The organism is Geomicrobium halophilum (assembly GCF_014207655.1).
Classification (GTDB): Bacteria; Bacillota; Bacilli; order Bacillales; family Marinococcaceae; genus Geomicrobium; species Geomicrobium halophilum.
In genome coordinates, this window is the sequence record NZ_JACHHJ010000004.1 from 1 (window position 1) to 57671 (window position 57671).

Annotated in this window: 63 protein-coding genes and 1 pseudogene (1 of these 64 running past the window's edge); 22 read left to right on the plus strand and 42 right to left on the minus strand. The window is 42.3% G+C overall.

Features of this window, described 5'->3' with window-relative positions:
- Positions 1-344: 344 nt before the first annotated feature.
- Entirely contained in the window at positions 345-689 is a 345-nt protein-coding gene (locus HNR44_RS12770; protein ID WP_184404706.1) for a DUF2614 family zinc ribbon-containing protein, read from the plus strand.
- 61 nt (positions 690-750) lie between these two features.
- Here the strand turns inward: HNR44_RS12770 and perR are convergent, their stop codons facing one another.
- From perR to bcp, 4 genes are all read right to left on the minus strand, one after another.
- A complete protein-coding gene (perR, locus tag HNR44_RS12775; RefSeq protein WP_184404707.1) occupies positions 751-1194 on the minus strand; it encodes a peroxide-responsive transcriptional repressor PerR in 444 nt (147 codons plus the stop codon).
- A 107-nt stretch (positions 1195-1301) separates the two neighbouring features.
- Positions 1302-1616 (minus strand): cyclic-di-AMP receptor, encoded by a 315-nt coding sequence (locus HNR44_RS12780; protein ID WP_184404708.1) that lies wholly within the window; start codon positions 1614-1616, stop codon positions 1302-1304.
- 114 nt (positions 1617-1730) lie between these two features.
- Positions 1731-2678 (minus strand): D-2-hydroxyacid dehydrogenase, encoded by a 948-nt coding sequence (locus tag HNR44_RS12785; protein WP_184404709.1) that lies wholly within the window; start codon positions 2676-2678, stop codon positions 1731-1733.
- A 3-nt stretch (positions 2679-2681) separates the two neighbouring features.
- On the minus strand, positions 2682-3149 hold the full coding sequence (gene bcp / locus HNR44_RS12790; protein WP_246407439.1) for a thioredoxin-dependent thiol peroxidase: 468 nt from the start codon (positions 3147-3149) through the stop codon (positions 2682-2684).
- Positions 3150-3351: 202 nt separating this feature from the next.
- On the opposite strand from bcp, the gene HNR44_RS12795 reads away from it, so the two are divergent.
- The 3 genes from HNR44_RS12795 to HNR44_RS12805 all read left to right on the plus strand — a co-directional run bounded on the left by HNR44_RS12795 (position 3352) and on the right by HNR44_RS12805 (position 7042).
- Complete coding sequence (locus tag HNR44_RS12795) at positions 3352-4647, plus strand: glutamate-1-semialdehyde 2,1-aminomutase (protein WP_246407442.1); 1296 nt, start codon at positions 3352-3354, stop codon at positions 4645-4647.
- 23 nt (positions 4648-4670) lie between these two features.
- Positions 4671-5897, plus strand: a complete 1227-nt coding sequence (locus HNR44_RS12800; RefSeq protein ID WP_184404711.1) for a GTPase — start codon at positions 4671-4673, stop codon at positions 5895-5897.
- An 89-nt stretch (positions 5898-5986) separates the two neighbouring features.
- Positions 5987-7042, plus strand: a complete 1056-nt coding sequence (locus HNR44_RS12805; protein WP_184404712.1) for an FUSC family protein — start codon at positions 5987-5989, stop codon at positions 7040-7042.
- Positions 7043-7076: 34 nt separating this feature from the next.
- On the opposite strand, the gene HNR44_RS12810 is transcribed toward HNR44_RS12805, so the two are convergent.
- From HNR44_RS12810 to fabL, 3 genes are all read right to left on the minus strand, one after another.
- Entirely contained in the window at positions 7077-7601 is a 525-nt protein-coding gene (locus HNR44_RS12810; RefSeq protein WP_184404713.1) for a DUF402 domain-containing protein, read from the minus strand.
- A gap of 384 nt (positions 7602-7985) precedes the next feature.
- Positions 7986-8123 (minus strand): hypothetical protein, encoded by a 138-nt coding sequence (locus tag HNR44_RS12815; protein WP_184404714.1) that lies wholly within the window; start codon positions 8121-8123, stop codon positions 7986-7988.
- 105 nt (positions 8124-8228) lie between these two features.
- Positions 8229-8981 carry an enoyl-[acyl-carrier-protein] reductase FabL gene (gene fabL / locus HNR44_RS12820; RefSeq protein ID WP_184404715.1) on the minus strand — a complete coding sequence of 251 codons (753 nt, stop codon included), beginning with the start codon at positions 8979-8981 and terminating at the stop codon, positions 8229-8231.
- Between the two features lie 92 nt (positions 8982-9073).
- On the opposite strand from fabL, the gene HNR44_RS12825 reads away from it, so the two are divergent.
- Both HNR44_RS12825 and HNR44_RS12830 read left to right on the plus strand, forming a co-directional pair.
- Positions 9074-9391, plus strand: coding sequence for a hypothetical protein (locus HNR44_RS12825; protein ID WP_184404716.1), 318 nt, complete (start codon positions 9074-9076; stop codon positions 9389-9391).
- A gap of 309 nt (positions 9392-9700) precedes the next feature.
- Entirely contained in the window at positions 9701-10042 is a 342-nt protein-coding gene (locus tag HNR44_RS12830) for a hypothetical protein (protein WP_184404717.1), read from the plus strand.
- Positions 10043-10051: 9 nt separating this feature from the next.
- Here the strand turns inward: HNR44_RS12830 and mutY are convergent, their stop codons facing one another.
- Together mutY and HNR44_RS12840 are read right to left on the minus strand one after the other, a co-directional pair.
- Complete coding sequence (gene mutY, locus HNR44_RS12835) at positions 10052-11140, minus strand: A/G-specific adenine glycosylase (RefSeq protein WP_246407445.1); 1089 nt, start codon at positions 11138-11140, stop codon at positions 10052-10054.
- Between the two features lie 9 nt (positions 11141-11149).
- The gene (locus tag HNR44_RS12840; protein WP_184404718.1) at positions 11150-11467 is read right to left on the minus strand and encodes a hypothetical protein; all 318 of its coding nucleotides are present in this window, start codon (positions 11465-11467) and stop codon (positions 11150-11152) included.
- Positions 11468-11597: 130 nt separating this feature from the next.
- On the opposite strand from HNR44_RS12840, the gene HNR44_RS12845 reads away from it, so the two are divergent.
- On the plus strand, positions 11598-12611 hold the full coding sequence (locus HNR44_RS12845) for a metal-dependent hydrolase (RefSeq protein ID WP_184404719.1): 1014 nt from the start codon (positions 11598-11600) through the stop codon (positions 12609-12611).
- 22 nt (positions 12612-12633) lie between these two features.
- On the opposite strand, the gene HNR44_RS12850 is transcribed toward HNR44_RS12845, so the two are convergent.
- Positions 12634-12948, minus strand: a complete 315-nt coding sequence (locus HNR44_RS12850) for a YfhH family protein (RefSeq protein ID WP_184404720.1) — start codon at positions 12946-12948, stop codon at positions 12634-12636.
- 4 nt (positions 12949-12952) lie between these two features.
- Positions 12953-13783: a recombination regulator RecX gene (gene recX, locus HNR44_RS12855; RefSeq protein WP_184404721.1), complete on the minus strand. Its 831-nt coding sequence runs from the start codon at positions 13781-13783 to the stop codon at positions 12953-12955.
- Between the two features lie 71 nt (positions 13784-13854).
- Here recX and HNR44_RS12860 point away from each other — a divergent pair, with 71 nt between their 5' ends.
- Positions 13855-14760, plus strand: coding sequence for a TIGR01777 family oxidoreductase (locus HNR44_RS12860; protein ID WP_184404722.1), 906 nt, complete (start codon positions 13855-13857; stop codon positions 14758-14760).
- A gap of 137 nt (positions 14761-14897) precedes the next feature.
- Here the strand turns inward: HNR44_RS12860 and HNR44_RS12865 are convergent, their stop codons facing one another.
- The 9 genes from HNR44_RS12865 to HNR44_RS12905 form a co-directional block, all read right to left on the minus strand.
- On the minus strand, positions 14898-16181 hold the full coding sequence (locus HNR44_RS12865) for an ArgE/DapE family deacylase (RefSeq protein WP_343069499.1): 1284 nt from the start codon (positions 16179-16181) through the stop codon (positions 14898-14900).
- Positions 16182-16695: 514 nt separating this feature from the next.
- Positions 16696-18078 (minus strand): Glu/Leu/Phe/Val family dehydrogenase, encoded by a 1383-nt coding sequence (locus tag HNR44_RS12870; protein WP_184404723.1) that lies wholly within the window; start codon positions 18076-18078, stop codon positions 16696-16698.
- 216 nt (positions 18079-18294) lie between these two features.
- Entirely contained in the window at positions 18295-20040 is a 1746-nt protein-coding gene (gene pnpS, locus HNR44_RS12875) for a two-component system histidine kinase PnpS (protein ID WP_184404724.1), read from the minus strand.
- Positions 20037-20747: a response regulator transcription factor gene (locus HNR44_RS12880; protein WP_184404725.1), complete on the minus strand. Its 711-nt coding sequence runs from the start codon at positions 20745-20747 to the stop codon at positions 20037-20039. Before HNR44_RS12880 ends, pnpS begins: the two co-directional genes overlap by 4 nt.
- A 285-nt stretch (positions 20748-21032) precedes the next feature.
- Positions 21033-21794, minus strand: coding sequence for a phosphate ABC transporter ATP-binding protein PstB (gene pstB, locus HNR44_RS12885; RefSeq protein ID WP_184404726.1), 762 nt, complete (start codon positions 21792-21794; stop codon positions 21033-21035).
- Positions 21795-21807: 13 nt separating this feature from the next.
- Entirely contained in the window at positions 21808-22617 is an 810-nt protein-coding gene (gene pstB / locus HNR44_RS12890; protein WP_184404727.1) for a phosphate ABC transporter ATP-binding protein PstB, read from the minus strand.
- 12 nt (positions 22618-22629) lie between these two features.
- Entirely contained in the window at positions 22630-23514 is an 885-nt protein-coding gene (gene pstA / locus HNR44_RS12895; RefSeq protein ID WP_184404728.1) for a phosphate ABC transporter permease PstA, read from the minus strand.
- Positions 23514-24437: a phosphate ABC transporter permease subunit PstC gene (pstC, locus tag HNR44_RS12900; RefSeq protein WP_184404729.1), complete on the minus strand. Its 924-nt coding sequence runs from the start codon at positions 24435-24437 to the stop codon at positions 23514-23516. Before pstC ends, pstA begins: the two co-directional genes overlap by 1 nt.
- A 49-nt stretch (positions 24438-24486) precedes the next feature.
- Positions 24487-25410, minus strand: coding sequence for a phosphate ABC transporter substrate-binding protein (locus HNR44_RS12905; protein WP_184404730.1), 924 nt, complete (start codon positions 25408-25410; stop codon positions 24487-24489).
- 437 nt (positions 25411-25847) lie between these two features.
- On the opposite strand from HNR44_RS12905, the gene HNR44_RS12910 reads away from it, so the two are divergent.
- The gene (locus HNR44_RS12910; protein WP_184404731.1) at positions 25848-27353 is read left to right on the plus strand and encodes an alkaline phosphatase; all 1506 of its coding nucleotides are present in this window, start codon (positions 25848-25850) and stop codon (positions 27351-27353) included.
- A gap of 409 nt (positions 27354-27762) precedes the next feature.
- Here the strand turns inward: HNR44_RS12910 and HNR44_RS12915 are convergent, their stop codons facing one another.
- Complete coding sequence (locus HNR44_RS12915) at positions 27763-28656, minus strand: AEC family transporter (protein WP_184404732.1); 894 nt, start codon at positions 28654-28656, stop codon at positions 27763-27765.
- 406 nt (positions 28657-29062) lie between these two features.
- Here HNR44_RS12915 and ectA point away from each other — a divergent pair, with 406 nt between their 5' ends.
- The 3 genes from ectA (at position 29063) to HNR44_RS12930 (ending at position 31335) form a co-directional block, all read left to right on the plus strand.
- Entirely contained in the window at positions 29063-29575 is a 513-nt protein-coding gene (gene ectA, locus HNR44_RS12920) for a diaminobutyrate acetyltransferase (protein ID WP_184404733.1), read from the plus strand.
- 72 nt (positions 29576-29647) lie between these two features.
- Positions 29648-30913 (plus strand): diaminobutyrate--2-oxoglutarate transaminase, encoded by a 1266-nt coding sequence (gene ectB, locus HNR44_RS12925; RefSeq protein WP_184404734.1) that lies wholly within the window; start codon positions 29648-29650, stop codon positions 30911-30913.
- A gap of 35 nt (positions 30914-30948) precedes the next feature.
- Positions 30949-31335, plus strand: a complete 387-nt coding sequence (locus HNR44_RS12930) for an ectoine synthase (protein WP_184404735.1) — start codon at positions 30949-30951, stop codon at positions 31333-31335.
- 100 nt (positions 31336-31435) lie between these two features.
- Here HNR44_RS12930 and HNR44_RS12935 read toward each other — a convergent pair whose 3' ends face one another.
- The 3 genes from HNR44_RS12935 to pdaA form a co-directional block, all read right to left on the minus strand.
- Entirely contained in the window at positions 31436-32077 is a 642-nt protein-coding gene (locus HNR44_RS12935; RefSeq protein WP_184404736.1) for a hypothetical protein, read from the minus strand.
- Positions 32078-32145: 68 nt separating this feature from the next.
- Entirely contained in the window at positions 32146-32661 is a 516-nt protein-coding gene (locus HNR44_RS12940; protein ID WP_184404737.1) for a GNAT family N-acetyltransferase, read from the minus strand.
- A 285-nt stretch (positions 32662-32946) separates the two neighbouring features.
- On the minus strand, positions 32947-33738 hold the full coding sequence (pdaA, locus tag HNR44_RS12945; protein WP_425489458.1) for a delta-lactam-biosynthetic de-N-acetylase: 792 nt from the start codon (positions 33736-33738) through the stop codon (positions 32947-32949).
- A 128-nt stretch (positions 33739-33866) separates the two neighbouring features.
- On the opposite strand from pdaA, the gene yfkAB reads away from it, so the two are divergent.
- Complete coding sequence (yfkAB, locus tag HNR44_RS12950; protein ID WP_184404738.1) at positions 33867-34982, plus strand: radical SAM/CxCxxxxC motif protein YfkAB; 1116 nt, start codon at positions 33867-33869, stop codon at positions 34980-34982.
- Between the two features lie 501 nt (positions 34983-35483).
- On the opposite strand, the gene HNR44_RS12955 is transcribed toward yfkAB, so the two are convergent.
- Positions 35484-35867: an OsmC family protein gene (locus tag HNR44_RS12955; protein ID WP_184404739.1), complete on the minus strand. Its 384-nt coding sequence runs from the start codon at positions 35865-35867 to the stop codon at positions 35484-35486.
- 146 nt (positions 35868-36013) lie between these two features.
- Positions 36014-36850: a non-homologous end joining protein Ku gene (ku, locus tag HNR44_RS12960; protein ID WP_184404740.1), complete on the minus strand. Its 837-nt coding sequence runs from the start codon at positions 36848-36850 to the stop codon at positions 36014-36016.
- A 116-nt stretch (positions 36851-36966) separates the two neighbouring features.
- Here ku and ligD point away from each other — a divergent pair, with 116 nt between their 5' ends.
- On the plus strand, positions 36967-38760 hold the full coding sequence (ligD, locus tag HNR44_RS12965) for a DNA ligase D (protein ID WP_184404741.1): 1794 nt from the start codon (positions 36967-36969) through the stop codon (positions 38758-38760).
- Positions 38761-39623: 863 nt separating this feature from the next.
- The gene (locus tag HNR44_RS17855) at positions 39624-39749 is read left to right on the plus strand and encodes a hypothetical protein (RefSeq protein ID WP_281381424.1); all 126 of its coding nucleotides are present in this window, start codon (positions 39624-39626) and stop codon (positions 39747-39749) included.
- 14 nt (positions 39750-39763) lie between these two features.
- Here the strand turns inward: HNR44_RS17855 and HNR44_RS12970 are convergent, their stop codons facing one another.
- Positions 39764-39904, minus strand: coding sequence for a hypothetical protein (locus tag HNR44_RS12970; RefSeq protein ID WP_184404742.1), 141 nt, complete (start codon positions 39902-39904; stop codon positions 39764-39766).
- Positions 39888-40910 carry a hypothetical protein gene (locus tag HNR44_RS12975; RefSeq protein ID WP_184404743.1) on the minus strand — a complete coding sequence of 341 codons (1023 nt, stop codon included), beginning with the start codon at positions 40908-40910 and terminating at the stop codon, positions 39888-39890. The genes HNR44_RS12970 and HNR44_RS12975 overlap by 17 nt, the downstream gene beginning before the upstream one ends.
- Positions 40911-41099: 189 nt before the next feature.
- Here HNR44_RS12975 and HNR44_RS12980 point away from each other — a divergent pair, with 189 nt between their 5' ends.
- Positions 41100-41912, plus strand: coding sequence for a YihY/virulence factor BrkB family protein (locus tag HNR44_RS12980; RefSeq protein ID WP_184404744.1), 813 nt, complete (start codon positions 41100-41102; stop codon positions 41910-41912).
- 107 nt (positions 41913-42019) lie between these two features.
- Here HNR44_RS12980 and HNR44_RS12985 read toward each other — a convergent pair whose 3' ends face one another.
- The 3 genes from HNR44_RS12985 to HNR44_RS12995 all read right to left on the minus strand — a co-directional run bounded on the left by HNR44_RS12985 (position 42020) and on the right by HNR44_RS12995 (position 44217).
- A complete protein-coding gene (locus HNR44_RS12985) occupies positions 42020-42880 on the minus strand; it encodes an alpha/beta fold hydrolase (protein ID WP_184404745.1) in 861 nt (286 codons plus the stop codon).
- Positions 42881-42947: 67 nt separating this feature from the next.
- Entirely contained in the window at positions 42948-43745 is a 798-nt protein-coding gene (locus HNR44_RS12990; RefSeq protein ID WP_184404746.1) for a VLRF1 family aeRF1-type release factor, read from the minus strand.
- Positions 43746-43800: 55 nt separating this feature from the next.
- Positions 43801-44217 (minus strand): hypothetical protein, encoded by a 417-nt coding sequence (locus tag HNR44_RS12995; RefSeq protein WP_184404747.1) that lies wholly within the window; start codon positions 44215-44217, stop codon positions 43801-43803.
- 294 nt (positions 44218-44511) lie between these two features.
- Here HNR44_RS12995 and HNR44_RS13000 point away from each other — a divergent pair, with 294 nt between their 5' ends.
- Complete coding sequence (locus tag HNR44_RS13000; RefSeq protein WP_184404748.1) at positions 44512-44676, plus strand: FbpB family small basic protein; 165 nt, start codon at positions 44512-44514, stop codon at positions 44674-44676.
- A 144-nt stretch (positions 44677-44820) separates the two neighbouring features.
- Here HNR44_RS13000 and HNR44_RS13005 read toward each other — a convergent pair whose 3' ends face one another.
- The 6 genes and pseudogenes from HNR44_RS13005 to HNR44_RS13030 all read right to left on the minus strand — a co-directional run bounded on the left by HNR44_RS13005 (position 44821) and on the right by HNR44_RS13030 (position 48712).
- Positions 44821-45675: an alpha/beta fold hydrolase gene (locus tag HNR44_RS13005; RefSeq protein WP_184404749.1), complete on the minus strand. Its 855-nt coding sequence runs from the start codon at positions 45673-45675 to the stop codon at positions 44821-44823.
- A 24-nt stretch (positions 45676-45699) separates the two neighbouring features.
- Positions 45700-46677, minus strand: a pseudogene (msrB, locus tag HNR44_RS13010) (peptide-methionine (R)-S-oxide reductase MsrB).
- Between the two features lie 68 nt (positions 46678-46745).
- Complete coding sequence (locus tag HNR44_RS13015) at positions 46746-47255, minus strand: DJ-1/PfpI/YhbO family deglycase/protease (RefSeq protein WP_184404750.1); 510 nt, start codon at positions 47253-47255, stop codon at positions 46746-46748.
- A gap of 75 nt (positions 47256-47330) precedes the next feature.
- Positions 47331-47933 (minus strand): ribonuclease H, encoded by a 603-nt coding sequence (rnhA, locus tag HNR44_RS13020; RefSeq protein WP_184404751.1) that lies wholly within the window; start codon positions 47931-47933, stop codon positions 47331-47333.
- A gap of 114 nt (positions 47934-48047) precedes the next feature.
- Positions 48048-48275: a DNA primase gene (locus HNR44_RS13025; RefSeq protein ID WP_184404752.1), complete on the minus strand. Its 228-nt coding sequence runs from the start codon at positions 48273-48275 to the stop codon at positions 48048-48050.
- 203 nt (positions 48276-48478) lie between these two features.
- Entirely contained in the window at positions 48479-48712 is a 234-nt protein-coding gene (locus tag HNR44_RS13030; RefSeq protein ID WP_184404753.1) for a hypothetical protein, read from the minus strand.
- A gap of 143 nt (positions 48713-48855) precedes the next feature.
- Between HNR44_RS13030 and lplA the strand changes: the two genes are divergently transcribed.
- From lplA to HNR44_RS13055, 5 genes are all read left to right on the plus strand, one after another.
- Entirely contained in the window at positions 48856-49845 is a 990-nt protein-coding gene (lplA, locus tag HNR44_RS13035; RefSeq protein ID WP_184404754.1) for a lipoate--protein ligase, read from the plus strand.
- A 19-nt stretch (positions 49846-49864) separates the two neighbouring features.
- Positions 49865-50815 (plus strand): agmatinase family protein, encoded by a 951-nt coding sequence (locus tag HNR44_RS13040; protein ID WP_184404755.1) that lies wholly within the window; start codon positions 49865-49867, stop codon positions 50813-50815.
- A gap of 284 nt (positions 50816-51099) precedes the next feature.
- A complete protein-coding gene (gene ytvI, locus HNR44_RS13045; protein WP_184404756.1) occupies positions 51100-52221 on the plus strand; it encodes a sporulation integral membrane protein YtvI in 1122 nt (373 codons plus the stop codon).
- Between the two features lie 235 nt (positions 52222-52456).
- A complete protein-coding gene (locus tag HNR44_RS13050) occupies positions 52457-53551 on the plus strand; it encodes a peptidoglycan-binding protein (protein WP_184404757.1) in 1095 nt (364 codons plus the stop codon).
- Between the two features lie 278 nt (positions 53552-53829).
- Positions 53830-53982: a hypothetical protein gene (locus tag HNR44_RS13055; protein WP_184404758.1), complete on the plus strand. Its 153-nt coding sequence runs from the start codon at positions 53830-53832 to the stop codon at positions 53980-53982.
- 92 nt (positions 53983-54074) lie between these two features.
- Here HNR44_RS13055 and HNR44_RS13060 read toward each other — a convergent pair whose 3' ends face one another.
- The 5 genes from HNR44_RS13060 to HNR44_RS13080 all read right to left on the minus strand — a co-directional run.
- The gene (locus HNR44_RS13060) at positions 54075-54941 is read right to left on the minus strand and encodes a helix-turn-helix domain-containing protein (protein WP_184404759.1); all 867 of its coding nucleotides are present in this window, start codon (positions 54939-54941) and stop codon (positions 54075-54077) included.
- A gap of 106 nt (positions 54942-55047) precedes the next feature.
- On the minus strand, positions 55048-56058 hold the full coding sequence (locus HNR44_RS13065) for a hypothetical protein (protein WP_184404760.1): 1011 nt from the start codon (positions 56056-56058) through the stop codon (positions 55048-55050).
- On the minus strand, positions 56048-56926 hold the full coding sequence (locus HNR44_RS13070; protein ID WP_184404761.1) for an ABC transporter ATP-binding protein: 879 nt from the start codon (positions 56924-56926) through the stop codon (positions 56048-56050). The genes HNR44_RS13065 and HNR44_RS13070 overlap by 11 nt, the downstream gene beginning before the upstream one ends.
- On the minus strand, positions 56923-57306 hold the full coding sequence (locus HNR44_RS13075) for a GntR family transcriptional regulator (RefSeq protein ID WP_184404762.1): 384 nt from the start codon (positions 57304-57306) through the stop codon (positions 56923-56925). Before HNR44_RS13075 ends, HNR44_RS13070 begins: the two co-directional genes overlap by 4 nt.
- A 118-nt stretch (positions 57307-57424) precedes the next feature.
- Positions 57425-57671, minus strand: the 3' portion of a protein-coding gene (locus tag HNR44_RS13080) for a hypothetical protein (protein ID WP_184404763.1). The gene runs 59 nt beyond the window's last position; the window shows 247 of its 306 coding nt (coding positions 60-306); the start codon falls outside the window, past its right edge; its stop codon occupies positions 57425-57427.

Genomic DNA, 57671 nt, shown 5'->3' on the forward strand with positions numbered 1-57671 from the left:
CGCCGCTCAAAAAGCGACCTTTACAATATATCAGGTTATCTCTCTTGCGTCAACAGGAAATTTAAATAAATAATTTTGTTTAGTTTATCGGTTTTCCCTGTCCTCAACGACGCGAATACTAAGATAACACGCTGGCTATTCACCGTCAACCATTTTTTTAATGATTTTTTGTGGTCTTCTCTGTTTTCATCGCTGCTGAGACCATGTGACGGCGACAGATTCTTAATTTATCATTTATAACGTAATTACGCAAGGGTTTTTTTCGAACTCATTCATCAATACCGATTGATCATCAACTGTGCTATAATTAAGTATAAGAACGGACAAGCACGAGGAGGTAAAGCATGGCGAAAATTAACCGGATCCGTACCTTCGCGATGGCTTTGGTATTTATCGGGATCTTTATTATGTATATTGCAATCTTTGTTTTCAGCAACAGTCCTATCCTAATGTCCATTGCAATGATCATTGGTTTTTTATCTGTCATCTCCAGCTCTTTCGTTTATCTCTGGATCGGCATGAAATCGACGAAGTCTGTGCCCGTGACCTGCCCTAATTGCGAAAAGCAGACAAAGATTCTCGGCAAAGTTGATGTGTGCATGCATTGCGAAGAACCATTAACCCTGGATCCAGAACTAGAAGGAAAAGAGTTGGATGCACGTTATAACCGAAAAAACTTTCAATCTTAATGATCTTCCCATATAAAAACCCCCGTACCACCTCTAGGGCAGTACGGGGGTTTTTATTCGGTCACGAATGAACCGGCTCTTTACTGGTACACGCCGGACATCTCCCGTAAATCTCCATCCTATGGGAATCTACTTTAAAATTCGTCACGTGTTCAGCCAACGTTTCCACTTCATCTAAGACTGGATAATGAAAGTCTACGATCTTTCCACAGTCCTTACAGATTATATGGTAATGATTATCCGTTATTGAATCAAAGCGGCTGGATGAATCTCCATATGTCAATTCTTTAACAATGCCGGCTCCTTTAAATACCCGAAGATTATTATATACCGTTGCTACACTCATATTCGGGAACTTTTCTTCCAGTGCTTTATATATTTCATCTGCGGTAGGGTGGGTATTCGTTTCAAATAAAAATTCTAATATCGCATGACGTTGCGGTGTCATTCGAACCTTTGCTGCTTTTAATGATTCAACCGCTTTTTGTAGATTTTCATTAGCCATCGTCATGCACCCCTCTTTCTTACAACAATTATTACATTATAATCTATATTAAGTGTAACGGAACGAAATAATGGTTGTCAACGAAAGCCATCTTCTTTTACTTCTCATCAGGCCTTTCCCGGCTGGTTATAACGAGACAGCCATTCTCCCCCTTGAGAGGTGTTAAGTTGAAATGAGGTGTAACGATATTGGGCGTTTCGCGCCATTTTCTTTTTCTTCTCTAATTGCAGACATGCCTCTTGCATCGTATGGTTTAAATGTTCCACATCCCGATTGCTGCAACCGATGAGAAATGTCGTGTTTCCTTTCTTTAAGAAGCCCCCGCTACTCGCTAACTCTGTAATTCGAAACCCTTCATTTTGTAGCCGCCGCTCCAAATGATCCCGGTAGACATCATTAACAATGCATACGAGTAATTTCATCGATCCATCTCCTTCATCACTTCGAATGGATAACGACACCATTCTTTTATGGAACGGGTGATACTGCTTATTTTTAATTCAGTTCTCTTTACTATATTATAGCATATTTTGTGGTTAATAACCCTCGGATATATCAACAACATTTTGATATTGTCCTTTACCGCTTAGAAACACCTGTAAATTATGCTTAAAAATGGGCATGACCCGCGCCTGATAATAAGGGGAATCTCCCGCAACATGGGGGGTAATCGTTATTTCTTCCATGCTCCAGAAGGGATGATGATCTGGCAACGGTTCTTCCTTAAAAACATCGAGATAAGCATGGCTGATCTCCCCCTGCTCGAGTGCTGCCTGCAGGTCCTTCTCCTTCACGGTATTTCCACGTCCGATGTTAATCAATACCCCCTCGTTTTTCATCGTATCCAAAAACGAGCGATCAATGAGATTATCAGTTTGAGGAGTAGACGGTAACACATTAATCACATAATCCGAAGCTGACAACAGTTCATCTAGATTCTCTTTTGAGACCATATAGTCAAAGTTCTCAACGTTACGGCCATCGCTGTTCATCCCCCATACTTCCATACCGAATGCATGGGATTTCCGGGCAATTTCAGTACCAATAGCCCCTGCCCCTAAAATACCAACGCTTTTTCCGTATAATTCATGAACTTGAAGCTTCTCCCATATATTCCGATCTTGATTTTTTCGGAATGAAAGGGCCGAACGCGCGTGATCAAGCATGGCGTGCAACGTAAATTCACTCATTTGAATTTGATGGACTCCCCGGGCATTCGTTACGAGCAAATCCTGTTTTTGTATCCAATCCATCGGAAGATCATCCAAACCCGCCGACGCTACCATCATCCACTGCAGGTTTTGAGCTTCCTCGAGTACCCCTCCTTTAAGACCGCCGCCATATGTAAATAAGATATCTGCTTTTTTCAAATCCGCTTTCGCACTTTCAGGAGTCTCGTGATAATGTAAGTGGAGCTCCGGAAACGAACGTTCCAGATCCTCTTTTAGCGAAGGTTCAATCTTCGAAGTAAAAACAACGCGCATTCCTTACCCCTCCTTTCCTTTGATGTACTCGTACACCTCGTCTACATGCCCTTTCACTCGTACCTTGCGCCATTCTTTTTCGATTTTTCCTTCTGGATTAATCACAAATGTGGAACGGACGATTCCCATATATTCTTTGCCGAAATTCTTTTTTAGTTGCCACACTCCATATTTATTTGCCACTTCCTGATCAGGATCTGAAAGCAGAAGAAAAGGAAGTTCGTGTTTACCAACAAACTTCTCATGTTTTTCAATCGAATCAGGACTCACGCCAAGTACGACGACGCCTTCGGCTTGCAGATCTGGCAAAGCATCTCTAAACTCACAGGCTTGAGTCGTACAACCTGGTGTCATATCTTTGGGATAAAAATAAAGCACAACCGTTTGTCCACGGTAGTCACTTAACGTCACCTCTGAGCTATCATTTGCTTTTAACGTAAAGTCTGGTGCTTTGTGATCTGTCATATCCATGATGAAAAATCCTCCCTTTTAAGCGAGTGTCCGTCCAAAAAGAGAGCTGATCCTTAGGGGTTTGTAAACATCATCCCGGCATCAAACACTCGACTCTTATTGAACGAACTCTTTTATTTCCATTATGCGCTTTTCTTACATGATTTGTCGAATCATTGTCTGCTAAAATAAGGTTACAAACGAAATGTTGGAGGGAAATGTATTGAATATACAGCATTCAAGAGAACTATACAAAGAAGCAAAATCCCATATTGTTGGAGGTGTTAACAGTCCATCCCGAGCCTTTAAAGGCGTATCCGGAGGCACACCTGTATTTATGGAAAAAGGTGAAGGTGCTTATTTATACGATGTTGATGGCAACACCTATATCGATTATATAGGCGGGTATGGACCGATCATTACCGGTCATGCACACCCTCATATTACACGAGCGATTACCGAAGCCGCTCAAGCCGGCGTGTTATACGGGACACCGACTTCTTTGGAAAATCAATTCGCAAAAAAATTAAAGGATGCGATTCCTTCATTAGAGAAAGTGAGATTCGTGAACTCCGGCACCGAAGCGGTTATGACGACCATCCGTGTGGCACGTGCTTACACTGGCCGGAATAAAATCATTAAATTCGCCGGATGCTATCATGGACATTCAGATCTCGTACTCGTAGCCGCAGGATCTGGTCCGGCCACGTTAGGCTCCCCGGATTCTGCTGGAGTTACCCATAATATTGCTGAAGAGGTCATTACCGTACCCTTTAATGATATCGACAGTTACAAACAAGCGCTTGACGCTTACGGCGACGACATCGCTGCTGTGCTTGTCGAACCGATCGTCGGCAATTTCGGTATTGTCGAACCCGAGCCCGGTTTTCTGGAAACGGTGAATCAAATGACCCATGATGCTGGAGCTCTAGTCATCTATGATGAAGTGATTACCGCTTTTCGTTTTCATTACGGAGCGGCTCAGGACATTCTCGGCGTCCATCCCGACTTAACCGCCATGGGTAAGATCATTGGAGGCGGATTGCCCATCGGTGCTTACGGGGGCAGTGTGAAAATCATGGAAGAAATCGCCCCGCTAGGACCAGCCTATCAAGCAGGTACAATGGCTGGAAACCCAGCTTCCATGAAAGCAGGGATTGCTTGCTTAGAAGTGTTAGAAGATCAAGGGGTATATGATAAACTGGAAGTACTCGGAAAAAAACTTGAAGATGGCTTAGCAAAAATCGCTGACGATACCCAGGTGCCCGTACAAATCAACCGTAAAGTCGGAGCCCTTACCTTGTATTTTAGCTCACGTGAAGTGAAAAACTATGACGATGCTGAAGCCACAAACAGTGAGCAGTTTTCAACATTTTTCCATTCGCTATTAGAACAAGGCATCCATCTTGCACCTTCAAAATTTGAAGCCTGGTTCTTGACCACAGCTCACACAGAAGAAGATATCACAGCAACACTCAAAGCTGCAGAAATCGCGTTTCGTGCTGTCAAGAGTCGTTAAAAAAATGAAAGGGAGAACAGCTCATGCGTGACGACAACCAAAAAGAATATTTGGAAGAGCCGCTGAAAATGCTTCGAAAAAAGGTCCTTCCTAAGCTTCCCCCCCACGTACAAAATAAGGTTAACCATGAAGTGGAACGGTTGGAGGATTTATTTGTGGATACACGGGCTCCGCGCTTTGCAATCGTAGGCAGACGCGGAGCCGGCAAATCGACGCTTGTCAATGCGATCTTTCAAGCACCGGTAGCAGATATAGGAACGGTTACAGCCGAAACTGAACACGCTTCATGGCATACGTACAAAAACGCAACCGAAGAAGCAGTGATGGAAGTACTGGATACCCGGGGGTTTGGCGAAGGCGACAGGAGACGATTTCAAACTTCTGAAGAGGATGCATGGAATGAAGCGCTCAAAACACGTTATCCAGATGCAATTTTATTTCTCGTTAAAGCCAAAGAAGTGGATGCCCGTGTTTCCGAAGATATTGAACAATTAAAGAAACTCCGGGAGAAAGTGTCAGAAATGCACGATTATCTCCCGCCTGTGATCGGTGTGGTCACCCAAGTTGATGAGCTCGATCCTGCCTATGATTCCGATCCGCCGTTTGGAGAAGAAAAACTCACCCACATCACACAAGCCAAAGAACACCTGCAACATATGTTAGGAGAGCAGCTTTCTGATGTAGCAGGAATTTTCCCTGTTTGTGCTTATACGGCATTTAAAGACGGTGAAATGGTCTATGATCGACGTTGGAAAATTGAGGAACTCATTGATTTTTTACTCGATCAGCTCCCGGAAACCACATGGATGCAATGGGCCCGGATTACGCAAGCGAAAACGATTCAAGCACGCATTGCAAAGACGATGGGTAAAAGTGCTTCCGCAATCGCGGGTGGCGTCGGAGCCCAACCTATCCCGCTTGCGGATTTACCGTTCATTACAGGGATTCAACTGTCGATGATTGCAGGCATCGCCTATGTATCCGGACGAAAACTGGATCGCAAAGGGCTCACTGAGTTCCTGGGAGCCATCGGTGCAAACGTCGGAACTGCATTCGCTTTTAGGCAGATCGCACGCTCACTAGGAAAATTCACACTGCCAGTTGCCGGTCATGCAATCTCCGGGACATTAGCCGCCACCGCCACATGGGGATTGTGTAAAGCAGCTATTCTGTATTACATTGAAAAACGGCCGGCTCATGAAGCAAAACAAGCCTATGAAAGTCGTTCTGAGCCCCCGGAGGCACCTTAATATACAACAGAGGTAGAACCGACTCTTTACGATTTTGCATGCACCAATGCCTTGATCTTTATTATTTCAGAAAGGAGCGCCCTGCATCCATGAGACTAGGCGCCCGTATTTTCAAAACCGGGCTCGCGATTATACTCGCCCTATATGCCGCAAACTGGGTTGGGCTTGAACCTTCCTTTTTTGCGGGGTTAACTGCCGGTTTAACCATACAGCCATCAATCTATCGGACGTACCAAAGGGTTCTTCATCAAATACAGGCGAATCTTATCGGCGCTGTTTTAGCTGTCATTTTTGGCCTCACCTTTGGTCACGAGCCTTTTGTCATTGGTGTTGTTGCCATGATTTCAATCGCCATTATCCTGAGGCTGGGGCTGGATTCATCAACGATTCCTGTAACGCTCGTCACGATTGTGATCATTATGGGCAACAGCCCCGATGAAAATTACCTTCTCTTTGCGTCCTCCCGCTTTGCCCTAATCATGCTGGGTGTATTTTCAGCATTTATTGTTAATTTGGTTTTCCTGCCACCGAAGTATGAGAGCAAACTATATGACCAAATTTTCAATACGACCGTCAATGCCGCACGTTGGATCCGCCTAACGACACGTCACGAATCCAATATTCAATCGAGACGAGAGGACTTGGAAGAATCAAACGACAAACTCGTAGATATGGACCAATTGTATTTATTTTTCAAAGAAGAACGCAGTTATCTCAGGAGAAATAAATTCGCGAAAGCAAGAAAGGTCGTTTTATTCCGAGAGATGTTGACCGCAACAAAAAAATTGATGGGCATTCTTAATCGACTCGATCAACATGAAAATGAATTTTATAATTTGCCTGATCAAACACAAAGGCTTATTCAACAACAACTCGATCGTTTAACGAATTATCATGAAAGAATTCTAGCGCGGTATTCAGGGGAGGTAAACACCCAAATGACAGGGTGGATGGCTGAAGAAGTCGATGAAGGAAATGAATCATTGCTCGAATTATTCAAGGAATCCTATGATCATAAAAAGGATGGCAGGGAAGAGTGGTTGAGTCTCCTTTTGTTTGTTTCATATATCATTGAGTACAATGAGCAGCTGGATCACCTTGATCGATTAGTCGACAGCTTCTTCAATTACCACCAAGATGATTAGCAGCACGTGGAGGGGCAGTAAGCCACCAGGTCAGTTAACGATAAAATAAAAACTGCTCATACCAATTTTCAACGAATTGTGAGGAAAATGGCCCCTTTCTTGCATAAATCCAACTTTTGAGTTCATCTACTCCCTCGGCGATTTTTTGTTGTACGCCTTGGGGGTAATTCATTTCCTTACGATGAATTTCATATTCGTCTTCATCTAACATAAGTACACTACGCTCTGGATTCACTTTAATATCCAAATCATAATCAATATATTTCAGCGCCTCCGAATCATACACACAGGGTGAGCTGATGTTACTATAATAATAAATGCCATCACTTCTCACCATCGCGATAGTGTTAAACCATTTTTGATGATGAAAATAAAAGATAGCCGGCTCTTGTGTCCGCCATTTTTGACCGTTGCTCTCCCTAACGATGATTCGGTCATTGCCACCAATAATTTCTGTCGATGAACTTTTCAAAATCACAGATTCTTCCCACACACGATGAAGTTTTCCGTTATGTTTATAACTTTGAATTTCAATCGCTTCCCCTTCTCCCGGCAGCATTTTAAATTCTCCTTCTCTCTATACTGTCCTATATTATACACGGAACGAAACAAGCATGAAAAATATTTTTCCATTCATCTACACAAAAAGAATGGGATTCATCCAACAAGGATGATCCCACTCTTTTTCATGTAATGGAAATTATTGGTTATTGTTTTGTTGATTCTCTTGCTCGCGGTTTTGTTGATTGTTCTCTTGATTGTTGTCCTGTTGGTTGTTCTGCTGATCTTGGTTTTGATTTTGATTATGGTTATTTTCCATGCCTAATCACCTCCAGTTTATTAGTTTGCCCATTACCCAAGAGAATATACCTACTTCTTCGAAGAAGTTCTTGAACATAAAAAGCAGGAGCTATCCGTAAGGAAGCTCCCACTTTTTGTGATGTTACTGATTATTATTGTTTTGCTGGTTTTGCTGGTTACGGTTTTGCTGATTGTTTTGCTGGTTGTTCTGTTGGTTGTTCTGCTGGTTATTTTGCTGGTCGTTCTGTTGGTTGTTTTGTTGGTTTTGGTTTCTTGCCATACCTCATCACCTCCACATTTGTTAAGGTGCCCCTGTGATGAGTGAATATACGTAGAAATATCGATGAATTTTTACAATGTATTCAGTAGGGAAGGAAAACAAAACTTATGTTAATAAAGATAACCCACCGTCTACAACGAGCGTCTGCCCGCGAATCATTTCGGCTTGATCAGATAATAGAAACATGACTGCATCTGTTAAATCAGAACGTTCCACGAGCCGTCCGGCTGGCGTTTTCTCACGGGATTCAGCTAAGATGCTTTCGCGATTTGGAAAATGTTTTAAAGCATCGGTGTCTACCACTCCGCCTGAAACAGCATTGACCCTAATGTTTTTATCCGCCAGCTCGACCGCTAAATAACGGGTCAGAGATTCGAGCGCAGCCTTGGATACACCAACGGCTGAGTAATTATCCAAAACACGTATGGACCCCAAAGAAGAAAGACTGACGATTCTCCCGTCTCCGTTTCTTTCCATAAGCGGTAATGCTTTTTGAACACATAATAATAATGCTTTCGCGTTAATATTCATGGTCCAGTCCCAATGGTTCTCCTCAAGTTCCATCGCCGGCTTCAGCACACCGGAAGCCGCATTATTCACAAAGACATCCAACCTGCCAAATCTTTCTTCAATTTTAGAAAACATTTCTTCAATTTTTTCTTTGTTGGCCAAGTTTCCTTTTACAATAAACGTTTCAACACCGTGCTCTTCCACTTCTCTAGCTGCTTCCTCGGCTCCTTTCTTGCTTCGCGCATAATGGATCACAACATGATAACCTTCTTTAGCAAGCCTTATGGCCGTTTCTTTGCCTATCCCGCGGCTGGAACCGGTCACGAGTGCGACTTTTTTATTTTTCACGAGCGAACCCTCTCTTTCGAATTTGGAATAAATATGATTACATACTTACTTTTTCGGGAAAAACAACCTTAAAGCAAGGAGGTTGATTTGAAATGGAACGCAAGAAATACTATATCACATTAGATCAAGCAATGATGGGAATTTCTGATGTAAAAACCGATGATAATAAAATCCAATATGAAATCGAAGCAACTGAACGTGAAAAAGAGGTCATCGGGGATTTGTTGGAAAAAATAGAGAGTGAAGATGTGGAAGGACAGGAAATTTTGGTCCGCCCTTTTAACGAGGAAGCTGCGGACAAAGATAAAGAAATGATGGGGAAAGAAATGCAACAGCTTTTTTCTTATATTTACGATCTTGGAACTAAACAGACACGCTCCTTTATTGAACAACTGCGCGAAGAAACCTAACCAGTCCCCACTTGTCTAAAGTACGTGTTCAAAAGAGTCGAGAAGTTTTAAAATTGTTAGCTTATTACCCTTATGCTCTGGGGTGCAAGGAAACCCGTCTCGAGTATCCTGCTTGTACGAAAGCTGACGCAGAAATTCGACGGCACTAGAATCCTCTTCCTCAAATACTCCTCGAACGAAGAAAAAGTGATTGACTTTTTCGAGGAAGTTTTTCCGAACTTTTTAAAAAACCTCTTAAGTGAATACGTATTTCCATACATACTCCCTCTCTTTGCTGTACATTTTAATAAAAAACAAGGGGCGATATGGATGGAAAAAAATACGTATTATGTCAATTTAAATCCTACAAGCATGGAGGACATCACAACATCAAAAATCAACGATCATGAGTTAATTGAATACAGCATCGAAGCAACACCTGAAGAACGGGATGAGTTACAGGAACTGATGTTAAACGTGCAGACCCATGATATGGAACTCAAAGACTTATTTTCGTTTAGGCATTTCAACGAGGATTTCACATCAGCAGATAGTGAAAGATTTCAACATGGTCTTAATGAAGTGTACAAAAAGATCTATGAATTAGGAACAGAGGAAACGAAAATGAAGATGGATCAGCTAAATCCATCTCCATTAAGCAATGATGAATAATAAAAGCCGTTAACGCAATTGCTGGCGCCAAATTTTTTGGTGGACAACAGGAAAAGCGAGCTTCTCAGCTTCTGTTTTTTGCATCCAGTTTCCTCTATTCATCGATGAAGGAACGATTGCGTGAAACACACGCACCTTCCAGATGAGATGGCTAAATACATGTTCCAGTGATTGTTCGGTATCTTCTAAGGTTACATCAACCTGATAGGTTTCCTTTAGATATTGTTGCAGGCTTTGCTGGCGTAGAGCCGGAGGTGCTTCTACCATAGGAAATTGCCACATGCCGGCAAGTAACCCCTGCTTCGGGCGTTGTTCGATTAGGACAGCCCCGTCTTCACTTTCGATAACCGCAACCGCCATCGTCTGTTGTTTTTGACTTTGCTTCTTCGCTTTCACCGGAAGTTGTTCAACCATCTGTTGATCATAGGCTCTGCAGACTTCTTGTACTGGACAAATATCACAGGATGGGTTTTTTGGAGTACAAATGAGGGCTCCCAATTCGATTAACCCCTGATTGAAATCTGAAGGGGGAGTGCCGCTGATAAGTATACGTACACAGTTTTCCATGTGTTTACGTGTTCGCTGTTTCCCGATATCGTCGGTTAAGAGGAGAACCCGTGCCAGTACGCGCATGACATTGCCATCTACTGCGGGCTCTTCCAGGTCATAGGCAATACTCATTACAGCGCCTTTTGTATAGGGACCTACTCCTTTTAAAGAGGCAAATTCTTCAGGGTCTTGAGGAACTTCTCCCCCATATGTATTCACGACTTCCCTGACCGCTGATTGCAAGTTGCGCGCCCGCGAGTAGTAGCCTAAACCTTCCCATGCTTTCATCACCTGATCCTCATGAGCTTCGGCTAACGCTTCCGGTGTTGGAAATTTTTCCATGAACTGTTGGTAATAGGGTTTCACGGTGTCGACTCTTGTTTGCTGTAACATGATTTCCGAAACCCAAATACGATAAGGATCTTTACTCTCTCGCCAAGGCAAGTGGCGCTGGTGAGCTTCGTACCATTGCAATAATTGTTCGCGAAAATATTGGTTTGGAAAAGTCGCAAGCACATCTTCCTTTGTGTCGTAAGAACGTTGCATCATTCATCATCCTTATGTTAAATCTCGAAATGCCCAGCAATTGACTTGCTCAAGCGGTTTGCTAATCCATTGGGCCAGATCGCCAAATCGAGGGTCCTCCCTTGTACGGCGAGCCGATTTTACAGCTTCATACACCTCTATTGAAGAAACGGTAAACCATTCTACATATAAGCCGGGTTGTTCCAACGCCTCCAACCAGCGAAAATGTTTGACACCTAGTTGGTTCATCTCTGTTTCTATCCTTTTCATCCAGTTTTGATACTGTCGCTCATACCCTTCCAGAATTTTATATTCCATAAATACTTGAATGGCGTCTTGCTGCTCGTCCATGAATGAGGCCTTCTTTCTTTTAAATATTGTAGGACGCCGCCCAAAATCGTGGACCTTCGTTTACTCCAAAAAAAATATTTGCTACCCTGACAATTAAGAATCAATCATGATAAAGGAGGTACTACCGGGAATGGACACTGCTACACACGCGGTTATGGGAGTCGGAATTAGCGGTCTTGCCACATTAGACCCGGTGGTTGCCGAAAGCTCAGTTACATTTCAAGCCGTGGTTTTGGGAATTATCATTGGATCTCAAGCCCCCGATCTGGATACGGTCTTAAAGATGAAAAATAACGCATCTTATATTACCAATCATCGAGGTGCCACCCACTCCATTCCCGCCGTCATTCTATGGTCTATACTGATTCCTGCGGTCATTTATATCATCTTCCCAGGCGCAGACTTATTCAATCTATGGCTTTGGACATTTCTTGCCGTTATCTTGCATGTCTTCGTTGACATTTTCAACGCATACGGAACCAAAGCGCTAGAGCCATTTAAAGACAGATGGATTGCCTTAGGAGCTATTAATATTTTTGATCCGTTCATTTTCTTCTCGCACATGGCAGGAATCCTATTCTGGATCCTTGGTGCTCACCCCGGATATACATTTTTAATCATTTACGGAATCCTTGTCGTTTACTACTTGTGGAGGATGAAGGCCCGCAATTATGTCATTCGACGTGTAAGTAAGCTCCATCCGCACGCGACTCATATTTTTATCTCGCCCACCTATCGTTGGTCTGAGTTTCACCTTGTCATCCGAACAAGGTACCATTTCCATGTCGCTACCTGGAAAAAGAAAAATATCCGTTATCTGGAAAGCTATCCATTTGAACCGATTCCGGCTGACCCCATTGTTCAAGCAGCCCTGGAAGATGTTAACCTGACTGCTTTTCTTTCGTTCTCGCCGGCCTATCGTTGGGAAGTCAAAGAAACCGTCCACGGATATGACGTTATTTTCACCGATTTACGTTATCGCTCGGCTGGCTATTACCCTTTCTTGACGATTGTCCAGCTAGATCAAAACCTGAACATCGAGGGCTCTTATACCGGTTGGATCTTCAACCTTAAAAAGCTGGAAAGGAAATTAGAACGATCTCGTTCTCATAAAAAGAAAACACAACTGTTAAACGCAACGTGAACGACATTGATTCGTTCACGTTTTAATTTTTGAGAGCTAGTAAAGCAATAGGAATTGCTGTTAGAGAGGTGTCGCCATCTCTATACCCCCAGGCAAATACACCATTCATATAAGATATAACGAATGGTGCTTTGTCTTCTCCAACGATCGAGTATTCTTCTCCAGGGACAAAATCATCCGGATCCAACAAATAGGACTGTGCTATCAGTTTTTTCCTTTCGTGAACAGAAAACTCACTGACCATTCCTTTTTGCTCCGCTTTTTTCGATAATTCATTTAACCTGGCTACCTCGTCCATTAGTTCCTGTTGGCTCATATGGCCGTAACGTTGCTCCATCGCTTTAGTACACCTCTTTTTCCTCTTGTTCATCAAGATATTGATCAATCATTGTTAATGTAAAACCTTTTCTATAAAGGTGTTCTTTCAATTTCTGCTTAAAGGCCTCTTCTTCATGTCGTTTCCTTAATTTGAATTCTGCTTTTTCGGCTTGCAGACGTAAAGCCTCCCATTCTTCTTCACCCTGACTGTGAAAATCATAAGCTTCAAAAGCGGTCTGTATGAGCGAATGGCTGTACCCTTTACGTAACAATGCATCGGTTAACTTTTTTTTCCGCAAAACAAGGCTATCTTTCGGTATTGTTTTTTCTTTTTTCTCGATAATCTTTAACATCATTTGGACTTGTATTTCTTCGTCATATTGCTCTAGCGCTTCATCAATCAGAGAGGGATGAATCCCTTTTTCATTTAAATATTGGCGGATTCTACCCGGGCCTTTATCTGTCGTACTTATCGTAACGCGTACGTAGGTTCTTGCATATTCAGCATCGTTGATATATCCATGCCAGATCATGGAATTTATTGCTTCATCAATATGATCGGGAGGGAGATCTTGCTCCTGGAGTTTATCACGAACCTCCGCTTCTGTGCGCATGCGTTTCGACAAATATTGCAGCGCCTGCTTTTTCGCCTTTTCCTTGTTGTCAGCCTGAATAATTTCTTCGAGTTCATCATCTGTAATGCTTTTGCCCTTCGTTAACTGCATACGTGCCAGTATAATTTCATGCACTCCACATGCAAAGCGTTCGCCATTGTGATCTTCTATAAATAGATTGTACCGTTTTGAATCATCTTTCTGAGTTGTAATCCTGGAGATTTTTATATGATCACCCACTTTTGATGGTTATACCTTTTGTTTACAGGGAAAAGCACTAATAAGGATCAATGCGAAGGAGCGGATGTGTCATGCATATTGTCATTAGCGGAGGGACTGGACTGGTTGGTAAAGCCCTCTCGAAAAAATTACGCACTCTTGGTCATTCCGTTTCCATTTTAACAAGAAATCGGGAAAACAAACAGAATGAAAGCAACCTGCAATATGTTGAATGGCTCTCGGACACCAAACCCGAACAAGAGCTTGGAAATGTCGATGCTATCATCAATTTAGCAGGTGCCTCCATCAGTAAAAGATGGACGAAAGCGCATAAAAAACGGATGTTAAATAGTCGCATCAAAGCCACTCAGGAATGTATTCGCATTATGCAAAACTTACCCGAGCGACCGAATGTATTCATCAGTGCTTCCGCCATGGGCTATTATGGCATCTCACGCACTGACACTTTTACGGAAGAGAGCGCACCCGCTAACAGCAATTTTCTCCAAGAAGTAAGTGAACGGTGGGAAAAAGAAGCAAAGCCCGCTGAAGATATGGGGATAAGAACGGTGTACGCACGTTTTGGATTAATCCTTGACAGCAAGGAGGGAGCACTCCCCAAAATGATGCTTCCCTATAAATTAGGAGCAGGGGGTCCGATAGGTTCTGGAGAGCAATGGTATTCCTGGGTTCATCGGGAAGACGTCGTCCATTTTCTCATTCATGCATTGGAACATTCAGGAATGGAAGGGGCTTATAACGTTACGGCTCCAAACCCCGAGCGTATGCGTGATTTCGGGAAAGAGCTCAGTCGTGTTTTGAGGAGACCTCATTGGCTGCCCGCGCCTGCCTTTGCCGTCCGTATGGCACTCGGCGAAATGAGTGTGCTTATTTTAGAAGGACAAAAGGTCATTCCGGAAAAAACCAAGCAGTCCGGATATCAATTTTATTACGAGAATTTGGATCATGCTTTAGGCTCCTTGCTTCGCAAAAAATGAATGTAGTCAGAGCATGGACAGGTAATCGAGCGAACAAAAATTCAGCCAACCATTCTGCTCATTTATCTAAAGCTACCAATGTCCACACAAAGACTCGTGGACATTGGTATATCAGTAGTCTCTTTATTGAAGTGTTTTCATGATTCTTTGGAAATTAACCCGCACCAGTTTGATAGAAATTCAGCATAAACTTTGGTTACTTGCTTTACACTTTGCAAATCAATCCATTCATCAATTTCATGAAAGTTTCCACCCTCAGGCCCGTAACAGGTCGCCGGGATATCATAGTACAAATTAAAAAAACGCGCGTCAGTAGTAGACGATAATACCGTTCGCTCTGCCGGTTGCTGCAAAATGGTTTCATGGGCATTGTCAAGGGTCTTAAAAAACACAGATTGATCATCCATAACAGCACCTTCGGCATGAAACCCAAAGAAGGTGATTTCCGGAGGCTGTTTAGCAAGCCATGGATCTTGATCTGCTGCTTCTAATACCCATTCTTTTAGCTCTTTTTTTACCGCTTCTACAGACTGTCCGGGATACAGACCCACCCTGCCTTCCATAACAGCTTTTACAGGTACATTGGAAGGAAAGTCCCCGGCATGAAAGGTACCTATATTGATGTCTACCGGGTGAGGCATATCTTTAAATGCTGAGTGCTTTGGGCGCTCATTCATCATCTTCTCATATTTCTGCAAAGCAGATATAATCACTGTGCCCCTCTCTACAACATTGACCACTTGATTAATGCTTTCATCCTTCATCGCGGTATTTATGGTGATTCGAAACCAAAGACTCCCTACCTGTGCCTTCGCCGGCCGCAGCCCAAATGGCTCGGGAATGAGCGCTCCATCGGCTGTATACCCTTTAGCAAGTGCGGAAAGGGCACCATTGCCCGTCCTTTCCTCATCCACAACACTTTGCAACATAAAATGGGCACCGGGTTTATAACCCGCTGATTTGATAGCTTTATAGGCAAAGATCATAGCAGTAACGCCCGCTTTCATATCTGCCACACCGCGTCCATACATCTTCCCATCCCGTAACACCGGCACCCAGGGATCACTTGACCATAAAGACACCGGCTCAGGACTTACAACATCTACATGTCCCTGAAAAATAAGACTCTTTCCTTTGGGTACTTCAGGCGCAGCCTGTTTTGCGATGACTACATCGCTTTCTTCATACCCCCACTCTGGCGGTGAAAATCCTGGATGATCAGCAATTTCTTTCACATCAGGTGTAAAACGATCTACGTCCATATCTAATTCTGAAATGAAATAGTCAGCTAAAAAAGCTTGAAGAGCCTTCTCTTTTCCACTGACACTCGGGAAACGACTGATCTCTTGTAGAAAGTCTACTTCTTCTGTCCATAATTCATCAATTTTATTTAAAATATGATTGGGTATCGCGGCCTCCACGATGATGTCACCTCTTCTGCTGTCACTCGTTTAGGTTTAACCTCAATATCGTAAATTTAACAGTAATATGGTTACAAACAAATCTTCATGATCGTATCTTTACTATACAAAACAGGGGGAGTGCCTCCCCCCATCTCATTGTACAATACGACCATCATGAATGTATGTCCCATCTCCCTAAAACAACAGGGTACTAAAACTTTGAATCATGATGATTCATTTTAAAACACATAGAAGAGAATTCGCAGCCTACTTTTTTCTGTGAAAAGAATTTTGACATAACGATTCATTCTCATACTCAGTGAGGTGTCGCAAAACGTCATATTTGTTTTTCTCCATTTAGACCCGGAAACGGGGTCTTCCTCGGTAGTCACAACCTCTTCATGATATTTAAAGTTTTAAGGATATAAAGACCAGCAGGACGTCTTGGAGTAATTTGAAAATAACTCTTATTAGTTTAAACAAACCAAACCATGGTATCTTTCAAACGACATGGATTGCCTTTTTTCCAGGGTTAATACAGTTTTCCATGCTTATACAACAATGTGATCAATCTCATTAGAGCGAGTTTGTAACATAAGAACCTTGTCGTTTCATGATCTTCTGCGTAAAAATAATGATCATAGACACGGTTGCTGATCTTTTTCATTTGCTTACTCATTTCTGAAATGACATCTTCTTTTGTATAACGATTCGGTACATTCGCCTGCATCCATTCCAGATAAGAAACGTGGACGCCACCTGCATTCGCCAAAATATCTGGAATAACTATAACTCCATTTTTCTCAAAATAGTCATCAGCTTTTGCAGTGATAGGGGCATTTGCGCCTTCCAGCAAAATTTCAGCGGAAACTTCATGCATATTTTCTTCGGTAATTTGATCCTCTACTGCTGCAAGAATAAGCAAATCACATTCACTCGTTAATACAGATGTTGGGTGATCAATCGTAGCCTGGATGCCCGCTGTGTTTACCTGCTCTTCAGTTTTTGGCAGCTGACCATGCTCTTTTATATAAGCAATTAATGTTTTTATGTCCAACCCATTTTTGTTATGAAGAGTTACATCTTCATCAGATACCGCCACAACAATATGGTCAATCTCACTCTTGGCGGCTTCTTGAGCAGCTATGCTGCCAACATTTCCAAAACCTTGTACGGAAACTTTAATCGGTTCCTCCTTTGTTCTTAACCTTTCAAGTACATCCCAACTTTTCACCCTCGTTACCTTTGCTTGTTCCGCATTGTTAAACCATTCACTAATGAGATGATAATAGCTTAAAAACGTTCCGATGCCCGTAGCCTCTCTGCGGCCAGCGACACCCCCGTTATCGACACTTTTCCCTGTAAATGAATTCATATATGATTCCCCGGGAGCAATCGTTTTATACTCTCCGACCATCCAGTCAATTACCGTTTCATTCGTGCCTAAATCCGGAGCAGGGATATCATGGGTTGGGCCTAAATCAATTTTTAACCGTTGAACATATTTTTTACTGATCAAATTAAGTTCTTTCGTTGAGAAATCTTTTGGGTGCACGTACACCCCGCCCTTTCCGCCACCGAAAGGTAACTCATGGAGGGCGTTTTTAATCGTCATAAGAATCGCTAAGTTCTCCACTTCTTCTTCATGGACATTGGGACTAAAGCGAACTCCTCCTTTATAAAACCCGCTAATATTATTATGCTGGACACGATAAGCAGGAATTCTTGCAATCGTTCCATTATCTCTCGACACTCGAATGTAACTTTTGATGATCTTATCTGTCGTTTTTAAAATCTCCGCGGCTGAATCAAATACGTAACCGTGTTCGTTGTTTAGGAATTCGTCTCGAAATTCTTCTTGTTTTAACTTATCAACAACGTCTTGAATTAAACCACGCGTTTCAGTTCGGCTCATTCACATCTTCCTCCCATTACAAAGTCCTATTATTCCATTCCCAAATCCTTCGATAGTAAACACACTTTTAGAGCCAATGTCATAGTGTCGCCTTTTAAGCGTGGTGTCATTAAAGAAGAAATGGACATTAGTATGGGAGAATAAAAACGGAGTTCTTATCCGAAAACGAGTGCATGCACGCGGGCACCTCAACGTTTACCAAAAGTACCCTGTATATTACTCACCTGGATTTCTAGGAAGTCGAATGATCATTGTCGTGCCAACATTTGGTTTACTTTCTACTTCAATGGTTCCGTGGTGGGCTTCCAACAAGTGTTTCACAATCGCGAGTCCCAGGCCCGTGCCCCCTGAATCACGGCTACGCGCACGATCAACTCGATAAAAACGTTCAAATATACGCGGGAGATCATCTGGATCAATACCTATCCCCGTATCGCTTACACGACAAACGACCATTTCACCGTCTGGATACATGTTCATTTCTACTTTCCCGTCGTTTCCTGTATAGATAATGGCGTTGGTCAGAAGGTTAATAATCATTTGTTTTAACCGTGCGGCATCGCCAATCAATTCGGTGTTCCCATTACTTGAAATATTGAATTGAATTCCTTTATCTTCAGCTTTTTTTCTCAATAGGCGTCCAGCTTCTTCCCCAATTTCGGACAGATCCAGCGAATGCCAGTTTAACTGGAAGTTATGATGTTCAATGCGCGACAACTCCAACAAGTCATTGACCAAATCTTGAAGACGATCGCTTTCTTTCCAAATAATCTCTAGAAATTGTTTTTGGATGTCCTGATCTCCTAATGAATCGCTTAATAACGTTTCCGCAAAACCTTTCAGTGAGGTGACGGGCGTCTTCAATTCATGAGAAACATTAGCGATGAAGTCTTTTCGAATTTCTTCCAATCGTTTCAATCCAGAAATATCGTGTAAAATGATCACAACCCCACGCAATTGATCTTTCGCATTAATCACCGGTGTTCCGTATAGTTCATAATGCTTCGTAGCCCAATCATCATCTAAACGTAATTGTTCACGGGTACGCTCTTCGGTTAAAAAAACCCGCTGAATAAACTGGACGAAGTTTTGGTCATCAATGCGTTCATAGTAAAGGTCATGTAACCATTCATTTGTATTTGTTTGGAAAATGTCATTACACATGCGATTCGCGAGCGTAATACGCCCCCGGCCATCAATAAACAGAAGGCCGCTTCCCATGTTATCAATTAATGCTTCCAGATTTTCTTGTTGACTTTTATAATTAGATGTTGTCTTCTGTAATTTGTACGCCAAAGTGTTAATGGATCGGTTTAATTGTCCTAAGTCATCACTTTTCTCATCAGGAGTACGGGTTTGGTAGTTGCCTTTTGCCAACTCATTTGCCATGGTCGTCACTTGCCCAATCGGACGTGTAATCCTTTGGGTAACCCGATAGCCTAATATAACGATGATAAGAAAAGCCGTAACAAAACTTACAACAATGAATATCCACATTTGCTCAATGGCATCGTTGACTGAATCAATAGGGAGAGCTAGCCTAACATAACCCTCATCCTCTCCTATAGGGTGCGCATAATATAAATGGTCGACGCCGACTGTTTCACTCTCACGCACCGTTGCCCCTTCGACATTTCCGGCCTGGCGAACTTCTTTACGATTTAGATGGTTTTCCATTTCCCCATCTACCTCATTTGATTCTCCAAAAACCTCTCCTTGCTCACCAATGATGGTTACACGTAAATCAAGTTGTGTACTTATTTCTTCCGTAAGCGTTTGCACGTCATTTTCATTATCCTCAATGATTGAAGCAACCATCCGCGCCTCTTTTTGTAAGCGATCAACCGTTTCGTCAACGTATAAATTATGGAGGATCTGACCTATAAGTATGCCTAAAGCCCCGAGTGTAAATAAAATAATAAGTAGCAAGGGGACCATTAAACGCGTACGGAATGTATTCATTGTTTATCTGGACTTTCCATTTTATAACCGATCCCCCGTATGGTCTTAATATACGACGATTTGTTTGTTAACGGTTCTATTTTTTCTCTTAAATGGCTTATATGCACGTCCACAATCCGCGTGTCGCCGACAAATTCATAATTCCACACGGCATTCAATAATTGGTTCCTCGTTAAAACACGGCCGTGATGTTGAATTAAATAACATAGTAATTCGAATTCCTTGGGAGTGAGTTCGAGCTGATCTCCTTTAACATAAACTTCATAATGGGCTGGATAAATTTCAATGTCACCGAGGATTTCTTTTTCCTTTTCAGTCTCACCTTTGTGATTTGTGGATTGTTCCACCCGGCGAATAATGGCACGAACTCTAGCAACTAACTCCCTTGGACTAAAAGGTTTTGTCATATAATCATCGGCACCCAGTTCCAACCCCAAAACTTTATCGAATTCTTCATCTTTAGCTGTCAGCATAAGGATCGGAGAATTCACTTGATTTTCTCGTAAATGTCTGCAAACTTCCAATCCATCCAACCCGGGAAGCATCAAATCAAGGACAATTAAGTCATAAAAGCACTCTCTTGCCAAATCGATTGCCGATGGACCATCCCCCGTACTAACAACGTCATAGCCTGCCTGCTCAAGATTGTATGTTAAAAGGGTCACGATGGACGGCTCGTCATCCACCACTAACAGTTTATAAGCCATAGGTGATCTCCTTCATTCCGACCTTAGTAATTGTAATTGTACAGTGAAAAAGTATTGGTATACAACGTATAAAACGCTACACCCTAAAGATTAAGGTGATAGCGTTTCTATCCTTTAAGACACACAGTGCGTTGTGGATCATCATCTCTAACGCTTTCTACTTATCACGCACGTATGGCCGTACTTGACAATTTGGCCACCACAACCATAAGATTATCCAGTTGTTATTTCTCTACAACCCACGAATAGCTCCCTGTAGGAGTCCTCACGTTCTGGCACTACGTTCTAGCCAAATTTTCCAGTTATATAATCTTCTGTCTGCTGCCTTTTGGGGCTGAAAAATAACTGAGTCGTATCGTTCACTTCTATTAACTGCCCCATATATAGAAAAGCAGTCGTATCCGATATGCGCGCGGCTTGCTCCATTTGATGAGTCACCATAACCACCGTATACTGCTCCTTCAATTTTTGGATTAAGTCTTCAATTCCTTGTGTGGATACAGGGTCAAGGGCAGACGTCGGTTCATCCATTAGAAGTACATCCGGTTTTGTGGCAAGGGCACGAGCAATGCAGAGACGCTGTTGTTGACCACCGGAAAGTTCGAGCGCTGACTCATGCAGACGATCCTTTACTTCATCCCACAGATAAGCATCGGTCAATGTTTGCTCCACGATTTCTTGCAACTGCTTCTTTTTCTTATAACCGTGCACCCTTGGGCCATAAGCAACATTTTCAAAAATACTTTTGGGAAAAGGGTTTGGCTTTTGAAAAACCATACCGATTTGTTTTCGTAAATCTAAGGCATCCATTTTGCCTTTTAGAATGTTTTTACCTGAAAATGTAATGGTCCCACTCAATGTTGCATTCGGTGACATTGAACGAATAAGAAGATTAAGTGTTTGTAACAGCGTCGACTTCCCGCAACCAGATGGTCCTATGAGCGCGGTCACTTCACCTTCAATGACTTCAAGGTCGATGCCATGAATGACCTGGTGTTCCCCATACGCAACTTTAAGGTTTTCAGTCTTGATAATCGAATCTGTCATCTCTTCTTCCCCTTTAACCAAAACGTCCGGATATATAATCTGCGCTTCGCTTTTCTTTCGGATTGGAAAAAAACTGCTTCGTATCTGCGTACTCCACTAGCTCCCCTTGGTAAAAAAATGCAGTGTAATCCGCAATTCTTGCAGCCTGTTGAAGATTATGGGTCACGAGTAAAACCGTATAAGATTCCTTTAATGTCAAAAGCAGATCTTCGATTTTCGCCATCGCGATGGGGTCAAGGGCGGACGCCGGTTCATCAAGTAAAATCACCTCCGGGTGGATACTTAATGTCCTCGCGATACACAGACGTTGCTTTTGTCCGCCAGAAAGAGAATAGGCAGACATGTGAAGCCGATCCCAAACCTCTTCCCAAAGCCCAACCTGTTTAAGGTTTTCTTCTACTTTTTTTGATAGATTTTGTTTTGAATACAATCCATGTTCTTTTAACGGCTGCATGATGTTTTTGGCAATTGATTTTGGGAAAGGGTTAGGATTTTGAAAGACCATGCCAATTTCTTTTCGAAGAGCAACCGTGTCAATTTCTTCATGTAGAAGGTTAACATCATCGTATTGAATGGTGCCTTCAGCCCGAAACCCCGGAACATCATCATTCATTCGGTTAATCGAACGCAGGATTGTGGATTTGCCACAACCGGACGGTCCGATTAAAGCATTAATAGCATTCTTTTTAATCGGCAGATTTACATTTTGAAGCGCATGATAATCTCCGTAATAAATATCTAATTCCTGGATATCGAGCGCCGTTTCTTTCGTTTCTGGTAAAGGTTGAGCTTTCCTTATTTCCGGTAAAGTGACGGTGACCAAGTTACTCCCTCCCTATTTAGACGTAAATTTACGATGGATCCAAGTACCAATCATTCGCGCACCGATATTAAAGATAAGAATTGCCGTGACGAGAACAGCTGCCCCTCCATCCGCAATCTCTCGGATGTCAGGCATAATTCCCTCGCTGTTTACCTTCCAAATATGAACGGAAAGAGTTTCTGCCGGCCTCATTATATTTAATGGAGAAGTCTCCGAAAACGGATTCCAGTTTCCATAATCAAGATTAGGGCTCGTCATCCCCGCGCTATATAATAAAGCCGCAGCTTCCCCAAACACGAGGCCCGCTGATAAGATAATTCCAGTTAGAATTGAGGGAAAAGCACTAGGCAAAAGAATGGTAGTTATCGTGCGCCAGCGCGTGTATCCCAGTGCCATCCCTGCTTCTTTTTGTTGGATAGGGACAGATCGCATAGCGTTTTCACATGTCCGAATCATGATTGGTAAATTAAAAATGGTCAACGTCAAAGCTCCCGCTAATACAGAAAAACCCATATCGAACGCGTTCACGAAAACAAGGAGACCGAACAATCCAAGCACAATCGAGGGCATAGAGGCAAGCGTCTCAATACATATGCGAATCATTGCAGTAAGCTTATTGTCTCTGGCGTATTCAGCCATATATATCCCGCCAGCAAGACCAACAGGGACGGTAAACACCATTGTCCATAAGAGAATATAGAAAGAATTAAATACCTGGTCTTGAATACCCCCGCCAGCACGGAAAGTACTCGACTTACTCGTAAGAAAATCCCAACTAACTTGCTGTACTCCCATATAGAGGACATAGCCCAATAATGCAGTAAGAATAACGACAATCATCATAGCAAAAAACGTAAACGTTGCGGTTGCCAATTTATCGGTGAATTTTCGATTCATTAAAACTTCCTCCTTGCTGCCAGGAAGCGTACAAGCATAACTAAGCCATAGGATAAGATGAGGAGAAGCAATCCAAGCGTCCAAAGTACGTTGTTCTCCGCACTGTTAAACGTTGTATGTCCCATATTTAGTGTAATAATGGTAGTCATCGTGGCTGCTGGATCAAGCAACGAACTCGGAAGAATGGTAGTATTGCCGATCACCATTTGGATCGCAAGTGCTTCGCCGATCGCACGAGCCATCCCCAAAATAATCGCTGTTAAAAGACCAGGCATGGCTGTAGGCAGTAAAACACGCCGGACGGTTTGCCAACGTGTTGCGCCTAACGCCAAGGATGAACTTCTAAGACCATTTGGCAAGCGATTAAAGGCGTCGGCCGATAGCGTCGTCACTGTTGGCAAAATCATGAGGGACACGACTATAACCCCCGCCATTAAACTATAGCCGCTCCCTCCTATGTGGTCTCTAATAAAAGGAACGAGTACTGTCAATCCAAGGTAACCGTAGACAACCGATGGGATTCCCACTAAAATCTCAATGACAGGTTGAAGAATTTTCTTTCCCCAAGAGGGGGCAATTTCCGTCATAAAAATAGCGGCGCCAATCCCAAAAGGTGCAACAATGAGTGCCGATAATACAGTCACTGACAAAGATCCAAAGATAAAGGCAAGCGCACCATACGAAGGGTTAGATCCAGATGGGTTCCAGTTTGTCGATGTTAAAAACTCCAAAGGATTGATACCGCTCATATAGAAGGATTGAAGCCCCTGCTGTGTGAGAAAAATAGTTACAGCAAGTGTCGCTAAAATCGTAACAAAAGCAGCGGAGTAAACGATCACCTTGCCATTCCGTTCAGGATTTTTCAATGATAACTTTTTATTTTTTCGTATTAAACGTTCACTAGCTTTTTCGGTGGTTTGCATAATTGGTATCACCTATATTTTCCTGGGTGAAGTTTTTCTAAAAGGATGGTTATTCGACCGATGTCTCTTCACCTTCAGCATCACGTTCCACTTCCATTTGATTGACATTAATATATCCTTGTTCAGGCACCAACGTTTCCTGAATTTCATCCGAGAGCATAAAATCTAGGAATTCCTTTGTTAAACCTTGCGGCTCTCCATGGGTATAAGAATGTTGATACGCCCATATCGGGTACTCTCCCGTTTGCACATTCTCAGCTGTAGGCTCCACACCATCTATGCTCACTTTAGTGATACTGTCGTCGAAATAAGAGAATGCTAGATATCCAATGGCGCCTTCAGTTTCAGAAACAATTTGTCTTACGGTGTTAGAAGAGTCTTCTGTTATCCCTTCAGCTGGTTCTTCTCCATGAAGCGCGTGATTGACAAATGTCGTTCTAGTTCCTGAAGACTGGGGTCGATTCACGAGTGTGATTTCCTCATCTGCACCTCCTAGTTCAGACCAGTTGGTAATCTCACCCGTCCAAACATCGATCAATTCTTCAGAAGTTAAATCATCTACGCCTGCATCAGGATGAACAACAGGTGCCATACCGACAACAGCTACACGATGGTCTACGAGTTCCCCTGCGTCAATCTCATCTTCCTCTTCCGCGAACAAATCAGAGTTTCCAATATCAACTTGCTCTGCTGCTACCTGGCTTAAGCCTGCCCCGGAACCTCCGGCTTGAACTTGAATATTAGCTTCTGGTTCCTCTTCCTGATAGATTTCAGCAGCTGCACCTACCAACGGTTGCATAGCGCTAGAACCTGCAATTGTTACTGAACCGGATTCATTACCAACCGCTGGGTCGTTTTCTCCGTTACCCCCGCTTTCTTCTGCTGAAGTTTCTGCTTCTTCTTCTCCTCCACAGGCTGCTACTGCCATTACCATAACGACAACCACAAACATCAATAACCATTGCTTTTTCATAGCCAACTCCCCCTGGTTCTATCAATATTTATTCGTATATTTTCACTATAATCGGTGAGTATTGAGTCAATATGGAGACAATGTAAAGATTATGTAAAGGAATCTATAAATAAAAATAACGCTCTTTTTAAGGAAACGTTTAAACCGCCACGCCCCTCTGCTTCACTTGGGTCCTGAACACCTTTTTTCTGTGAAAGGAATGGTGATACGAGTGATTCATTCTTAAACTCAGTGGGGTATTACGGAATCCTAGGTGTTTTTTGAAGACGCTCTAAAAGAACCCAAAGCGCTCTTCCAAACATGTACGAGCCACTCGTCTCCTATTTCGGTGTCCATAAATCAATCATTATCAAAAAATTAAAATGCTCTTAATATTCTCTTCATCTATGAACGTTATGATTTTCATGAATTCAAAAATAGAGAGGAGAGAATGATGGATGTATAAGGAGATGAGTTTTTTCGTTGTAGGTCTTGTATTTATTCTAGGAAGTTTTGGAGTTGCTGAGGTGAATGCATCTAAGGTTCCCGGGGAAAAGGTTGAAAAGGCCGACGACAGTCAACAGGCAGAAAATGTCATTTATATGATTCCCGATGGGTTTAGTGCTGCCTATGCGACGAATTACCGCTTATTCAAAGGGGAGGAAGCCGTATGGGACGAACATTTAAGAGGAATGTATACGACAAATTCTGCAGATTCTAGCATCACGGATTCTGCAGCCGCCGGAACTGCTATGGCAACCGGCGAAAAAACAAATAATGGCATGCTCGGTATCGATCCAGAAGGTAATGAGCTGACTACAATCTTAGAAGTGTTACAGGAGGAAGGGAAATCCTCCGGTCTTATTGCAACTTCCACCATCACTCATGCTACTCCAGCAGCATTTGCCTCCCATGTGGAGGATCGCAGCAATGAATCAGATATCGCAAAAGATTTACTTAATACTGAAGTTGATATATTACTTGGAGGTGGAAAGAATAACTTTCTCCCAGAATCTAAAGGGGGCAACCAAGAGGGAGAGGAGAATCTAATTGCACAAGCAAAAGAGCAGCATTATGATGTTGTAGAAACACGCGATCAATTGCTGGAGGTAGATCTTAATGTAGAAGAAGGGGAAAAACTGCTTGGACTTTTTGCAGATGAAGCCCTTCCTCCAGAAGTACATCGCAATAAAGAAGAAGACCCAAGCCTTGCTGAAATGACAGAAGCAGCGCTTAATATACTTCAAGATGACGAAGATGGATTCTTCCTAATGGTTGAAGGTAGCCAGATCGATTGGGCAGGACATGACAATGATGCAGGATGGGCCATGACAGATGTCGAAGCGTTTGAAAAAGCTGTTCATGCAGCCATCGAATTTGCAGAAGAAGATGGAGAAACGATGGTTGTTGTTGCAAGCGACCATGAAACAGGCGGCATGACAGTCGGGGCAAACGGATCAGATTCAGCTAATCCGGATATGCTAAAAAATGTCACTGCAACCGGTGAAAACATGGCAGCCAAACTAAATGAAGACCGGTCCAACATCGGAGAAGTAGTAAGCCAACATACCGGAATTACGTTAAATGAAGAGGAAATCCAAACCATCGAAGAAACAGAAGACGTCAAGGCAGCAATCAATGAAGTAATTAGTGAAAGAGCCAACATCGGTTGGACAAGCGATAATCACACAGCAGTAGATGTCCCGGTCTATGCATACGGTCCAGGAGCGGATAAATTTACTGGATTCCTTGACAATACAGACTTGCCAAAAATCATAGCGGACGTCACTGATGTTGGATTGAAAGAAAATCATCAACAATCGAAGGTTCATACCGTGCAACCCGGTGAAACCCTTTTTGAAATAGGACGGCAGAACAATTATTTATGGACGACTTTACAGGAAATCAACCAATTACCAAACCCTCACCTGATTTACCCTGGTGAGAAAGTACGATTTCAGTAGAACAGATAGAAAGACCACCCTTATTAGGAAAATGTCATTAACGAAGAGCGCCTGTGCTGAAATCCACAGTCGAAGCGCCGAATTATATCTCCCGTTGCTTGCACTGAAGTCTGTTCCACCGTAAAGGAACAAATATCGCTCCCAGGTTAAACATAAACGGTGGAAGGGCAAAGTAAGCCTAGGAATTCTATTCAAACAAGGAAAAGAGACGTCCCAGAAGGGGATAATAGGTTGCTTAAACCCTCGAAATAATCCCGTATCACTTTAAAAGTGGTACGGGATCACTTGTTTTGATGTGATTTTGACTCTCGAAATTCTTTTAGGGGTTGTTCAAAATGTCAGGGAAAAATAGCTTTTGTATTTCTTCGTCGTCAAGCTCCTCGACCTACCCGACTCTTTGTAGACAGTGTTAAAGAACCATGAGCAGAACTGTGACCGTCAGGATACTTAGTAACGTCGTTACGAATGTTGTACTCGACACCAGGCGTGGCTGCGCATTAAACTGCACGGCAAAAATGACAATATTGGCCGCTGAAGGCATGGCAGCGGTGAGGATTAGGACTTGAGCAAGGAGCGGATCAACAGGGAGTACACTCGTTATTCCTACCGCGATCAGCGGAGAAACAAGTAAGCGAACCACTGCACTATAACTAATTTTCCCCCATTCAAATCCTTGTAGCGGAATATTTGCTAATTGCATCCCCAATATAATCATAACGGTAGGTATCGTTGCAGCCCCTACAATTTCAGTGACTCCGGTAACTGCCATTGGCATTTCGTAAGCAATCAGTTTTGCAAGTAGGGCAGCGATTAAGGCCCATGTTGCAGGCATGGTCAACACCGTCTTCAATGCTTGCCGCATATTGCCGCTTGCCTTGGAGGCAAAATAAACCCCGAAGCTGTTCATAATCACTGATTGAATCACCATAAGAGAGACGCCGTAAGCAAAACCTTCTTCCCCAAAAGCAAAAAGAACGATCGGCGTTCCATAGTTTCCTACATTCATAAATGATGTCGATAAGATGATTCCGGTCTCCGTTTCAGGAGAAAGTCTGAAGAAAAAGGCAATGATTTTATTAATGAGAACAAGACTAAACAAAAGTGTAAAAGCAAAAATGAGCATGTAAACATATTGCATATCTAAAGTCGCGTGATAAATGGTTTCAAACACCAAGCAAGGAGTCATGACATAAATCGCAACGGTAGATACGGGTTTGATATCCACCTGTTTCCATTTCTGAATGACAAAACCAAGTGTAAAGACGAGTATAACCGGGAGAACGACTTCAAAAAAAATTTGCATACCTCTTCTCCTTTCCTCACTGTATAAAGGTATCCTGATCAATAATGAAGAAGTATGCACTTCTTGTTTTGTGCTGATCTATCCTATTGTACCAGCATCCCACCCCGATTTCAGAAGCAGATTAAATTCAAGAATATAAGAAATGCTCTAAATACGTCAGTATTCTCTATAATGCCAAACGCCAGTCACGCCAACTTAACTTTATCTACTGAAATCAGCTTTAATCAAGTTTAATGCTGTTTGAATTTTCCGCTTGTGATGATTATTATTAAAACGTGGGTGATGGAGTACGTCCCCAATAATACGTTACTGAAACTTCTCACCTTTTTGATAAAAAAGTAGTTTCAAACTTTTTCGTAAGGGTAATGGGAGTATAGGTACGTAAATAATTTAAAGGTGTGATAGGATGAGTGCAACTCCAGTAATGGAGAAAGAAGCGCTGGTATTTGACAAACCAACTGTACAAGATGGAAGCAATATGTGGGAACTCGCTAAGAAACTTGGACTTGATTTAAATTCTTCATACAAGTACCTTATGATGAGCGAGTACTTCTCTGAGACTTGTGTAGTTGTAAAAGAACAAGGAGAACTCGTAGGGTTCGTAACTGCGTTCATCCTTCCTGAACAAGATGATACAGTGTTTGTATGGCAAGTAGGTGTTGACCCCTCACAACGCGGCAAAGGCCTGGCTTCTCGTATGCTCTCAGAACTGCTCGATCGCGAAACATGCAACGAAGTAAAATATCTTGAAGCAACAGTCACCCCGTCGAACGACGCTTCGCAAAAACTATTCCGGCGACTCGCCCGTACGAACGAAACAGCATGTCATGTGTCGGAATGTTTCTCCGAAGATTTGTTCCCGGGGGATAACCATGAAGCGGAACTTTCCTTCAAAATTGGTCCCATGGTTCACAAATAATCACATTCCCTTACGACTGCATAAACACACAATTAGAGCTGGCAACTAAATGAAGGGAGAACGTTTTTACTAATGACTACAAATGTAATGAGTGTTTTTGAAGAGTTAGAATCAGAGGTAAGGAGCTACAGCCGTAGCTTCCCTACCGTCTTTCATAAGGCAAAAGGCTATCAGCTATGGGATGAAGATGATCATGCTTACATCGATTTCTTTTCAGGTGCTGGTGCGTTGAATTACGGTCATAATGATGACCATATGAAAGACAAATTAATTGAGTACATTCAGGAAGACGGCATTACTCATTCTCTCGATATGGCTTCAAAAGCCAGACGTGAATTTCTAACTGCATTTCAATCTACAATTCTTGAGCCTCGTGACCTCTCTTATAAAATTATGTTTCCTGGACCAACAGGTACAAACGCCGTAGAGGCTGCCTTAAAGCTTGCTCGTAAAGTAACGGGTCGTACGAATGTCGTTAGTTTCACTAATGGTTTTCATGGCATGACCCTCGGATCTCTTGCGGTGACTTCCAACAGTTTTAAACGAGCAGGAGCTGGTGTACCACTAGGAAACGCCGTCACTATGCCATATGACAAATTTGTCCATGAATCAATTGAAACCCAGATGGAGCACATCCGCAGCTTCCTCGACAAAGATGGCAGCGGTGTAGATGCCCCTGCGGCCATTATTCTAGAGACCGTACAGGGCGAAGGCGGCTTGAACGCGGCAAGCAATGAATGGCTAAGAGAAATCGAAAAACTTGCTCATGACATTGGGGCTCTTCTTATCGTGGATGACATTCAGGCAGGAGTTGGACGGGCTGGTACATTCTTTAGTTTCGAACCAGCTGGAATCAAACCAGACATCGTCTGCTTATCGAAATCCATTGGCGGTTACGGCTTGCCATTAGCACTCACCCTTTTTCGTCCTGAACTAGATATTTGGGGTGCCGGTGAGCATAACGGTACTTTCCGTGGTAATTGTCCTGCTTTTGTAACTGGAACAGCAGCTCTAGATTACTGGAAAGATCCTTCATTTGAAAAAGAAATTGCAAGAAAAGCAGACAAAATCACCTCATTCCTTACAGAAATGATCGACAAGTACCCGGCTTTAGAAGGAAGTTTACGGGGGCGAGGCTTTATTCAAGGTATTCGCACAGGCGTTCCTGACCTCGCTGAAAAAGTAGCAGAGCATGCTTTTAGCCATGGTCTGATCATGGAAACAGCAGGCCCAAATGATGAAGTCTTTAAGCTTTTCCCACCGCTTATTATTAATGACGAAGGTCTGGATGAAGGTTTACGCCGTCTTGAGCTTGGGATTAAGGACGCAGTACAATAATACAGCAGGACACTAACTACACGGAGGACGTACCCATGAAAACAGTTCAACTTGAAGATATTATTGGATCCGATCAAGAGGTAGACGGCGGCAATTGGGTAAGCCGCAGGCTTATTATGAAAGATGATAATATGGGGTACTCGGTCAATGACACGATCATCCGCGCTGGTACTGAAACCCATATTTGGTATCAAAACCACTTGGAATCTGTCTACTGCATTGAAGGCGAAGTTGAAGTTGAAACCCTAAAAGACAACAAGAAATATAGAATTACACCAGGCACTCTTTATGCTCTTGATGAACATGATGAGCACATGCTTCGCGGCATTAAAGACGCACGCATGGTTTGCGTATTTAACCCGCCATTAAGTGGGCGCGAAGTTCATGATGAAAACGGCGTTTATCCAGCAGATTTAGATTAGAGGTTCAAAAAGACCCTAGGCACGAAAGCCAGGGTCTTTTTTCGTGGTTCATGGACATTTCAAAAATATGCGGGCATTGATTTGCACGCATATTTATCCTTTAATCATCCTCTTCAGTTAACCTAGGCTCTTCCCAATAATCATCTGAAATTTCCTCTAAGTTCTCAACGTTGAACGTACTCCATTCAACACGACTCAATACTTCTTGATCAAAACGCATATTAAAAATCGTATCAAACTCTCCAGGTCCAGTTTCAGGCTCAAAGTATATGTCCCAAATCAACTGGATTTCTTCAACATCTTGAATTTGAGAAAGCCTTTGCAGCACAAGTGCCGAGCGGTTTAATGTGGAAGAACGAATAAGATCGGTGGTTACATTGTCTTCAGTCGTAAGGTGTGCTGCTAAGTGGTTGTTGGAATAATCAATGTTTTGGACTACATCATTATTTTCCACGGTAACTTGACCAAGGCCGGCAGTTATATGCCACTCTGCTTTCTCTTCAACCGTGTTTAGCGAATCGGGAACATCGTAGGAATGATCAGCAATAATCATATTGGAAGGGCTCGAAAACATTAAAAAAGCCCCCAACGTGATCAGTACCGCTGAAAAGCTGGTCGCAAAGAATTTAAGATGTTTGTAACGATTCTGTTTACGCTGCGGCCAAGTTACAAACATGAGAAAAGCAGTGAACACGGTGAATACTCCGGCGATCATTAAAGCAGTTAGTGAAACTATCGCCAATGTTGTTGCCCCCCGTTTATTTCTACGTCTCTCTTTTAGTATACATGATCAAATGGCTTACCAAACCCTTAATTTATGAACGTTTCATGTCTATTGTGAAGCACATACATCTCTAACCATTGATGGTGCTTACAAATCGTCCCTTCTTTTTTCATTCCTAAACTTTTCGCTATTTTAATGGATGGAAGATTATAAGGATGAATTAAAGAAGTAAGCGTGCTAAGACCTAAATGTTCAAAGGAAAACGTTCGACAAGCTTGTGCAGCCTCTTTCCCATATCCCATCCCCCAAAAGGTTCTTGTCAAAAGATAACCAAATCCCATTCGTACCTCACCTTGAATCTTTTGAGGACGGAGACCACATTGGCCAACGAATTGTCCTGTTTCACGTTTTTCTATAATCCAATACCCAACTCCGAAGCTTCTATAATCATTCATGGACTGGTTGATCCATTTTTCGGTTTCTTGTTTTGTTTTCGTTCCCTCAGAAAAGCGCATCACTACAGGATCAGAGAACAATGTCTGTAAAGATGACCGGTCATTTGGCACCATTTCCCGGAAATGTAAGCGCTCGCTATTGAACATGTCAGTCACCTCATGTAAATAACTTCTTACCTAACCTTTATTTTAGCATTGAATCCATAAAGACATGAAGGCGATTATTTAAACTTCCTAGGAAATCATACAAAGCGTTATCGATATGTCTATACCAATTGAAAAATTCTATCCTCCACCTCGAATACACTCGTCGACGATGCATGCAGCTTGGTATGAAGAACAAGAGGGATGTCCCACAAACGTCCGTCCCTGTAATTGAGCAAGAAAAATATAGCTGGTACTTGAAGCTCCATCATTAGCGTGTATATGCTATTAATGAAGCGGAAAAAAAGGTTCGGTTCCTGTTAAATGATCCAATGACTGAAATTGATACCCTTCGGCTTCAAGGTCATCAATCACATCCCCAAGTGCTTCTGCATTATCTTGGGAAACCGAATGAAGTAATAACACAGCGCCGGGGTGAACACGGCCCATGATGCGATCATAGGCATAATCTTTTCCTTTCTGCGTACCTGTATTCCAATCAACATAAGCAAAGGACCAAAAAATATGTTGATATCCTTCATCTTTTGCAATCGACAAGGTCCTTTCATTAAATGTACCTTGGGGAGGACGTAAATACTTCATCTCCTTCCCTGTCATGTCGTTATATAAATGATTAACCTTTGATAACTCCTGAACAATCTTCTCATTACTTAATTCAGGAAGACTCGGGTGACTCCATGAATGATTCCCCACAATATGGCCTTCAGATGTCATCCTTTTGATTAAATCCTCCTGCTTTTCCAAATAATGCCCCGTCACAAAAAATGCTGCTGGTACGTTTTTTTCTTGTAAAACGTCTAATATAACCTCTGTGCACCCATTTTCATAACCGCTATCAAATGTTAAATAAAGGTTCTTCTCTTCCGTGTCGCCAATATAATAGCCATCATAACGATCAAGCAATTCAATATAATGCGGTTCAGTGGTAGCCGGTTGGTTGTTTTTGGCTGGTTTGAAATTCCAATCATAAATTTCTTCACTATATGCTGCATCACTTCCTAAAGTGAACAGTATAATCATAGCTAATAAGAGTTTGAAAGCGACCCCTTTTGCGTTCATTTTTACACAAACCTCCTTAAATAACCCTTTTCTTCACTGCTCCTTTTCGGTATGCTAGAGTTTATGGGTATGTCTGTTAGGCTAGATCACGATATACATTTTGAACATCCTCTAAAAAGGAGTTTTTTATGAGCGTAGATACAAAAGACCCTATTACACCAGCCAATGATCCTTGGGAAGCTTATTTCGACTATCAAAGCTTTGGAAAATCCATGTTAACGAATGTTGAATTTACAACGACGACACTTTGTAATATGCGTTGTGAACATTGCGCTGTTGGATATATGCTTAATCGAAAAGACCCAGACGCCTTGCCATTTTCGTTATTAAAGGAACGGTTAGATGAAATTAAGCACCTTCGTGCTTTAAGCATTACAGGCGGGGAGCCGATGCTCAATAAAAAATCGGTGGATGAATATGTTGTACCTTTACTTCGCTATGCCTATGAACGTGGGGCACGTACTCAAATCAATTCAAACCTTACCTTACCGTTAAAACAGTACGGAGATATACTTCCTTATCTGGATGTCCTACATATCTCCCATAATTACGGAAGCTTTGATGACTTCGCTTCAATTGGTTTTGCCCATATGCCACATCCTCCATCTATGGAGAAAAGAGCTGTATTTTTTGAGCGCATGATTGAAAATGCGCGAGAACTGTCGAAGCGGGGAATTATGGTCTCTGCGGAGACGATGCTTAATAAACGTACACTCCCCCACCTGGAAGCGATTCATGACCAGATCGTTAACATGGGCTGCCAAAGGCATGAGGTTCATCCGATGTATCCAAGCGATTTTGCCAGCACCCTAAATATCGCCACTCTCCCCGAAATCAGAAGCGGAATCCATCGTTTGCTTGATCACCGTCATCCAAATACATGGATGCTGTTTGGGACGTTACCTTTTTACGCTTGCAATGATGATGAAGACGATCTACACCTTTTAAAAAGGTTATATAATACCGATCATGTTACAGTCAGAAACGATCCCGATGGGCGGAGCCGGTTAAATGTGAATATCTTTAATGGAGAAGTATCTGTCACTGATTTTGGAGACGAACCTTCACTTGGAAATATCCAGAGCACTTCTTTACCAGAATCATTCGCCATATGGCAGCAGACAGAACTCGCTCAGTCCCTTCAGTGCCACTGTTCATCTGTACAGTGTTTAGGGCCGAACGCACTCGTCAAGGACGCCTATTATAAAGACGTTGATTTTCAAAAACGAAAAAGCAAGCTGTAGACGTTCAACCTTCGCCTCTGCGAAGGTTTTTTATCTGTTCAAAAGTACTGAAACGATTTGCCAAAAGAGAGATGTTGTTTTCAAGATTTAGCAGTCCCTGGTTTGGTTCCTATCAAGTTTCAAACCCATTTCTCATCAGCCGCGTACTTCAGTGGTAGGTTGGACCGTCTACATATAAAATGGCATTCCATCCTTAAGCCCCTCCCCTGTTATTTTTGCTTATTATTTTCAGGGAAGGGCGCTTTTATCCATATAGGGTTGACGAGCAGCAAAAGAAAGATCGATGTTTGGGATGGAACCCCCACCGGGAAGTTCTCGCCCTGAGTTTAGGCGTTCTGGCTCCGGGTTTGGAACTTCTCGCCCTGAGTTCGGGCGCTCTGGCTTCAGGTTGGGAAGTTCCGACCCGGTTCAGGGCATTCCTCCCTGGTTTATTCCCAACCAGGTTGTGTGTTGCCGAACATATAAAAAACAGTGCCTCGTCTGAAGCACTGTATATCGAGTTTATTCTAATGTAAACGTCTCGGTAATTTTTATTGCTGGTTCAACGGATTGAACGATCGAGCAATTTTTTTTCGTTAGTGTCATCATTTTCGCCATTTGTTCATCTTTAACCCCCACGGCATCGATGTTGAAATGCAAGTGAACTTCTTCAACTTCATGGGGCTCGGCATCGTTTCGAGTTACATCTGCATGAATGCGGATATCATTAATTTCGATACGCCGCTTTCTCATAATTTTACGCAGAACACTCCCGCTGCAACCAGCAATGGAAGAAACGAGCAATTGATAGGGGCGGAATCCATGTTCTTCATTTCCAGAAATGACAAGCTTTCCGTAAGGTGATTCAATGTTAAATGCTTCTTCGTTTTCGATGCGAAAGTCCATTTCTACATTCCCTCCAGTCATGATCTATTTTACCGAACGTTGAGCATTTTCGCACGCATGACAAATCAGGAAGGAAAAAATATTATATCGTTGACGGACTGGCTTCGTACTTTGGCTTCGGTATACATCCAGGCCTTGCCTCATCATTAAGAGGTTTTCTTCGACGTAGTTTTTTTCTTTGATGTTGCCGATTTTTTTGAGCCTGACTTCTTTTTCGTACTGTCCACCGATGCCTGCAATGCGTCCATGAGGTTGGTGACATTGTCGGGTTGTTTTTCTTTTTTCGGAGTTACGACATTTTCACCGCTTTGTTTCGATTCAATAAGATCCATTAAATTCTTCCGGTATTCATCTTCATACTTCTCCGGTTGAAAGTTTGCCGTCAACTGATCGATTAACAAGACAGCGGTATCTAATTCCTTTTTCGCAACATTTTCTTCTGACGGTACATTCGGCACATCCTCTGTAGCACGTATTTCATCCGGGTAATGCAACGTCTCCATTAACAAGGTTTCATCACGAATCCTTAAGACCGCAAGCTGTTCTTTGGAGCGGATCATGATTTTTGCAATCCCTACCTTACGTGTATCTGCCAACGCTTTCCGAAGTAGTGCATACGCCTTCGTACCACCGTCACCGGGACCTAAATAATAACTACGGTTAAAATAAATCGGATCAATTTCATCAATATGAATAAAATCCAAAATTTCCACCGCTTTATCTTCGTTCGATTGCTTTAACGATTTCAATTCTTCATTATCAACCACAACGTAGCGGCCGTCGTTCATTTCATGTCCCTTGACGATTTCCTCGTTGTCTACCGTTTCCTCGCATACGGGACATACTTTTTCGTATTTAATCGGTGTATGACATTTTTTATGGAGATTGCGAAATGAGACCGCCTTATCTTCAGTGGCTGCGTGTAACTTGATCGGGATCGTAACAAGTCCAAACTGTATGCTCCCTTTCCATATCGTATGCAAATGAATACCTCCTATTTTACTCATTAGTTTGGAAGTGTTGAAGAGATTCATACGTTTGAAAAATTCACCAATGGATCATAATATACCCACAAATGTTCAACATGGAGGTATTACCCATGTCATTGATGTTAGCTGTAGCCGGTCAAGACATCCCTTCAGGAAATGAATGGAATTATGAGTTAAAATATGATGGATATCGCGCCCAGCTGATTTGGGAGGGGTCTAGCTGTACGTTACTCAGTCGTAATCAAAAAGATCTTAGTAAGCAATTTCCAGAGATTATTGAATCATGCCGGGATCATTTTACCGAAAGTGAAACGTTACAGTTAGACGGGGAAATCATTCTGTTTACCAACCCTGGCCTCGCTGATTTTCACGCATTAAAGCGACGCCATCGTTTACGCTCCAATGACAAAATTCTCGTTGAAAGTCAAAAACGACCAGCATATTTTCTTGCCTTTGACTTGCTTGAATGCCAAGGACAATCAACGAGGAGCTGGTCTTATATTGATCGAAAAAAAGAACTGAGACGGTTATTCAAACACTATGCTTTGCCTAAGACCCCAGTCCCGCATGATCAACGTCGAGTCCAATATGTCCCTGCTACAGAAAATGCTAAAGATATTAAAGCTCTCGCCCACCTATACAGAAGTGAAGGCATCGTGGCCAAAACCAGCCGTCATCCATATGCAAATGAACGGTCGGAGGCCTGGGTGAAAGTAAAAACCCCCCATATTCTCACCTGTTTCATTCTTTCGTATCAACCCAGCAATGGATATTTTGAAGTCGGTGTCTTCCGTTCCGGTCAAGCCGTCACCGTCGGTCAATGTGCTCATGGCTTCAGTAAAGCGGAAAAAGAAACGCTCGTAACGATCGTGAAAAATAATGGGAGATGGGATCAAACGCGTAACATGTATGACATCGAGCCGTCGATCGTCGTTACGGTAGCATACACCACCTACGCTGATGATTTTCGTGAACCCCGGTTCCAGTCTTTTAAACTAAACACCCCTGCCCGCCAATGTACATGGGAAAACTGGCTAAATACAGCACTAAAATGGCCGGAGCATGTTTCATTTACGCATCCTGAAAAGCCGCTATGGGTAAAGCCCGAGATATATAAGAGAGATTTCCTTGAATACGTGCGCACCGTCGCTCCTTATGTATTGCCTCACCTTCGTGCTCGCTTACTAACGGTCGTTCGTTATCCACACGGAACGTTCGCGGAAGCTTTTTTTCAAAAACAATGTCCAGACTATGCCCCTTCATTTGTAGATACATTATCTTTTGAAGATACGGACTACATCGTTTGTAACCACGTCGATACATTGTTGTGGCTGGCTAATCAACTTGCGATTGAATGGCACATTCCCTTCTCACTGTCCACGAGTGCTTATGTTGAAGAAATTGTTATCGACCTTGATCCCCCTGATGCTAAGGCTTTCTTATTAGCCATTGAAGGGGCTGCATTTATAAAAGAGATTTTCGAGCAATTGCAGTTAACTAGTTTTGTGAAATTTTCGGGGAATAAGGGGCTGCAAGTATACCTGCCGCTGATAAAAAATCGCTATACGTACGAAGATACCCATCCATTTACCGAAGCAATTGGAGCATATTGCCTGCAGAGACGACCTGATTTATTTACACGTGAACGCTTAAAGAAAAATCGCGGCCGTAAACTTTATATTGATATACCTCAGCACGCCTTTGGCAAAACGATCATTGCCCCGTACTCCCTTAGAGGAAATGATGATGCGCTCATCGCCTGTCCTTTGTTCTGGGAAGAGGTGAACAAAAGCCTGGATCGGTCCCAATTTACCCATAAACACGTGCAAGAACGACTCCTATATGACGGATGTCCATTCTACACGCTCAGGGACACTGAAAATGAACTCCCTGATTTCGGCTAGGAATGACGGCAGTTTTCCTTTAGATCCCGGAGGCACAGATTTTAATAACGTTTCCCGACAATTAATAAAAGTCATATGCATCGTCTTTTTATTCATCTTTTTTGAAATACGCCATGGACAGAATGTACAAGATTCCTATTGGTAACTTTGATCCTCCGTCTTTTATTTAGCGATGATAACCAGAGAACCTATTCTTAAACGTTAAGAGCTGCTAAATATTGGTTTTCATCTATTTGGTAAAAAAAGATCTCATTTTGCTTTTTCAGTTCAAGCATAGTATAATGTCCATAAGTCAGACGTAAACTAAAACGACCGTGAATGCTACCAACATCCACGGTCTAACAACAGAACGAGTCCTTCAAGGGCTTGTTCGCTAAATTACAAGAAGCCGCCCTTTGGTTTTGGACATCTCAAGGGCGGTTTTATTTAGTTCCACTGTCTTTATCTCGACCAATGAAATAGACGAGCGTAGAAACCGTTGCACATAACAGCAAAGCTTCAAACACCGTCATAGCCTCACCTCCCTTCTGTCCGTATGAACCGGACGAAGGAAAGCGAACGACCGCCCTTGAGAACGTTGTTCTGTTGTACTAGCCATTCTAACACACATTGAAAAAAATGGCTTTCATTCATTTTTATAACTTCTGCCCTTTATGCAAGTCCATCCTCCCTTGTATCCTTGTTTAAAAATATAACGTATTGTCGAAACTAGGAATACGTTATAGTGCGTGCTCAAAAAGGAGAACAAAAGCAAGTCGCCGAGCCTCCACATGAAGGATGTGGATGACTTAAACGTTCGGCCCGGAACGTTCCGGAGTTTTTGAACATCCTTATATCGTACAACAAGCAAGGGAGAATACGACATGGCTAACGATTTTAAAACACCAAAAGTTGTCGAAAAAAAACAGCAAAAATTGAAAAAGCAGCAAGCTGACTTAAAGAAAAAGCTCAACAATGTTAAAAAACATCAAAAAAAAGCTGGCAATTAGTGTCAGCTTTTTAATTAGCCCTTATTCCGCTGATTTTCTATAATAAGCTTTTTCCTTTTCGAAAGTTCCCACTGTTTTGTTTTTAATTTCTGCGAACGCTTATTGGATAATTTTCGATACGATTCAAATAAAGGCTTTTCATTCACTTTCATCATTCGCTCCCTCCCTATGCTTGTCCTGTCTTAACTCATTTAATTTATTGACAATAAGGCAGCAAAAATAAAGCATGTCCTGAATAACTGTTAATCTCATGATACTACTTTCAGAACCCTCCAACAAGTCTTTAACTTCTGGATCATCCGTTTCTCTAATATAAATCGTGAATACCCAATTCCTATCATCGTACATTTTCATTGTCCATCGAATGGTTCCATCCTCTTTATTAAATTGACTTTCTTTCCCGCCGCCCAGTCTTAATGCTTGTACATACGGATGCTCATTATTTAAAACGGAAATCTCCTCATCGAGTACTTCGATCTCGCCTCCTGCATAATCAACTAAGATCAATTGATCCTCGATTTGTTTATACAGGCTATATTGTACGCCATAATCAATCACCGATAAATTAAAACGATCCCTCGCCATCAGGTTTAAATGAGTTTTAAACTGCGCGAGTATTTGGAAAATATACTGTATATCATTTTTATACTCCTCCGCATCTTTAATCGCTTCCTCCAACAACATTTCATATTCATGAGCAATTTGCGTGATCTCATCGATATTAGCATTCTTTTCAATAACAGCTGTAATCTCTTGGCTCATCGTATGAGCGTAATCTCTTTCCAGCGCAAGGTTACTTAGTGCCTCATACTCAAGTGGCCTTTTACGCTTATAGACAGCTACATTAAAATGTTTTGTATCCGGATTACTCATGACATCCTCCGCAAGTGCCTTTATATAAAGACTACCCATAGCAAATACAATAGCTATAAAAACGAGAGCTGTTACGAAGTGCAAGAGCTCCATTTGTTCCCAATCCAATAAGAAAAAAATCCCCAATAGACCGCCCGATGGTACACCGAAAATGGTCAGGAGGCCTTGAAGGTTCACCCTTTCTTTCAGCTCAAGGAACCCTATATAAACATACGTCCTCCATTTAGGTTCTACCAATTCTTCCCCGTGCACCTTATTCAGTAAAGGGTTGAGCTCTTTATCTGTCACTCTAAGAAACCGCTTCATTTCCGAACGTTGTATGTGATCACCCCGACGATTTCAATTGTATTCCTTAATTATAGCATAAAAGATCTCAATTTTCGAACATATATTCCTAAAAATCAGGGGGCGCACATTGCTACGACCTCCATAAAATGCCATACTAAATGAACAACGCGTGCGAGAGGATGAATGGAAATGTTCACGCAGATTGTAAAAAAAATGATACGAACCACGTGGGAATACAGGCTTTTCGATATCGCTGCACAAATGGCTTATTATTTTCTACTAGCACTCTTTCCTTTGCTGATTTTACTGCTTAGCATTATTAATTATTTTCCCGTTGGAACAGAAGATGTCCTTGAGCTCATCAGCCCCTATGTTCCAGAAAATTTGCTTTCATTTATTGGCACAAATGTAAGCGAAGTGTTCGATGTAAGAAGGACAGATACATTATCACTCAGTACAATTGCCACCCTTTGGCTTACGTTCATGGGTTCGTTTGCTGTGATTCGCTCTGTAAATCGAGCCTACCAAATGCCCGAGCCTTCTTTGCCGCGTATGATCGGTGTCGGGACCGTCCTCGTCTTTTCTTTACTAGGCGCAGTAATTGTTTCATTAATGTTCCCGGTCTTCGGAGAACCCGTTGGGCAATTTGTGTTTGGCATCCTTGGTATTGAAGAGCACATGGCACCTTTCTGGTCGTTCATCCGCTGGAGCATTAGCTTTCTCGTCGTCGGTGTTGTTCTACTCATCCTTTATATCATCGTCCCCAGTCATCGTATAAGTTGGCGGGATACATGGCCGGGCGCATTATTCGCAACCATTGGCTGGCAAGCGGCTTCCCTAGGTTTTTCTTATTATAATCAATGGAGCGATTACTCGCTCATCTACGGTGGACTCGGCACGATGATTGGTTTGATGATTTGGTTCTTCCTCACTGCTTTCATGATTTTGCTCGGCGCCCAGTTGAACGCGATCCTTATGGATATACACCGTTCGAAAAGGTAGAACGCTAACTTTGATTAAACAAGGGCAAAGAGCGAAGCTTCCTGGCCCGATGTAGGTCCTTTGGAGCTTCTGCCCTTTTTAGCATCAATATTGTTTGCGGAAACACCCTATGATTGTATAAACTTCAAAATTTGTTCATTCACTAGGGATGGCTGCTCTTGATGTACCCAGTGCGTAGCTTCCCCAATCCAAACCCCGGATCCCATCTTCGTTAATTGCAAACTTTTCTTCGCCAGCCTTTTAGAAAGGAAAACATCCCCAACTCCCCAAATGATTTTTGTAGGAACATCCACGGAATGTACTTTACCAATGTCCGTCATACTACGGGGAATAGCCCGATACCAATTCAACATGCTCGTCAATGCACCTGGTTGTTTCCAGGCGATTTTATATTTGACTAATTCGTCGGTGGAAAAGGTTCCATGGCGGCTTGTCCTTTGTAAAGCCTGTGCCAATCTGGTGAAATTTTTGTTCCCCAACGTTTGCTCAGGAAACTGCGGAAGTTGAAAAAAGAACATATAAGCACTCCTCAGCCATTGGATGGGATTAGCTGCCAACCCCTTTGGCATAACGGCAGGATGAGGGATATTAATCACTATTAAGTGCTTGACCACGTGAGGACAAGTGCTTGCGAGATGCCAGCCGACAGCCCCGCCCCAATCATGGCCAATGACCGTAGCACCGTCTCGTTTGAAATGTTGTATGAGGCCGATCACATCATCTTTCAGTTGATTAAGACGGTAGGGCCGAACCCCAGTAGGTTTTTCACTCAAATGATAGCCGCGTTGATCCGGTACAACCACTTTGTAGCCGGCAGCTGCTAATACTAAAATCTGTTTTCTCCATCCAAACCAGAAATCCGGAAAACCATGTAACAATATAACAAGCTTCCCATCTTCAGGTCCCGCCGTCACAGTATGTAACCGTACACCGTTCGTCTTAACATATTGAAAATGGATAGCCTCCATCCTAGCCCTCCCCAAAAATGAGAACCTTCAAATGCATAACACACTTGAAGGTTCTCTTCGTCACCGATTATCTTATTGCTTCATCATATACTTGATTAAGAATTTCAGTAGCTGGTTTCGATCCTAGGTTTTTCGTGATCTTCCCTTTTATATGGGAAGTATCCAAATGTTGGCCAAGTTCCGTTACCGACTCATTGCTGCCTACAAGATAAGCACCATTTAAATTTCGGCTCTTGAGCTCTTTGATTAACACGGGAGCAAGGCTTTTATACCAGCGGTGCTTGTTCTCTTCAAAGCGGCGATTAAAATCATCGATGCTTGTGTCCGCAGCGGATGGTGGTGAAGACTGATCATCGTAATCCACCCAGTCTTCCTTTTCTAAATCCCAGCTGTATTTTTTCTCGTCACGCACTTCCCCGAGTGCAGTATCCAAGAGTGTAACATCACGTTGCTGTATGACAATAATCCCCGTTGCCGGATACTCATTTTGCAATTCTTCCAGCTGGTTGGTTGCCGGTTTTGACTCCCAGTGAAAGGAGGATTCAACAGGAACTTGAAGAATTTTAGCCGTCCAGATCTCCCCATCAGCAGAAGCAATCAGAACGAAACTTTTTTGCATGTTCATTTGCTGATCAAAAATGTGTTGATGTGCTTGATCAAGAAGCTTTTTTAATACCTTTACTTCGTCTTTTTCATCACTTTTCTCGGCATATTCCTCAAGACGCTTTATGCCATTTTTTAGACGGATCTTCCATTCCCCTCGGGTTTGGCTTTGATCGCTTACATCGGTATTTAAGTAAATCGTTAAAATGCCAGTATCATCCTGTTTATTTTTTAATTGATTAAGATCTTCTGTGAGTACCATGTCATTTGTCCTCCTCATCGTCTTGTACTCTTTATATTTCCGAAGTAAAAAAAGCTTAAACCTGTCTTTTATTCGAATTCTCATGTTCTTGTGGAAGAGAAGCCGATGGTTCCGGTGACTCCTGTTGATCAAGACGATACTGCTGCAAATCTTTGGCAGCGACTTTTGCTGTATCAATCATATCCGTGGCCGTTCCCTTCAGGTGCGACGAATGTTTTGCGATTTCCTCAACATCTTTTCCGGCGACTTGGACAAGTCCATTGACCTTTTCTGTTGTTCCTTTAATTAAATCACTAATCTCTTCCTGATTCTCTTTGACAAAAGTGCTCGCATCTGTCACAAATTGCTTTCCTTCTTGCACACGAAGGATCACTTTCTTCCGGGCATTTCGGTTGAATACCAAATATCCCATGACCGCTGAAACACTCCCAATCGTTATCAATATGCCCCATTTTCTTTCTTTCCTTATCAAGGTTATCCCTCCATCTACATCTTCTAAGTATAGTTTACCACATCAGTAGAGCTTTTATAGCATCTCGCCTTATCTAACCAACAACCCCGTTATTCCGAGAATTCTTCTTTAAATTGTAACATTTTATCATCATTTTGTTATTGTTTAAAATCGTCTAAATACGGTAGAATAAATATACAAGGAAATGACATTTCCTTAAAATAAATAGAGAGAAAAAATGCCTGGGGTAAATCGTTTTAGCGGTGTGGGAATGTCATTTTCTTCACTATAAACGAAAGGGAGAGAGAGAAAGATATGCGCAGACCATTTCGAACATCATTTTCAGAGTTAGTTGATCAAAATAAACAAGACCTTGAGAAGGACGCCGATTTGCTTGATGATATTGAAAAGCGTATCGAAGATCGGCAGCTACGCCGTCTCAAGAAGCAAAATAACCGGAAAAAAGAGGCGCTTTCTTAAGCGATCCTCTTTTTTTTTATATTTTTAGGGAGGCGATATAGCCGGCCCTTCCCCCTCCTTATAAAGCGAGAGTCCCTCCCCTATCTGGATGTTGATCCTATCAAAAAACTCCCACCTCTAAAAACAACAGAGGTGGGAGGGAATTCATGAACGAGTCATTTCTCTGTGAATCAGATGGTAGACGATCGACCGAATCGGTTCAGCTTCGTTTAGAAGCTGATGTTTTCCCTTCTCTATCAGAGAGACTTTGGCATTGGGAAACTTTTCTTTAAAAAACCGAAGGTTGTGTTCCCATGCCACCGTTCGATCATCAGTCCCTTGTAAAATACTAATATTCATTGGATGAGCAGGCAGTTTGCGAAATCTCTCTTCCCATTCAAACATCGCCCGTACCCATGTTAGTGGGATCCGCGAAGATGAAAGTGGATCTTTCTTTTGTTGCAATAAGAAATCTTGATCTGAGGAGTTTGTCCGGTAACGACGCGAGACATGTTCGATAAAAGCTTGGGCAGCATAATAACCCAGTTTCGTCTGTTTCCAGGCGCGTGACCGTAGTAACGGTGCGACAAGAATACATTTTTTCCAATCAACGTCTGGTTCAGATAACACATAATGGGCAGCAACCCCTCCCCCAGTGCTGTGACCGATGATTACTTGAGGATGGATATGATGTTGTGCTAATCGTGCTAGTGCTTTTTGCAAGGTTAAATGGTAGTCATGGAAATTTTCAATACGATATCTTTTTCCACCTGAAATGCCGTGACCTTGAAAATCAACAGCAGTCACGCTATATCCTTGATTGGTCAATGCACGGATAAAAGGAGCAAGGGAGCCGCTATGATCCATAAATCCGTGTAATAATAAAATTTCCTCCTTGATATGAGAAGGAGCGAAGCGCTGCATAAAGACCGGCACATCATCAATGTTTAAATGAAAGCGCTGATAATGGGTATGAAGAGGAAAACGATAATAGTACAAATAATTTTTTAAGCGCTCCACGTTCTCATAGCCTCCTAAATGTTATCATTTCTTTTCGCTAAAATGTTGTTTATATTCGCCGTAGCCTTCTTTTTCTAACTCATCCACCGGAATAAAACGCATAGCTGCAGAATTGATGCAGTACCGAAGTCCATTCGGGCCTGGGCCGTCTGGAAATACGTGCCCTAAATGAGAGTCAGCTTCTTTACTTCTTACTTCCGTTCTCCGCATCCCATGACTCGTATCCAAGTTTTCTTTTACTCCTTGACTAGATAATGGCTTCGTAAAACTTGGCCAACCGCAGCTGGAATCAAACTTTTCATTAGAGGTAAACAAGGCCTGCCCAGAGACGATATCTACGTATAAGCCTTCCTCAAAGTGGTTCCAATATTCATTCTCAAACGGCCGTTCCGTTGCATCATTTTGTGTCACTTCATATTGCAGCGGGGTTAGCTGTTCCTTTAGATCTTTTTTATCACTCATCATTTAATCACTCCAATACGTTTTAATGAATGCGTCCCGTCCCGATCCCTTTTTATAAAGTTGATAATGGAACGGATTTTTTAAATGATAATCCTGGTGGTAATCTTCAGCATCATAAAAGGTCGCCGCCGGGACGATAGGGGTAACAATAGGCTTGTTAAAAGGGCCATTCTCTTCCAAATCACGACGGGATTCTAAAGCCAGCTGCCGCTGATCTTCATCATGATAAAAGATTGCAGTCTCATAAGATTCCCCGCGATCATTAAATTGACCTCCTGGATCCGTCGGGTCAATGTTTTGCCAGAAAATCTTTAATAAACGTTGGTAGCTGACCACTTGGGGATGATAAGTAACTTGTATAGCTTCAACATGACCCGTCTGATTTGAGCACACCTCTTCATAGGTCGGGTTTTCCGTATCTCCGCCGGTGTAGCCGGATTTCACTTGCAACACACCTTCTTCAGCTTGAAATGGGCCGACCATACACCAAAAGCACCCGCCAGCAAAGGTGGCGTATCTTTTCGTGTCTTTCACGATCATTCCCTCCTTTAAAGTGATATGTGAAAAGTTCCGCCCCTTAAAGAGGCGGAACGAATTCGTATATCTAGTTAGGCCAATTGATTAAGTGATTCTTTTGTGAACGCTGGAAGATCTTCTGGCCAGCGACTGGTGACGAGATTATGACATACAACGACTTCTTCGTCATGCACCTTGGCTTTTGCATATTCCATATCGACCCGGATGGATTTAAACCCTGTCACATTCCGGCCTTCCAATGCTTTTGCTGTGATTAGAAGCTGAGGTCCGTGACAAATAGCAAATACGGGCTTGTTCTCATCCATAAAATGCTTGACGAAGGTCACGAAGCGATCGTCAGCCCGAAGTTGGTCTGGTGAAAATCCACCCGGAATAAACAATGCATCAAAATCTTCCGGCTTTACATCGTCAATGGAGACGTCAATCGGAACGGTTGCTTCGTTTTGTTTACCAGTAACACTTTTTCCAGATTCTTTCTCAATCACTGTAAGTTCATGACCAGCGTTTTTAAAGTCTTCCGCTGGTTTTGTATACTCAACATCCTCAAACAGATCTGTAAGTACAACTGCGATCTGACTCACCTATCATCACTCCTTATCTGCAGGGTTTTCGGTTATAGGTGTTCCCCATTTACACAAGAGGCAAACATAAGATTTTTATTTCCGGTTATAATCTGCTTTAATCTCTCCCCAAGCTTTCGTATTCCATTTCAACAATGGTACCCTCAGTTCATGGTTTCTGATCCACTGCTCTGCCCAGTCGATGGCCCTCCATATCTCTTCTGTTGTTTGATCTCTCACAAGTGTTGCGTTCGCCTTCTTCTTTTTGACCCATCCAATGGCTGTTTGTGAATCAGAATAAATAGGCAATTCCATCTCCTCTTGCTTTTGCCAGGCTAATGCATGGACAATCGCGAGAAACTCCCCCATGTTGTTCGTCCCTTTCGGAAAAGGCTGCACTTCAAACAGTATTTTTCCATCTTTCGTATACACCCCTTTATACTCGACAGGACCGGGATTCCCATGAGTGCCCGCATCTACAGAGATGCTTTCTTCTATGTAAGCGCCCGTCTGCTTTTTCGGAAAGCGATCCCCGTCCGCTTCTCCTGAATTGTACGCCTGTTCTGCTTCTTCCTTCGTTTTGAAGGATTTAAAACGGGCACCCTTATACCCGCTCACTTGTTGTTGGCACTCCGCCCAAGTTCGATAAACCCCCGGTTTACGTCCTTTCCATACTACATAAAATTTATTTTTAGCCATCTTAACCTCCCCGCTCATTCTACACGTTAACATCGTTTGAACATTGCTATCGTATAACAAAAAAGAGCCCGTGACTACATCACAGGCTCCTTCTTCATGCTTGTTTATCGTAATTTAAGCACCGTTTTCCATGTCATCATCTTCTGGGTCCATATCATCCATATCATCTTGCATACCATCTTCTTGTTGCATGTCATCTTCTTGTTGCATATCTCCACCGCCGTTTCCGCCGCCATCCTGGCCACCATTTTGGCCGCCATCTTGGCCACCGCCATTACATGCTCCTAACATCCCAACTGCTAGTACTCCTGATAAAACTCCATACAATAATTTCTTATTCATTTGATTTTCCTCCTTAAAAATATGCTTGGTGTTTCTACTAACTTGCCTAATAGTGATTTTTCCTCATAAATGGATTGCTATACCATAAAAAGTGTTTTCTCATACTTTTACATGTTTTTTATAACATCACGTTCGAATAAAAAAACACGTCGACCATTATTGAGATCATAAAAAAGAAGCCGGAGACCTTATTCTCTCGACTTCTAGGATTTTTCAGGCTGTTTCTTCGGGGAAAACATTCGATCAATCATACTGTATATAAAGAAAAGCACCAGGGAAACAAATGTAAACCCTAGATAGAAGCGCACAACCCAATTGCGTCCCACCTCGAGGATTTCGTTCGTCACGACTCCACTGCCAACTGCTACGAGGATAATAATAAAAGCAATCAGACATTCCAGCTTACGGCTTTGGATTAGTGTGATGATTTCTTTCACGGTAAAGCCCCCTCTCTATTTCTTCGGTATTCTTTAGTATATCACAAGCGAAGGGGTTTCATTGTAATTCATTCGCGTGCAATCTTATCCCTCTTTTTATACAATGTGTATGAAGTCAAGTTTCGGAACAAGGAGGAAATACCATGATATTTGTGGACAATAGTAACATTACCGATCCTAGCGTGAACCTCGCCATTGAAGAATATATTCTCACCCATTTCAGGAAAGCGGATATGTATCTGCTGTTTTATGTCAATGAGCCCTCCATTATTATCGGAAAGAACCAGAACACCATTGAAGAGATTAACACCGATTATGTTGAAAAAAATAATATTCATGTCGTTCGCCGTTTATCCGGAGGCGGTGCGGTTTATCATGATTTAGGGAACCTAAACTTTAGTTTTATCAGCAAAGATGACGGGAATAGCTTTAACGACTTCCGTAAATTTACTGAGCCTGTCGTCAAAGCTTTGCAGCAAATGGGCGTCCCGGCAGAAATGAGCGGTAGAAATGATTTACAAGCCGATGGATACAAAATCTCCGGAAATGCCCAATTTGCTACCGGCGGGCGTATGTTTAGCCATGGTACACTTATGTTGGATTCAGAATTGGAAAATGTGGTTTCTGCATTAAATGTCAGTGATGAAAAAATCCGTTCCAAAGGAATTAAATCCATACGCAGCCGTGTAGCCAATATTAATGATTTCCTCAAAGAACCGTTGCATATGGAAAACTTTAAAGAAACATTACTCAATTATATCTTCGAAGGGGATTCCAATTTTGAACGTTACACTCTTTCCGATGCGGATTGGGAGGAGATCATGAAAATCTCGGAAAATCGATATCGAAACTGGGACTGGAATTATGGAAAATCCCCAAAATATGACATAAGAAAATCAAAAAAATTCTCAGCTGGTTTGGTTGATTTTCGTTTTAAAGTGAAGAAAGGAATCATATCGAACACAACAATTTACGGTGATTTCTTTGGTACGGGCAATGTTGATGATATTGAAAAACGACTGGATGGAACAAGGTACGAACCTGAAGCTCTCCAGCAAGCGTTGGAGGATGTAGATATAGAAACATATTTTGGGCCTATTTCAAAAGAAGATATTCTCGATCTGCTGTATTAATGCGTGAGGAGGAAATGTTATGAAAGAGTACGTATATGGAAAGACCCCCTGTTTCCTGGAATCTACGTGGGCTGTCGATAAAAACCCACGTGGAGCAGATGTCCTTGTTTATGGTGTCCCTTGGGAAGGCGGAGTGACCTGGGGAGATTACACCGGAGTTGAACTTGGTCCCAAATCCATGCGGCTAGCCTCCGCACGCTACAGCGGTTACCTTCCAGAACTTGATCATATTGACGTATTTGAACATCTCAAACTCGCCGATATGGGAGATGTGGATGTGATCCCTGCTGAAATTGATAATACGATGAAGCGCATTACTTCCTTTTCCGCACAAGTGTGGGGAAGCGGCAAGTTTCCAGTAGCCCTTGGCGGTGACCATAGCATTACGTATCCAATTTTAAAAGCTTGGAGTGATGAGAATCCAAGTAAGCGGCTAGGCATCATTCACCTGGATGCCCATTACGATAATATGCCTCATTTTCAAGGGGACAAGTATGCCCGGAATACCCCGTTCGCACGACTCTATGAGCTTGACGGCGTCCGAAATGAAAGCCTCTTGCATGTAGGTATTCATGGGCCGCGTAATAAGCCAGAAAGCGGACGCTATGCACAAGAAGCTGGCGCAAAAACATTAACGATTAATGACATCCGCGAAGGCGGCGATCTACGGACACTTGCCAACGACATTTATGAACAGGCAAGCGAAGGAACGGATGCTGTATATTTATCCGTCTGCAGCGATGTTCTCGATCACGCATTTAACCCGGGAGGACCCGTTGACGCCAATGGTTTATCTTCATATGAATTGTTAACGCTGATTTACGAATTTGGGAAACGCGGATTGTGTGGAATGGACTTCGTTGAAGTTTATCCCCAGCAAGATGCGACCGACTTCTCCTCCCACCTCGCTTCTACAGTAATCTTATACGTGCTTGCAGGACACGCACGTCGTGATTCTACAAGCACCTAAAATCGGGGAGCCCCCGGTTTTTTATTCTTTTACAAGCGTGTTCAAAAAAGAGAACAAAAAGAGCCGAGTATGTCAGGAAGACGTGGCTTCGAGCATCCTTCTTGCACGACGAAGAGATACGACGACTATTTTTCCCGGACGTTTTGAACATCCTCTTTAAGAAAATGAACGCTGGTATGATGTAGTATAATAAAAAAACCAAGCATATTCATAGCGCATGACTCAATATGATATTGAAATGACTATAAGTATTCATCTTCATTATGGAAAGGGCGAAAATGGATATGACAAAGGAACAGGCCTGGACCATTGGGCGAGCGATTATTGTGATCAGCAGTACCATCCTGATCTTTTGGCTTGTAGCCTATTTATTTACACTTACCTACCCATTCGTAATTGCTGCGATCATTGCCTGGAGTCTCTCGCCACTACTGAAATACTTGAAAATAAAACTGAGGTTTCCTTCCAGCTTAGCTTCATTAACAGCACTGCTCGTTGGCATCTCCTTATTAGGGGGGATCATTACCGGCCTTACATTCCTCATTATTTACGGAGTTCAACAACTGGCTTTACATTTGCCTGAGTGGATTGAACAGGGAGCTGCCCAGTTACAACTCACTTTCAATCAGACGATTTGGCCATTATGGACGGAAATGACCGGACTTTTAAATAACCTCTCTGCAGACCAGCAGCAAACGATGCAACAAGGGATCACCCAACTCGGGAATCAATTAGGAAATATTTTAGGAAATCTTGGGACAGCCATTGCCGATGGCTTGGGGAATTTTTTCTCGGCCATCCCAACATTTCTGATCGCCACCATTTTTGTGCTCCTCGCTGTATACTTTATCGGCAAAGATATAGGGTCGATTAAGATAGGGATCCAAAAACGCATTCCTACATTTATACAGGCAAAATTCGTATTGTTCATTCATGAAGTTCGTGTTCGGGTGTTCGGGTTTGTACGTGCCCAGTTTATCTTAATGTTTATCACGTCGATTCTCGTCTATATCGGGTTACTAATATTAGGCACTGAAAACGCCCTTATGATGGCTATTATTACTGGGCTTGCAGAGATTATCCCCTATTTAGGGACAGGAACCATCCTGATCCCATGGGCGATTTACAGTTTTATTACCGGTGAAATCTTTATGGGTGTTGCATTAACCATTCTCTATATCGTGGTGGTCATCGTCCGTCAAAGTTTAGAACCGAAGGTGTTATCCGTAAGTATGAACTTGAATGCGATTGGTGTTTTATTTTCCTTATTTGTCGGATTACAACTCTTTGGAGTCGTTGGTCTAATCATCGGGCCTGCACTTCTTGTGGTTCTAACGATTCTCAATGATATTGGGGTAGTCGCGGATATTGAAGAGTTTATTTATAATGGTTTAAAAAAGGAGTGACAGCACTTACTTTTACGATTTGCATTTGCTCACCACTTCCCCTTTTTTCCATTAAATGCGATTTTATTACAATTAGATGTTCATATTTTCGTTAGATTTCCTTTATTACAGAAATATTTCAGTTGATTTAAAAACCCTGAAATCTCCTTGTTTTCCTTCACATTGGTTGCTAGGATGCTATTAGTTGTTCAAACGGACACTAACTATTCTTACCAATAGAGGAGGCGTTTGCTAGATGTTAAAAATGCAAACACCAAATAGGGTTAAACAATATGGTTTATCCGCTCTTACTGCTGGTTTTGTTTTCATTGCCGCACCGGCAATTTCAGATGCCAGCGGATTCGGAAGCGAGCTATTAACCGATGGCATAGAAAACAATCACGTCGAGAAGCTTCAAGACTTACTTATTGAAGAAGGGCACCTGAATAAAGATTCTGCAAATGGCGTTTATAACGAAGCCACTGCTGATGCTGTCACCGATTACCAAGATGAGAACGATTTGCTCGTTGACGGTATGGCAGGTGTCCAAACACTCGGTGCATTGAAAGTGCTTGGAGAAGGCGATGAGAATGCACTCGTTACAGATTTACAGGAAACTCTACAAGATTCCGGCTATTATAACGATTCTGCAGATGGATACTTCGATTCTAAAACCACCGACGCGGTGACGTCTTTCCAAACAGATGCTGACATTGCTGTAGACGGCCTTGCAGGTCCTGAAACATTCGGTGCACTCTACTATGGTCCTTCAAAAGCTACGAAAGAAGAAGCAAAAGATGAAGAGCCTGTTGAAGAGAAACCGGTAGAAGAAGAACCAGTAGAAGAGGAAGCCGTTGAGGAAGAAACTACTGAGGAAGAGCCGGTAGAAGAGGAAGCGGTTGAAGAAGAAACTACTGAGGAAGAGCCAGTAGAAGAGGAAGCCGTTGAAGAAGAGGCTGCTGAGGAAGAGCCAGTAGAAGAAGAAGCTACTGAAGAAGAAACAAGTGAAGAAACTGCTTCTGCTGAAACGACAACATCTACTGAGTCAGACAGCCCTGAAGGAGAAACGTACCAAATGGAAGCAACAGCATACACAGCTAATTGCACAGGTTGCTCTGGCATAACAGCTACTGGCATAGACCTTAACAATAACCGTGACAAAAACGTTGTTGCTGTTGACCCTAACGTCATCCCACTCGGTTCAACGGTACATGTTGAAGGATATGGCGAAGCAGTAGCCGGCGATACTGGTGGTGACATTAACGGCGAAAGAATTGATCTTCATGTTCCAACACATGATGAAGCAATTAACTTCGGACGTCAGGATGTTGAAGTAACCGTACTCGATTAATTAAATAACTAAAGCCCCTGCTGTCGATAGCAGGGGCTTTTTGTGTACAAAGTGCTCACATATACATACGATTATTGTGGCATTTATAAGCCCAAAGAGTGCACGAAATGGATCAATATTGTTTGACAATATTCGCGCTGATTATGCTTATAATTATGTTTTTAGACATATTTCTATTTTTTCCTCGATTTTTAGGGGATTTTGCGACGACATGCGCTCTATCCGTGAATGGCCTTCTTGTCCACTCTATTATATGATGCATACAGGAGGTGCAAGCAATGAAAAAAACACTTTTTGCATCAGCACTTATCGGATTGTTAGTGATCGGTAGCTTTGGTATTGGACAGTCGTTTGCCGGGGATGTAGACAGTAATAGCCTTCCCTACCAACATGACCTTCCTTATCAACATAGCCTTCCTTACCAACATTAGAAGCCTTAGTTGCACTTATGCAGATAAGAAAGTTGACTTATACTTTCTTACCTGCCTAGAAAGCAAAGGGATTCCCTTTGCTTTTCTATATTTTATTCGTTTTGATCGATCTCCGTTTTAGCCAAATGGACCAAGTGTTCCTTCTTGGCTATTTTAAATATTGCAATCGCTTGTTCGAAATGTTGTTTCCACATTTTATAACATAATTGTCGTTCACAATACCCTTTTTGAAAGAGTAATTCGCCTAATAAGTACATCGTTTCTTTTCGCAAACAGATTTGGATTCCTCGGTTTGCCGCTTCCAATGATTCCTTGTAACGTTTCTCACTAGATAGAATGGTAGATAGATTATACCAGATCCTAACCTTAATGCGTGGGTTTATATCTGGGACAAAAACACTAGCATTTAAGGCACGTACGAACGTTTCGTGTGCTTTTTTACGTTGTCCATGCATATCCTGAATAATCGCCATGCTATTCGTTATTTCAATTTCTCTTTCTGTGTACATTTTACTACCACTATAAGTAAGCGCTAAACTTTCATTCAAGTATTCTATCGCTCTTTCATAATCCCCGTATAAATGATAGACACATATACCTAAGTGCCACAGCCGAAACTGCTTTAAATATACGTTGTTAAAAAACTTTTCATTATCATGGCTCTGCAATGTCTCCATGACATCTTCATAACGGAAATCTCGAATTTTTTGCCGGATTTCTGTTTTCAGCTCCTGTATGTAGTCAAAACGTTCATGGTCCCCAATCTGATAAAAATGGTTAACGTCAATCCCTAGTTTTTTAGCAATTTCATATAAGGTTGAGGATAATGGAATAATATCTCCTTTTTCTATCTTACTTATTTGTGCCTGCGTGCATATGTCTTCGGCGAGTTGTTTTTGTGTGAGTCCTTTTAATTCTCGATAGTAGCGTACGTTAAAACCTATGGCATCGTATTGCAAGAATGAATTCCTCCTTCTCCTCCCTTCTATCGTACTTCTTTTCATCTGATAAGTATATGGGAAAACCATCCCCGTATTCACTGATTTAATACGGGGATAGAATACATTAATGATTTTTCATGGTTATGTTCATTTGTAATAATCGCTTGGTAATCATATACGATAATCCACCAAAGATGAGTGCTCCCAACCAGTAGGGAATGACAGCTCCTCCTTGAACACCTCCAAATGTGCTGAAAATCATCCCCCCTAACAAAGCAAAGCAGCCGATAATCCCGACAAAAAAGACGGGTCTCAATGAAGAAAATAACAGAAATTCACCGTTCCGTTCACTTTTTCCTTTTTCATATAGCTTTGTTCCCAGAAACAGACAAACAAACGTGAAAATTAGCGTGATCAGTGTCAGAAGACCTTGATTTGTAGTTATGTCAATACCCATTACTTGGTACGGCAGCATTAAGTTTATGAAAAATGCGAGAAAGTCCTCAGGAATGGTTCCCAAAAATTCCATGGTTATGTTATGAGTAGTCATAAAGAAACCGAGGAGAACGACAAAACCATAAGGAAAAATCATAAATATAAAACTTAAGACGACCTGAGAAATCATTTCTCCAGAAATACTGCCCATGAAAAGGGTGAAGGAAAAGATCGCTAGGTACGCCACCAAGGGGCTAACAAACATTCCCCAAAAATTAAAATTCGCAAGGAGACTGCTATATTCTGAAGACCAAATGATCGCGTAAGCGAGCCATACATTCACACTGAATAGGATCGTAATCGCACCCCACCCTATCGTTGCTTTTATTAGAAAAAGTGTTTGACGGGAATAAGGGAGAGAAAGGCTAAAATCATGGCGGCGCGTGTTACGCTCTAAACCGATGAGCATGCCTCCCAATATAACCGTGCCAATGAACGCAGGCATTGCAGCAGCACCCCCACCGAACATCGCCTGTAACTGTACCCCTCCCATATCCAGTGGGCCTGTCCCTGCTCCTCTCATTCGATCCAGCTCCAGTATCGTTCGCAACGGGTATTGAACAACAAATATAATGGATAAAACAAGCAGCATCACTGCTGATAATCTTAGATCTTTTTTAAATAAGGCCTTATTCAGCAATCGATTCACCTCCCAACTTAGCGATGAACAGATCTTCAAGAGATAATGGAAGTTCATCATAGAGCAGCGGCGCTGATTCTTCCAACTCTGCGTTCAGCGTTGTTACATCGCCTTCTGCCAAACAAGTATAGACCCGTCCCGATTGTTGCAGGATATAGACGTTCTTCATGAATGACTCAGGCATTTGTTCACGATAGACCACTTGCCATTTCTTATATTTTTCACGCAGGTCTGTAAGTTGAAAGGTTTCTGTAATGTTTCCATCTTTGATTACTAAAATCTGATCAGCCAATGTCTCCAGTTCATCAAGGCGATGCGTGGCAATGATAATCGAAACGTCCTCCTTTGCCACCTCATCCAGCATAAAACGCATCATCTCTTTTTTCACGATAATGTCAAGACCATCGGTAGGCTCATCCAACAGCACATATTCCGGCTTAGCAGCAAAGGCAAGAATTAATGCAAACAAGGCTTTACGTCCCTTCGAGTATTGCTTTACCTTTTTTACAGTTGGAATTTGAAACCGATCCATTAATTCTTGAAAATATTGACGGTCAAAATTAGGATAAATATCGGTATACAAGGAAACAATATGAGACACCGAGTGATTTTTTAAGGCTTCCACACTATCGGAGACATAAATAACCGATTGCTTACTCCCTGGATCTTTAAATATATCACGATGATTGACCATCACCGTCCCTTGGTCAGGATCAACAATGCTCACCATCGTTCTTAATAATGTCGTTTTTCCTGCACCGTTACGCCCAACAACACCCGTGATTGTTCCTTTCCCCACATTAAATGTGATCTCCTTTAAGACTGTTTGTCTCCCCATTGTTTTGGAAACGTTTTGTACTTGTATCATGACTTTCCCCCAAGCTGATTATAATAACAGGCCACCCAGTCCTGCATGATTTCTTTTTCAATTCCCGCGTAGTACCCTTCAAGAACCGTTTGTTTTACTTTTTTACGAACTTGTTCTATATCTTTGGTGAGAATCTCACCTTGCACCTGATCTGCAATAAATGTTCCTCTCCCTCGCATCGTTACAATGATCCCTTCCCTTTCCAACTCTTGATATGCTTTACTTACCGTGTTCGGATTGACAATAATCTGTGCGGATAGTTCACGTACAGATGGAATTTTATCATCGACATGTAGAATTCCACGGGCGACCTGCTCCTTCATTTGATTGATAATCTGTCGATAAATGGGATCTGTGCTCTTGGCATCAATATGGATCATGTGATTCCTCCATCACAAAGTACTATTTGAACTAATACACTTAGTATATATAGTTCGCTTGATTTCGTCAATAAAAAAAAACAACCAATCCTAAGGATTAGCTGCTTTGATGTTCATATTATGCAACTTCAATTGCTTTTTCTGAGCGATAGGCATCCATCAGTAAAAGGATCGCCGTCAATGTATGCATCGCCCAGCCTAAAAATGGGATAAAAGCAACACAGGAGGTGACGATCCCGATGATGCTCCCGTATTTATTTTTCCCTTGATTAATACTTATGACTAACGTAATGATGTGTAAAATAAGCATAATAACGAGTGGGGAATAACTACTAGAAATAATAATCGCTGCGCCAATGATTGGC

What these genes read in the sequence shown, in the direction of transcription:
- HNR44_RS12770 (WP_184404706.1), top strand. Translation starts at nt 345, where the DNA reads ATGGCGAAAATTAACCGGATCCGTACCTTCGCGATGGCTTTGGTATTT.
- perR (WP_184404707.1), bottom strand. Translation starts at nt 1,194, where the DNA reads ATGGCTAATGAAAATCTACAAAAAGCGGTTGAATCATTAAAAGCAGCA.
- HNR44_RS12780 (WP_184404708.1), bottom strand. Translation starts at nt 1,616, where the DNA reads ATGAAATTACTCGTATGCATTGTTAATGATGTCTACCGGGATCATTTG.
- HNR44_RS12785 (WP_184404709.1), bottom strand. Translation starts at nt 2,678, where the DNA reads ATGCGCGTTGTTTTTACTTCGAAGATTGAACCTTCGCTAAAAGAGGAT.
- bcp (WP_246407439.1), bottom strand. Translation starts at nt 3,149, where the DNA reads ATGGATATGACAGATCACAAAGCACCAGACTTTACGTTAAAAGCAAAT.
- HNR44_RS12800 (WP_184404711.1), top strand. Translation starts at nt 4,671, where the DNA reads ATGCGTGACGACAACCAAAAAGAATATTTGGAAGAGCCGCTGAAAATG.
- HNR44_RS12805 (WP_184404712.1), top strand. Translation starts at nt 5,987, where the DNA reads ATGAGACTAGGCGCCCGTATTTTCAAAACCGGGCTCGCGATTATACTC.
- HNR44_RS12810 (WP_184404713.1), bottom strand. Translation starts at nt 7,601, where the DNA reads ATGCTGCCGGGAGAAGGGGAAGCGATTGAAATTCAAAGTTATAAACAT.
- HNR44_RS12815 (WP_184404714.1), bottom strand. Translation starts at nt 8,123, where the DNA reads ATGGCAAGAAACCAAAACCAACAAAACAACCAACAGAACGACCAGCAA.
- HNR44_RS12825 (WP_184404716.1), top strand. Translation starts at nt 9,074, where the DNA reads ATGGAACGCAAGAAATACTATATCACATTAGATCAAGCAATGATGGGA.
- HNR44_RS12830 (WP_184404717.1), top strand. Translation starts at nt 9,701, where the DNA reads ATGGAAAAAAATACGTATTATGTCAATTTAAATCCTACAAGCATGGAG.
- mutY (WP_246407445.1), bottom strand. Translation starts at nt 11,140, where the DNA reads ATGATGCAACGTTCTTACGACACAAAGGAAGATGTGCTTGCGACTTTT.
- HNR44_RS12840 (WP_184404718.1), bottom strand. Translation starts at nt 11,467, where the DNA reads ATGGACGAGCAGCAAGACGCCATTCAAGTATTTATGGAATATAAAATT.
- HNR44_RS12845 (WP_184404719.1), top strand. Translation starts at nt 11,598, where the DNA reads ATGGACACTGCTACACACGCGGTTATGGGAGTCGGAATTAGCGGTCTT.
- HNR44_RS12850 (WP_184404720.1), bottom strand. Translation starts at nt 12,948, where the DNA reads ATGGAGCAACGTTACGGCCATATGAGCCAACAGGAACTAATGGACGAG.
- HNR44_RS12860 (WP_184404722.1), top strand. Translation starts at nt 13,855, where the DNA reads ATGCATATTGTCATTAGCGGAGGGACTGGACTGGTTGGTAAAGCCCTC.
- HNR44_RS12870 (WP_184404723.1), bottom strand. Translation starts at nt 18,078, where the DNA reads ATGAGCCGAACTGAAACGCGTGGTTTAATTCAAGACGTTGTTGATAAG.
- pnpS (WP_184404724.1), bottom strand. Translation starts at nt 20,040, where the DNA reads ATGAATACATTCCGTACGCGTTTAATGGTCCCCTTGCTACTTATTATT.
- HNR44_RS12880 (WP_184404725.1), bottom strand. Translation starts at nt 20,747, where the DNA reads ATGGCTTATAAACTGTTAGTGGTGGATGACGAGCCGTCCATCGTGACC.
- pstB (WP_184404726.1), bottom strand. Translation starts at nt 21,794, where the DNA reads ATGACAGATTCGATTATCAAGACTGAAAACCTTAAAGTTGCGTATGGG.
- pstA (WP_184404728.1), bottom strand. Translation starts at nt 23,514, where the DNA reads ATGAATCGAAAATTCACCGATAAATTGGCAACCGCAACGTTTACGTTT.
- pstC (WP_184404729.1), bottom strand. Translation starts at nt 24,437, where the DNA reads ATGCAAACCACCGAAAAAGCTAGTGAACGTTTAATACGAAAAAATAAA.
- HNR44_RS12905 (WP_184404730.1), bottom strand. Translation starts at nt 25,410, where the DNA reads ATGAAAAAGCAATGGTTATTGATGTTTGTGGTTGTCGTTATGGTAATG.
- HNR44_RS12910 (WP_184404731.1), top strand. Translation starts at nt 25,848, where the DNA reads ATGTATAAGGAGATGAGTTTTTTCGTTGTAGGTCTTGTATTTATTCTA.
- HNR44_RS12915 (WP_184404732.1), bottom strand. Translation starts at nt 28,656, where the DNA reads ATGCAAATTTTTTTTGAAGTCGTTCTCCCGGTTATACTCGTCTTTACA.
- ectA (WP_184404733.1), top strand. Translation starts at nt 29,063, where the DNA reads ATGAGTGCAACTCCAGTAATGGAGAAAGAAGCGCTGGTATTTGACAAA.
- ectB (WP_184404734.1), top strand. Translation starts at nt 29,648, where the DNA reads ATGACTACAAATGTAATGAGTGTTTTTGAAGAGTTAGAATCAGAGGTA.
- HNR44_RS12930 (WP_184404735.1), top strand. Translation starts at nt 30,949, where the DNA reads ATGAAAACAGTTCAACTTGAAGATATTATTGGATCCGATCAAGAGGTA.
- HNR44_RS12940 (WP_184404737.1), bottom strand. Translation starts at nt 32,661, where the DNA reads ATGTTCAATAGCGAGCGCTTACATTTCCGGGAAATGGTGCCAAATGAC.
- pdaA (WP_425489458.1), bottom strand. Translation starts at nt 33,738, where the DNA reads ATGAACGCAAAAGGGGTCGCTTTCAAACTCTTATTAGCTATGATTATA.
- yfkAB (WP_184404738.1), top strand. Translation starts at nt 33,867, where the DNA reads ATGAGCGTAGATACAAAAGACCCTATTACACCAGCCAATGATCCTTGG.
- HNR44_RS12955 (WP_184404739.1), bottom strand. Translation starts at nt 35,867, where the DNA reads ATGGACTTTCGCATCGAAAACGAAGAAGCATTTAACATTGAATCACCT.
- ligD (WP_184404741.1), top strand. Translation starts at nt 36,967, where the DNA reads ATGTCATTGATGTTAGCTGTAGCCGGTCAAGACATCCCTTCAGGAAAT.
- HNR44_RS17855 (WP_281381424.1), top strand. Translation starts at nt 39,624, where the DNA reads ATGGCTAACGATTTTAAAACACCAAAAGTTGTCGAAAAAAAACAGCAA.
- HNR44_RS12970 (WP_184404742.1), bottom strand. Translation starts at nt 39,904, where the DNA reads ATGATGAAAGTGAATGAAAAGCCTTTATTTGAATCGTATCGAAAATTA.
- HNR44_RS12980 (WP_184404744.1), top strand. Translation starts at nt 41,100, where the DNA reads ATGTTCACGCAGATTGTAAAAAAAATGATACGAACCACGTGGGAATAC.
- HNR44_RS12985 (WP_184404745.1), bottom strand. Translation starts at nt 42,880, where the DNA reads ATGGAGGCTATCCATTTTCAATATGTTAAGACGAACGGTGTACGGTTA.
- HNR44_RS12990 (WP_184404746.1), bottom strand. Translation starts at nt 43,745, where the DNA reads ATGGTACTCACAGAAGATCTTAATCAATTAAAAAATAAACAGGATGAT.
- HNR44_RS13000 (WP_184404748.1), top strand. Translation starts at nt 44,512, where the DNA reads ATGCGCAGACCATTTCGAACATCATTTTCAGAGTTAGTTGATCAAAAT.
- rnhA (WP_184404751.1), bottom strand. Translation starts at nt 47,933, where the DNA reads ATGGCTAAAAATAAATTTTATGTAGTATGGAAAGGACGTAAACCGGGG.
- HNR44_RS13025 (WP_184404752.1), bottom strand. Translation starts at nt 48,275, where the DNA reads ATGAATAAGAAATTATTGTATGGAGTTTTATCAGGAGTACTAGCAGTT.
- lplA (WP_184404754.1), top strand. Translation starts at nt 48,856, where the DNA reads ATGATATTTGTGGACAATAGTAACATTACCGATCCTAGCGTGAACCTC.
- HNR44_RS13040 (WP_184404755.1), top strand. Translation starts at nt 49,865, where the DNA reads ATGAAAGAGTACGTATATGGAAAGACCCCCTGTTTCCTGGAATCTACG.
- ytvI (WP_184404756.1), top strand. Translation starts at nt 51,100, where the DNA reads ATGACAAAGGAACAGGCCTGGACCATTGGGCGAGCGATTATTGTGATC.
- HNR44_RS13050 (WP_184404757.1), top strand. Translation starts at nt 52,457, where the DNA reads ATGTTAAAAATGCAAACACCAAATAGGGTTAAACAATATGGTTTATCC.
- HNR44_RS13055 (WP_184404758.1), top strand. Translation starts at nt 53,830, where the DNA reads ATGAAAAAAACACTTTTTGCATCAGCACTTATCGGATTGTTAGTGATC.
- HNR44_RS13070 (WP_184404761.1), bottom strand. Translation starts at nt 56,926, where the DNA reads ATGATACAAGTACAAAACGTTTCCAAAACAATGGGGAGACAAACAGTC.
- HNR44_RS13075 (WP_184404762.1), bottom strand. Translation starts at nt 57,306, where the DNA reads ATGATCCATATTGATGCCAAGAGCACAGATCCCATTTATCGACAGATT.